Origin of the sequence: Aliibacillus thermotolerans (assembly GCF_027853235.1) — a bacterium.
Lineage (GTDB): Bacteria > Bacillota > Bacilli > Bacillales > Marinococcaceae > Aliibacillus > Aliibacillus thermotolerans.
This window is the reverse complement of record NZ_WKJG01000050.1, coordinates 115,343-166,706: the sequence shown is the minus strand read 5'-3', so window position 1 is coordinate 166,706 and position 51,364 is coordinate 115,343. Positions and strand designations below refer to the sequence as shown.

Sequence of the window (51,364 nt, the reverse complement as noted above, 5' to 3'; positions counted from 1 at the left end):
CCTGTTAGAAAGCATATCTGACCTCCACCTCATGGATACGCAGGACGAAGGAATGTATGGAATTTGATCCGGAGAGAAATGGGAGGGTGAGCGACCATGAATGATGTGGAGACGTTATGCACGGTCATATCAATTTCCAAACTTATCCAGTCGTTTGGACGTTAGGATGGGCTTCACCCTGTTAGAATATTCTGTGATTATCCTTTTATAAGGTGGAAGTGCTGTTAGGTGTAAAACAGTGTCTATGAAATTTTGAGAATAAGCGAGCATTTGGAAGATATTCTTACTTTATTGAGGGAGGAACGTTTACGTATGACAAAATCAGTCGTTGCAATCGTTGGACGACCAAATGTTGGGAAGTCAACGATTTTTAACCGGATGGTTGGAGAAAGGGTTGCCATTGTCGAAGATATACCAGGTGTGACTCGAGATCGTTTATATCGCTTAACGGAATGGTTACATCGAGAGTTTTATCTTATTGATACCGGTGGGATTGATTTAGGAGAAGAACCGCTTCGAGTTCAAATGCGTGAACAAGCGGAAATAGCAATTGATGAAGCAGACGTCATTATTTTTTTAGTCAATGGAAGAGACGGAGTGACCGGAGCAGATCGCGAAATAGCGGATATGCTTAGACGTTCCAATAAACCAGTCGTCGTTGGCGTAAATAAAATTGATCATCCAAACATGGAAGAAAATGTGTATGATTTTTATTCTTTAGGATTCGGAGAAGTATTTGGAATCTCCGGAGCACATGGGCGCGGTCTGGGTGACATGTTAGATGCGGTCATTCATCACTTTCCCGATGAAGAATCAGAAGAATACGACGAAGATACGATTCGGATCGCCGTTATCGGCCGCCCAAATGTTGGAAAATCATCTTTAGTGAACGCGGTTTTAGGGGAAGAACGGGTCATTGTTAGTGATATTCCAGGAACAACGCGAGATGCCGTGGATACGATGTTTGAATTTGAAGACCAAGAATATGTCATTATTGATACAGCCGGGATGAGAAAAAAGGGAAAGGTATATGAATCTACGGAAAAATATAGTGTTCTGCGAGCGTTAAAAGCGATGGAAAGTGCTGACGTTGTACTTGTCGTATTAAATGGGGAAGAAGGAATTCGCGAACAAGATAAACGAATTGCTGGATATGCCCATGAGGCAGGACGAGCCGTTATTATCGTAGTAAACAAATGGGATGCCGTTGAAAAAGATCATCAAACGATGGCGAAGTTTACTGAAAAAGTACGGCAAGAATTTCAATTTTTAACATATGCCCCGGTTTTATTTTTATCAGCAAAAACAAAATCTCGTCTCCAGCACTTGTTGCCAACAGTGAAGCAAGTTGCAGATAATCATCATTTACGTGTACCAACCAACGTGTTGAACGATGTAATTTTGGACGCAGTGGTGATGAATCCGGCGCCAACGGAAAATAATAAACGTCTCCGCATCAATTATGCAACGCAAGTGGCTGTTGCACCACCTACAATCGTTTTATTTGTCAATGATCCAGAACTGTTACATTTTTCATATCGTCGTTATTTGGAAAACAAACTAAGGGAAGCTTTTCATTTTGAAGGAACACCAATACGATTGATTGCTAGAAAGAAAAACGACTAGCTTTGGGGAGAGGAAAAGATGGAGCTGATTGTTTCAATCATCATCGCATACTTGTTAGGTTCTATTAGCTTTAGTTATGTGGTCGCTTGGCAAATAAAAAAAATTGACATTAGAGAACATGGGAGTGGCAATGCTGGTGCTACCAACATTTTAAGGGTTCTAGGGAAAGGACCTGCCATTCTCGTATTATCACTGGATATTTTAAAAGGAGTTGTTTCGGTTTGGATTGCACGCGGAATAGAATATTGGGATGTTTTGCCGACTTGGACCACTGTTGGTGAAATAGAAGGGATAGCACCTGCACTTGCCGGGCTTGCGGCCATTCTTGGTCATAATTGGCCTATTTATTTTCGTTTTAAAGGTGGAAAAGGAGTGGCGACGGCAATCGGTGTTGTAGGAAGCCTTGTCTTTTTCCCGGCTGTATATATTGGCATCATCGCTATTTTATCCATTTTTATTACTCGCTATGTTTCTCTCGGGTCGTTAATTTTCGCAGCCGGCACACCAATTATATTAATGGTGACAAATCAACATTATGATCATCCTTCGCCTTATATATATTTAACGACATTATTAGGAGTTATTTCTGTCTGGAAACATCGAGAAAATATTAAACGACTTTTAAATGGAACGGAAAATAAAATTGGAGAAAAAAAAGCTTGACGAAAGGAGAAAAAAGAATGAATGTAGCAGTGATCGGCGCAGGTAGTTGGGGAACTGCTCTGGCACTTGTTCTCGCAGATAACGGTCATCAAGTAAAGTTATGGACGAGACGACGAGAACAAGCGGAAGAACTGAATAAATATCATACAAATGAAATGTACTTGCCGAAACGCACCATTCCAGCTTCGATTGTTGCCACAACGGATATCGAAAATTGTGTTCGTGCAGCAGATTACATATTACTGGTTGTCCCGACGCAAGCGATGCGGGAAACAGTCAAAAAAGTTTCACCATTCATTCCTCAGGAAGCCGTTCTGATTCATGCTTCCAAAGGAATTGAACCTGACACTCATTTACGTGTCTCTGAAATGATAGCGGAAGAATTACCGGATGAATCAAAAAGACCAATTGTCGTATTGTCTGGTCCTAGTCATGCAGAAGAAGTAAGCGACCGGAAACCGACTACCGTAACGGTGTCATCAACGTCCATCCAATTAGCAGAAAAAGTGCAGGATCTTTTTATGAATCATTATTTTCGTGTCTATACGAATAAAGATATCATCGGAGTGGAAATTGGAGGGGCATTAAAAAATATTATTGCATTAGGAATTGGATTAAATGATGGGCTTGGTTACGGAGATAATGCGAAAGCAGCTCTCATGACGAGGGGACTTGCTGAAATTGTTCGTCTCGGTGTCAACCTAGGAGCAAATCCGTTAACATTTACAGGGCTAACGGGATTAGGGGATTTAATTGTTACTTGCACGAGTCAGCATAGTAGAAATTGGCGTGCAGGTTACAAAATAGGAAGTGGAAAAAGCGTCACGGAAGTATTGGAAGAAATGGATATGGTGGTGGAAGGGATTCGAACGACGAAAGCGGTACATGAGCTTTCCAAGCGATTACAAGTCGACATGCCGATTACAAACGCTCTCTATACCGTACTATTTGAAGACGCATCTCCCGTGGAAGCCGCTCAACAGTTAATGAAACGAGGTCGAAAACAGGAAGAAGAACATTTGTCTTTACTTTTTGATAAAAATAATTAGTTGTATTGTCTATTGTCGCTCAAAGATAGCACGCCTCTTTTTCCTATGCATAAAATACGTTGACAGGATGAAAGGAGGCTGTTTATGCGATACGACAACGACAATATATTTGATCAGATTGAAAAAGAGACGAATGTAAAACAAGAAGATTTGCTGAGATTAGCTCAATCGTTAAGTAACGCAGATTTTCAAGATGAGAAAACAGTAAGAAAAGTCATCTCAGATGTCGCTCGATTGGCAGGAAGAAAAGTGTCTAAACAACAAGAAGATGAGTTAGTAAATGCGATTGTCAACAACAATATACCAATGGACCTCTCTTCTATAAGTAAGTGGTTTCAATCGAAATAACGCTTGTCTCTCCCGCATGAACGTCCGTCTCTAATGTTGGCGAATGAAGAAAGGCTGTTTGAGAAGGAAGAATAAGTCATCAACTAGTCGGAATTCACCCCGATTCCGACTAGTTTTCATGTTTAAAATAAAAATGATGTTATAATAGGGGCTGAAATGAAGGAGGATTTGTATTATGACTGCGCTAGAAAGTATGTGGGTCTCATTTTTTGGCATCTTTTTAATGTTTGTTTCCGCAGGAGCAACGATATTTGCACAAAAATTGCCTTCCATTTTACGTTTCATTGTCTTAGTGATTGCTTTTATATGTCTCGTCATTGGAGGTATCATTATGATTGTGATTGTTTTTGGAGGACCATTGGCAGAATAGATGGACTGCTATGGAAGTGGAGGTGGTAAAGTGACACGGTTTCTTCGCCTGTGCATGATCGGATTTAGTGTGCTCTTTCTTTTCTCAGGGTGCATGTATCCACAAGAGAAAAGAGTGGAAAACCAAATTCCTTATGAAGATCAAATAGAATCTGTCCAGAGAGCAGTGGACCAGTTTAGAGAAGATACAGGAGTACTTCCCATTCAAACAAAAGACGAAGATACACCCATATATCAAAAATATGTCATTGATTTTCGCAAGTTGTTGCCACGGTATTTATCCGAACCACCGGGCAATTCTTTTGAAAGCGGCGGACCTTATCAATACGTATTAATTGATCCCGAAGAGCGTGCCGAAGTGAAACTCATTGATTTGCGCGTGTTAAGAGAAATTCAAGAGCTAGAGCGAGCAGTCCGTCAATATATTTCCAAGCATGAATATTTACCCATTGGGGAAGCAATCGGAATTGGAATCTATCGTTTAGATGAAGAAAGGTTAGACTATCATCGGGACTTAAGCGTTGAAAGTCCTTATCATGAGTCGAATTATTTGCCGTTGATGATTGACCAATACGGAAATGTGTTGATTGATTATGCCATAGACATTCATATGATGTTAGAAAGATATGATCATTCTTTTCAACCCGGGGATGATGTCAGACAAATTTTAACCGATCATTCTCCTATCGTTCCGGCATTTTCTGTTCCGTATACGATCGATGAAAATGAAGATCCCATTTTTATGGTGGAATAAAGGGATGCGTAACCCTCTCTATTCAAAATCGGTCATATCTGTAGGACACAGTCATACATATATAGTGTCATACATGTAAGACCGGTATCGGAGGATATGAATAGGAGGGGATCTAGTGGAAAAAATAGATATCTTTAAAGATATCGCTGAACGGACTGGAGGAGACATTTATCTTGGCGTCGTCGGGGCAGTCCGAACCGGTAAATCGACGTTTATTAAAAAGTTTATGGAACTTGTCGTCCTTCCGAATATGGAAAGCGAAACGGAACGAGCCAGGGCACAAGATGAACTACCGCAAAGCGCGGCAGGAAGAACGATCATGACAACAGAACCGAAATTTGTTCCGAATAATGCTGTTTCTCTACATGTCGACGAAGGACTCGATGTCAATGTAAGACTGGTGGATTGTGTTGGTTATGCCGTTGAAGGAGCAAAGGGATACGAAGATGAAAACGGTCCGCGGATGATTAACACCCCGTGGTATGAAGATCCAATTCCATTCCAAGAAGCAGCGGAAATTGGAACGAGAAAAGTGATTCAAGAACACTCCACCTTAGGCGTAGTCATCACGACGGACGGTTCAGTGGGAGAAATTCCTCGGGAAGATTATGTGGAAGCGGAAGAACGGGTCATTGAAGAGCTAAAAGAAGTCGGAAAACCGTTTATTATGATTATAAATAGCGTACGTCCGCATGATCCGGAAACCGAAGCATTGCAAAGGGAGTTGTCGGAAACCCATGACATCCCCGTGCTTGCTTTAAGTGTAGAGAGTATGACAGAACATGACATCAATCACGTATTAAGAGAAGTGTTGTTTGAATTTCCGGTTCATGAAGTAAACGTTAATTTGCCAAGCTGGGTCATGGTATTAAGACAAGATCATTGGCTGAGGGAAGAATATGAAGAATCAGTGAGAAATACGGTCAAAGACATTCGGCGACTTCGTGATGTTGATCGTGTTGTTTACCAATTTGCTCATGATTTTGAATTTATTGAAGAGGCAAGTCTTGCAGGGATTGAAATGGGGCAGGGAATCGCAGAAATTGACTTATATGCACCCGACCACTTATATGATCAAGTGTTAAAAGAAGTGGTTGGGACGGAAATTAGGGGGAAAGACCATTTACTTCAGCTGATGCAAGATTTTGCTTATGCAAAAAAGGAATACGATCAAGTGAGTGACGCGCTGAAAATGGTAAAACAAACAGGTTATGGAATAGCTGCCCCCGCGCTTACTGATATGAGTCTTGACGAGCCGGAAATTATCCGACAAGGCTCGCGCTTTGGCGTTCGTTTAAAAGCAGTGGCACCATCCATTCACATGATAAAAGTAGATGTTGAATCAGAATTTGCCCCAATTATTGGAACGGAAAAACAAAGTGAAGAACTCGTTCGTTACTTGATGCAAGACTTTGAAGAAAACCCTCTTTCCATATGGGATTCGGACATATTTGGCCGATCGTTAAATTCGATTGTGAGAGAAGGAATCCAAGCAAAATTATCACTGATGCCTGAGAACGCTCGATACAAGTTAAAAGAGACGTTAGAAAGAATTATTAATGAAGGTTCCGGTGGTTTAATTGCAATCATATTATAATATTTCACGGAAGCGGCATAAGCAGCTGCTTCTTTTTGTTTCGTTACATAAGTTTACATAATAATATTATTGTAAAGATATGCAGTATATTTTGATTTATCAATACCCATATGCTAAAATTTTTCAAAGGTTACACAAACAGTTGATTGGAGGAAAAATGAGTGGGAAGTGTGGACCATGAAAAAATAGAAGAAGCAGTAAAAATGATATTAGAAGCAGTAGGAGAAGATCCAACGAGAGAAGGACTTCTTGACACACCAAAACGGGTCGCAAGAATGTATGAAGAAGTATTCCAAGGTATGAATGAAGACCCGAAAAAACATTTGCAAACGGTGTTTGGAGAAGATCATGAAGAATTGGTGCTCGTTCGTGACATTCCTTTTTATTCGTTATGCGAACATCACTTAGTTCCCTTTTATGGCAAGGCCCATGTCGGTTATATTCCGAAAGGCGGGAAAGTAACCGGACTTAGTAAATTGGCCCGAACAGTTGAAGTTGTTGCGCGAAGACCACAGCTGCAAGAAAGAATTACTTCTACGATTGCAAACTCCATCGTCGAAACCTTAGAACCTCATGGAGTCATTGTAGTTTTGGAGGCGGAGCATATGTGCATGACGATGAGAGGTATTAAGAAACCGGGGGCTCAAACGGTGACGTCTGCCGTGAGAGGAACATTTGAAAAAGATGCGGCGGCACGAGCGGAAGTATTATCTTTAATTCGTCATTCATAAGAACAAGAGGAGGGAAGTAAGATGAGGGAAAATAATGATTTTATTGTGATTAAAGCAGAAGAAGACGGTGTCAATGTCATCGGTTTAACGCGAGGTTCCGATACGAGATTTCATCATTCTGAAAAGCTGGATCGTGGAGAAGTGATGATCGCGCAGTTCACTGAACATACGTCAGCGGTCAAAGTAAGAGGAAAAGCGACAATTCAAACGAGTCATGGGGAAATAAAGGCGGGCACGTAAACGGAAGTTACATATTTCGTCATGTCTTTCACAGTAAGTTCCATTCTATGCTATAATAGGGTCATTATGATTTTCATAAGATCAGTACTGATAATTGGTAAGAAGACCCATATTTGTGCGATGGGAGACATCTAACATGTTACACCCGGATTATGATATGAAGGAAGTTGCAACAATTGAACAACAGTTTAAAGAGTTAAGCGCTCATTCTTATTTACAACAATACGCCGGTTACGTCGAAGCAGATCGTGATTTGGTGTATTTTTTGCTCGAATGTTTGCGGGACGCCCCTTTTAACAAAGAGGAAAAGCGTGAACAAATTTTATCTGCACTTTTTGCGCAAGCAGCCTTTGACACGCATGAGCAAGTGTTTCAAGGTGACATCGTGAACCAAAAGGAAAAAAAAACACGACAATTAACCGTGCTGGCAGGAGATTATTTCAGTAGTATTTATTACCGATTATTAGCAAAAAGTGTGCATCAACCGATTCTTCATTTGTTTAGTAAAACAATTCAATCGATCAATGAAACGAAGATGGAATTGCATTGTTATGAAGGAGAATCCTTCAGGAAATTACTCGATCACATCCGTGACATTGAAGCTGGATTTATCTTTGCTTTAACCACATATTATGAGAAAAAAGAACTGGAGCAGGTAGCAGAAATATTTTTCACTTTGAGAAGATTGTTGAAAGAGAGAAAACAAGTGGCGCACAAAAAGCTGACTTCGATTGCTTATGCTCTCCATTGGTATGCAGAAGGAGAAAAGACTTTCACTGCTTTCCATTGGCCACCAGCAAATACGAAAAGACTATTAGATCAAGCGATTCAAACGTATGAAGAATTACTGCAAAAACAATTGCAAACTGTCAGTCCAACGCTAAAAAATACTTCCTTATATGAACGTTTACACGCGTGGGTCGGTTTGCGGAAGTCGGAGAAGATATAAATGAAGAAAGAAATTGTGCAACAGCCAAAGGAAGAAAAGGTACATGCTGTTTTTGAATCTATTTATGATAAATATGATTATATGAATTCTGTGATTAGTTTTTCTTTACATAAACGGTGGCGAAAAGATGTCATGAAACAAATGCAAGTGCGCCCGGGAAGCATCGCTCTGGATATTTGTTGCGGCACAGGAGATTGGACCCTTCAGTTAGCTGAAGCAGTTGGGAAAGAAGGGAAAGTAATCGGTCTTGATTTTAGCAGAAACATGTTGTCCATTGGAGAAGGGAAATTAAAAAAGACGGCTTCTACCAATGTGACATTTGTGGAAGGCAATGCGTTAGCACTGCCGTTTCCCGACGAATCTTTTGATTACGTAACGATTGGATTCGGATTAAGAAATGTCGCCAGTTATGAAACCGCCTTACGTGAGATGCATCGTGTGCTAAAGAAAGACGGGCTTGCGGTTTGTTTAGAAACGTCACAACCGGAAAATAAAAACATTCGCTCTTTATATTCGCTTTATTTTACCAAAATGATGCCGGCACTTGGAAAATACGTCGCAAATAGCTACAACGAATATTCATGGTTACAAGAGTCGACCATGGCCTTTCCGAACAAAAATACCCTTACTTCTTTATTTATTAAATCGGGTTTCCAGCGAGTGCAAGTAACTCCTTACTCGATGGGAACAGTAGCTGCACATTTTGCTCAGAAAGCAAGTAGAATGAGTGAGGGAGTACAATGAAAAAGCTGAAAATCATTTTGGAAATGATTAAATTTGAACATACAATTTTTGCCTTACCTTTTGCATTTTTAGGTGCAATTCTAGGAAGTTTGATGGTCGAAGGAACGTGGCCGACGTTATGGGAGTGGATATGGATTACGTTGGCGATGGTCGGTGCAAGAAGTGCTGCCATGACGTTAAACCGAGTGATTGATGCGAAAATAGATAAAGCAAATCCTCGCACAGCAGAACGAGCGATTCCCGCTGGAAAGATTTCCATGAAAGAAAGCATTTGGTTTATCGTACTGTCTTTCGTTCTACTCTTCTTTTCAGCCTATCAATTAAACATGCTCGCAGTATATTTGTTACCAATCGCTGTCTTTTTTTTGACGGCCTATTCCTATACAAAACGTTTTACTTGGCTCTGTCATGTCTTTTTAGGCTGTACGATAGCCATTGCGCCTTTAGGTGGCTGGGTTGGAACGACAGGAACTTTGAATCCGGAAGCATTTCTCTTGTATATCGCCGTTGCTTTTTGGATTGCTGGATTTGACATTATTTATGCAACGCAAGACGCTGATTATGACCGAGAAGTAGGGTTATATTCCATTCCGGCACGATTTGGTATTAAGCATTCATTATTGATTGCGCGGTCATTTCATCTTATTAGTTTTGCGGCACTTTTCATTCTTTACTTTGTCTCGCCTTTGTCTTACCTTTATTTGGCCGGAGTCTTTATCGTTGGAATAGTGATGGTTTATGAGCATTCCCTTGTCAAACCAGACGATTTGTCGAAAGTCCAAGTAGCATTCTTTCCAATGAATGGAATTATTAGTGTCGTCATTTTTCTTTTTACGATTGGAGATATGGTGTTATGACGAAGCGTAAGATTTTTACAGTGGCAATTACGGGAGCAAGCGGAGCAGTGTATGCGGTCCGTTTAGTTCAAGAACTAACCCAGGGGGGGCATCATATCCATTTATTAATGAGTGAAGCGTCTTGGCAAGTATTTCGAGATGAATTGTTACTTGATATAAAGGATCGCAACCAATGTTTGGAAGACTTATTTTCTCTCTCTTCTCCTGACGTTTCCATTGACGTCCATGATTTACAGGACTTTCAAGCCCCTGTCGCCAGCGGCTCTTACCAAATGGATGCCATGGTTGTCATTCCGTGTTCGATGGGAACATTGTCTAAAATTGCCAATGGCAACTCTGGCAATTTATTAGAGCGGGCTGCAGATGTACAACTGAAAGAAAAAAGAGACTTAATTCTCGTGCCAAGAGAGACACCTCTTCACGGGGGACATTTAGAAAATATGTTAAAAGCAGAGCGAAATGGCGCTCAAATTGTACCAGCGATGCCTGGTTTTTATCATTTACCGGAAACGAAGGAAGATTTAATTGATTTTGTTGTTGGAAAAGTACTTGATGCATTAGGGATAGAACATTCGCTTTTTCGAAGATGGGGGGAAGAAGCATGAGTTTAGTCATTGGAGAAATTGCATATACGAACATCGTTCCTCCTTTTTATTGCTTAAATCGAGAAGAATTAGAAAAGAACGGATGTCGTTTCGTTCCGAAAGTACCAGCTGGATTAAATGCAGCGATGAAACAAGGGGAAGTAGACGTTGGTGGCATTTCTTCTTTCGCATACGGAAAAGAAAAAGGAAAGTATGTTTTGATGCCTCATCTTTCCGTCACTGCATACGGTCCTGTTGGTTCTATTTTTCTATTTTCAAAGTATCCATTAGAATCGCTGGAAGGAAAAAATATTGCATTAACGTCAGCCAGTGCCACTTCGGTACATTTGCTAAAGGTGATTTTAAAAGAATTTCTACATTTCACGAATATCACTTTCACGACCGTCACTCCAGATGCGGAAAAAATGAATGCGTCTTTTGATGCGTTCTTATTGATCGGAGATGATGCCATCAGAACATTCTGGAAGCGGGAAAAGCTCGGTGTATATTACTATGATTTAGGACAGCTTTGGTATGAATATACCGGTTTCCCGATGACATATGCTGTGTTTGCGGTAAGAAAAGAAGCAGCAGAAGAAAAAAAAGATATGGTACACATGTTGTATAAACAATTTATCGAAAGTAAAAAAAAGGCATTAGGTCCTCGTTTCAATGATATGATCACGTATATCCAACAACGGCACGGCGGTACGGAAGCTTTTTGGCGCGCCTATTTTCGAAACTTACATTATCAATTTGATGAAAAAGAAAAAGAAGGACTGCTTTATTATTACAAACTCGCCTATGAACATGGCTACTTTGAACGTCCCGTCACTGACATTGAAATGTGGATGACTGGAAATGAGGTGCGGGATTTACTTTGAAGGTGAAAATGATGAGATTACCGGACTTCTATCTGGTGTTAAAATCAGATATAGAAAAAATAGAACATGAATTAGAAAAATCGGTAGCAACAGAACAGCCGGTGTTAAATAAGGCAGCCTTACATTTGTTACAAGCAGGCGGAAAACGAATTCGTCCCATTTTTGTCCTTCTTTGCGCAAAATTTGGTGCCTATGATATTGAAAAAGTCAAACATATTGCAAGCGCCTTAGAGATGATACATATGGGTTCTCTCGTACACGATGATGTAATTGATGATGCGGAATTACGACGGGGGAGACAGACGATTAAAGCAAAATGGGATAATCGTGTCGCAATGTATACAGGAGATTTTTTATTTGCTCGAGCAGTGGAGAAAGCGTCCTTTTTACAAAATGGAGAAGTTCATCAGATTTTGTCGAAAGCAATGATTGATATGTGTGTTGGAGAAATTGAACAAATCCGTGATCAATTTAATTGGCAACAACATTTAAAAACTTATTTAAGGCGAATTAAAAGAAAAACTGCTCTTTTAATCGCAGTAAGTTGCCAGTTAGGAGCCCTTAGTGCTGATGTACCTCCCTCGATTCAACGACAGCTCTACTATTATGGTTACAATGTCGGTATGTCTTTTCAAATCATGGACGATGTGTTGGATTTTATCGGCACCGAAGAAGAGCTTGGAAAACCTGCCGGAAGTGATTTGCTACAAGGCAATATTACTTTGCCCGCATTATATGCGATGCAAAAAGACGACGAATTAAAAAAAGAAGTCATTCGTTTAGCAAATGGGGATGAAGTTGTCTCTGTCCGTGCGATTATTGAAAAAGTGAAAACATCAGGCGGCATTGAATATGCTAAGAAATTAAGCAAAAAATATTTGGATAAAGCATATGACTCTTTGGATGGTCTACCAAATCGCAGCGCAAAAAAATCCCTTGTGACGATTGCTTCTTACATTGGGAAACGCACGTATTAATGACTGGATATTGCGAAGGGAAATGCAGTTTGTTATAATGTGAGCGGTTTTACATGAGAAAAAGTTACATAGGAAGAAGGGATAGCAATGGAAAGAACTTTTATTATGGTGAAGCCTGACGGTGTACAACGAAATTTAATTGGTGAAATCGTGCAACGGTTTGAACAAAAAGGGTATAAGCTTGTCGGTGGAAAATTAATGTCCATCTCAAAAGAATTGGCTGAAGAACATTATGGAGAACATAAAGACAAGCCGTTTTTTGGTGAACTTGTTTCATTCATTACATCCGGTCCGGTATTTGCGATGGTGTGGGAAGGAGAAGGAGTCATTCTCACTGCTCGTCAAATGATGGGAGCGACCAACCCGCAAGAAGCTGCACCAGGAACGATTCGCGGGGATTATGGTGTTCAAGTTGGAATGAATGTCATTCACGGGTCCGATTCCGAGGAAAGCGCAAAACGAGAAATCGGATTGTTTTTTAAAGAAGACGAGCTCATTGATTACAACAAAACAATCTCTGAATGGATATAATAAGTGAAGCGCCTTTTGCCTTCGTGCGGAAGGCGTTTTTCATATCGTATACGATCTGTTTTTAAAAAAGGGCGGGGAGGGGAGTGAATGGGAATGAAAGTGATGGATGATTATCAATGGTTTATTGAACGCGTCAAGAAAAAAACAGGCATTGACTTATCTTTATATAAAGAAGCCCAAATGAAACGACGTTTACGTTCTTTCTATGAAAAAAAAGCATATACCAGTTTTCAAGATTTTTTTGAACGAGGCATTAATAAAGATGAAAAAGTATTAAGCGAGTTTCTGGAACGAATGACGATTAATGTATCAGAATTTTACCGCAACCCAAAAAGATGGCAAGTGTTAGAACAAAACATCTTACCACGATTGGACGAAGCGAATCGATCCACCTTTAAAGCGTGGTCTGCCGCTTGTTCTTCCGGTGAGGAACCGTATACGATTGCAATGATTTTAGAAGAGCATTTAAAAAAGACGCGGCGATATTCCATTTTGGCTACAGACATTGATGAAGCGATCCTTGCGCGAGCAAAAGCAGGGATATACACTGACCGTTCATTAAAAGAGTTATCAAAAGAACAGATCAATCTGTTTTTTAATGAAGATCGTCCTGGCTATCGTATCAAAGATAAGTTAAAAAAACATATCACATTTCGAAAACATGATTTATTGACAGATACATATGATACGGATTTCGATCTTATTGTTTGTCGAAATGTGCTCATTTATTTTACGGAAGAAGCGAAACATGATATTTACTTTAAGTTTAACCAATCATTAAAAATGGGTGGAGTATTGTTTGTTGGTAGTACAGAACAAATTTTTTATCCGAAGAAATACGGTTTTGAACCGGAGGAGACGTTTTTTTATCGTAAAGTAAAGGAAGTATCCCATAGATAAAAATCAACCGGAACGTCCCACAACATCGGAAAATATGTTATCATTTAATGCATAAAAGCACTAAAGAGAAACGGATGGAAAGAGGAGTGGAACAAATGAGATATTTAACAGCGGGCGAATCTCACGGCCCTCAACAAACAACAATTATTGAAGGGGTTCCCGCTCATATGGAACTGTTGAAAGAAGATATTAACCGTGAATTAAAGCGAAGACAAGGCGGTTATGGACGGGGACGCCGCATGCAAATAGAAAAGGATCTTGTAGAAATCGTAAGTGGTGTTCGACATGGGAAAACGACAGGTGCCCCAATTGCGCTTGTCGTCAAAAACGATGATTTCAAAAGTTGGACCGATGTGATGGGAGTGGAACCGTTAAGTGAAGAAGAAGAGCAACAAGTACGAAGAAAAGTAACCCACCCTCGCCCTGGACATGCAGATTTAAATGGTGGTATTAAATATGGTCATAGAGATATGCGAAACGTTTTAGAACGTTCCTCCGCCCGTGAGACGACAGCACGGGTATGCGCAGGAGCAGTTGCCAAAAAATTATTAAAGACACTTGGGATAGAAGTGGCAGGACACGTACTGGAAATTGGCGGAGTAAAAGCGAAAGACATTTCATATAAAGATATTTATGAATTACAAGAAAAATCGGAAGCTTCACCTGTACGTTGTTTAGATAAAGAGGCAGAACGGAAGATGATGGAAGCGATTGATCAGGCCAAAAAAGAAGGGGACTCTATCGGTGGGGTCGTGCAAACGGTGGTGACTGGGATGCCAGTCGGTGTCGGTAGCCACGTTCATTACGATCGCAAGTTAGATAGTAAAATTGCCGGTGCGGTTGTGAGTATTAACGCTTTTAAAGGAGTGGAAATTGGCATCGGCTTTGAAGCTGCCCGTCGTCCTGGTAGTGAAGTACATGATGAAATTTTATGGGACGAGGAAAAAGGGTATTATCGTCGCACCAATAATCTTGGAGGATTTGAAGGCGGGATGACAAACGGAATGCCTTTAGTGATTCAAGGTGTGATGAAGCCTATTCCGACTTTATATAAACCGCTGCAAAGTGTAGATATTGATACAAAAGAACCGTTTCAAGCAAGCATTGAACGGTCAGACAGTTGTGCCGTGCCTGCCGCATCCGTCGTCATGGAAAACGTCATTGCTTTTGAAGTAGCAAAAGCGCTTGTGGAAATGTTTCATGCAGACCGAATCGACGCTTTAAAAGAAAGCATCGAAAACCATCGTACATGGGCGCGGGAATTTTAATGGAAAAATTTACGATCACGACGACAAACGATCAATACGACGTACTGATTGACTACGGATTGCGCCATCAGCTAGATACACTTTGCCGATCCATATTGGAAGGAAGAAAAAAAGCACTCATTATTTCAGACACAAAAGTGTACCCGTTGTACGGGGAAGAAGTGAAAAAATCGTTAGCACGACTGTTACCGGTAGCGCACGTAACGGTTCCAAACGGGGAAAGAGCAAAATCTTTAGAAGTATATCGGGATTTATTAACGACTTGCATTGAAGAAGAATTAGATCGCAATTCCATCATTATTGCCCTCGGTGGTGGGGTCATCGGAGATATTGCCGGGTTTACTGCTGCTACTTATATGCGTGGAATTCCCTTTATTCAAGTACCTACGACATTGCTTGCTCAAGACAGTAGCGTCGGTGGAAAGACAGGCATTAATCATCCATTAGGAAAAAATTTAATTGGAGCTTTTCATCAGCCAAGTGCGGTCGTTTACGATATTGACATGCTTCAGACGCTTTCCGACAAAGAATGGTTATCTGGTTTTGCTGAAATGATGAAACATGCCTACATTCAAGATCCAAATTATTTAGCGTGGTTAAAAGAACATGTAAATACTTTGGATGACATCAAAAAACCTTCCATTCGCTCATCGATTCGACGTTCGATGAAAATAAAAGCGACAATCGTTGAAAAAGATGAAAAAGAAGCCGGCATTCGCGCCTTTTTGAACTTTGGTCACACTCTTGGCCATGCCCTTGAAAAAGTATCCGGCTACGGCGAGCTTACCCACGGGGAAGCGGTGGCTTGTGGCATGTTATTTGCGATGCGTCTTAGTAACACGTTACAACTGTCTACATGGGATATAGAAGAAGAAAAAGCATGGTTTCAAGCGATTGGATATCCTGTTGACATCGTTTTTCAATACGAACCGGAAGCACTTATAGAAGCGATGCGTCTTGATAAAAAAAGAACATCGAAAGGCCTTACTTTTGTCTTGTTAAAAAAGGCGGGGGAACCAATGATACAAACAGTAAAAGAAACGATCGTTCGTCAGCTTTTACAAAGAAAGGAGGCATCATCGTGATACGAGGAGTACGGGGAGCTATTACGATCGATGAGAATAAGGAAGAAGACATTATCTCCCATACAAAATGGCTATTAGAAGAAATGATTGCAAAAAATAATTTACAACCGGAACAAGTTGCGCACATTTGGTTTACGACGACACCCGATATTAATGCAGCGTTCCCCGCTAAAGCAACTCGTTTCATCGAAGGATGGCAATACGTACCTGTCATGTGCGCGCAAGAAATCCCGGTACCCAATGCCCTTCCAAAATGTATCCGTATTATGTTGTCAGCGGAATTAAATGTGAGGCAAGAAGAAGTAAAACATGTTTACTTACGTGATGCAACGAAACTCCGTCCAGATTTAGTCAAAGATGAAAGTTGACAAAAAGAACAATCATAGATTAAGATAAAAGTAATGAGAGTAGTGAATAGTTTCAAAATAAATGAATTTTTGAGTAGAGAGAGTTTAGTAGAGAGTAGAGTTGAGTGGAGAACAGTAGAGCGGAGTGAACGAGTGTATCCAACGCCTAAAACTGTTCGTTTTAGGCGTTTTTCATTTCCTTTCGTAAATTTTAATGATATCTCCTCTATCCCTCCCTCTCTGCCTCTCTTTGCGAAAAAAGAGGTGAGTATATGTCAGAAACAACCTTCCCTATCTTTGACGATCAAACAAAGACATTTCGAATGATTCCTTATGTGAAACAGTTTTTTATAGACACGATCACCCCTATCGAAGTGTTTCGAAAGCTCGAACGAGAAGCAGTGTTTTTATTAGAAAGTAAAGACGAAGCGTCCCCTTGGTCAAGATATTCTTTTATCGGTTTATCGCCACGTTATCGGATAATCGAAACAAGAAAGACGTACCGGTTTTTAGATGCAGCACAAAACGTGTTGCTTGAAGACCGACATCTCCCCGGTATCTTCCAAAAGGTCATGGATTGGTTACGACCAGGAGATCCGCATGTCGACTTACCTTTCAAAGGGGGAGCAGTGGGAGTCGTTCCTTACGATACAGTAGAGAAGTTTCGATCACAACTTTCCTCTCCCTACCATGAAAATGAAAAAGAGCGAGTGACGCTCTTATTTTGCGAAACGTTAATTGCTTTTGATCATGTGACGAAAGAGCTCACATTTATTCATTACAATTCCAATGAAATGGCGGCAAGCAATGTTCGTTATAAAGAGTCGCAAGCGAAAGTAAATCAATATATGCATAAGATTATTGAATCCAAACAAGATTATTCTTACTCACGACCGATGATGCTACAAAAAGAAGTGGATTTTAAGAAGGTCTGTTCGAATTACTCAAAGGAAAAGTTTGAGCAAGATGTCAGGACGATTCAATCTTATATTGAAACAGGAGAGATTGATCAAGCTGTTCTCTCCCAACGTTTTGAACGAGAGATAACCGTGAGTGGCTTTGATATTTACCGTGCACTACGCATGATTAATCCATCACCTTATTTATTTTATTTAAAATTAGAGAAAACGGAAGTGGTGGGAAGCTCCCCGGAACGACTCATTCAAGTAAAGAATCGACAAATGGAAATCCACCCAATTGCCGGAACGAGAAAACGAGGAAAAAGCGATCGAGAAGATCAGCAATTGGCACAAGATTTGCTACAAGATAAAAAGGAAATCGCTGAACACCAAATGTTGGTTGATTTGGCGAAAGAGGATATTGCGAAGGTAGCGGAAAAAGGGACGATTGAAACACCGACGTTATTTGAAATAGGTAAATTTTCCCATGTCATGCATATTATCTCCAAGGTCACCGGTAAACTAGCCGCGACTGTCCAACCGATTGAAGCGCTTGCTTCGGCATTTCCGGCCGGGACTGTCTCCGGTGCTCCAAAAGAGCGCGCACTTGAGATTTTAAATCAATTGGAAAAAGAACCACGGGGCATTTATGCAGGAGCGGTGTGCTACATTGATTTTGCCGGCAATATCGACTCCTGTATTGCGATTCGAACAGTCGTTATTGAAAACGACCGAGCGAAAGTGCAAGCAGGTGCAGGGATTGTAAAAGACTCTATTCCGGAAAAGGAATATGAAGAAACGAAAAATAAAGCAATGGCGTTACTCACTGCAATTGAAGCGGCAGAAGTACTGTTTGGAAATAAAGAGGAGGAGAGAGAACATGTTTAAAACGTTATTAAATGAATGCATGGACGGAAAAGTATTATCAGAAACAGAAGCAGAACAAGCAATGGATGAAATTATGAAAGGAAATGCAACAGAAAGTCAAATTGCGAGTTTTTTAACGATTATGCGTTTTCGCGGGGAAACGGTGGACGAAATGACAGGGTTTACGCGTTCGATGCGGGAACATGCCATTCAGTTGCCTCATGAAGAATCTTTTGTAATTGATACTTGTGGGACAGGAGGAGATAATCGATCTACGTACAATATTTCTACGGCAAGTGCGATTGCTCTTTCCTCTTTTGGAGTCAAAGTAGCAAAACATGGGAATCGCTCGGTGTCCTCTCGCAGTGGAAGTGCGGACGCATTAGATGCGTTAGGGGTTGCTATTCAAACGTCTCCGGAAGAAGCAATTCAATCATTACGACAACAAAATATGACCTTTTTGTTTGCACCGATGTATCACGTAGCGATGAAACACGCAGTGACTCCTCGAAAGGAAATCGGTTTTCGGACGATTTTTAATTTATTAGGTCCATTAACAAATCCGGCAAATGCAAGTGCACAAGTCATTGGTGTATTTGATAAAGGGTATGCGAAGAAGATGGCAGAAACGTTAAAACGTCTTGGTAGTAAGCGGGTTTTACTCGTAACCGGAGAAGACGGAATGGACGAAGTGACAATTACCGGTAAAACTTTTATCACTGAATTAAACGGTGGAGTCATCCGTGAATATACCATTACCCCAGAGGATGTGGGCCTTGAAAGAGCAAACTTAAGCGATGTGCAAGTGAAAACGCCAGAAGAAAGCGCCGCCTTAATTCGTGCGATTTTTACTGGAGAAGTAAATGGGGCTGCGAAAGATATTTTACTTTTAAATGTAGCTGCGGGTTTGTATGTGTCTGATGAAGTAACGACATTTGCCGAAGGAGTCAGAACAGCAGAAAAAGCACTCCAATCAGGACAGTTTTTACAACAGTTACAACGACTTCAAAAGGAAAAGGTGGAAAAACAACATGCTTGAAAAAATTTTAGAGACGAAACGAGAGGAAATAAAACGTATCACCCTTCCCGAACCGGTGGAGGTGCAAAAATATTCTCTAAAAGAGGCGCTTACGGCAAATGAAAATGAAGTTCAAGTGATAGCAGAAGTAAAAAAAGCCTCCCCTTCAAAAGGGGTCATTCGAAAAACATTCGACCCAGAGGAAATTGCTCTTCAATATGAAAAAGGAGGAGCGGCTGCTTTATCCGTATTAACCGATGAAGAATATTTTCAAGGAAATCGGACGTATATTCCGATCATTAAACAAAAAGTTGCCTTGCCCGTTTTGCGTAAAGAATTTATTATTGATTCGATTCAGCTCTATGAAAGTGTTAGGATTGGTGCAGATGCCGTGTTATTGATCGCCGCTGCTCTAGAAACATCCAAGTTACATGAATTATATGAAGAAGCCTATGAATTAGGGTTGGAAGCAATCGTTGAGTTTCATTCCGAAGAAGAGTTAGAGGAAGTGTTAGCGCAATTTAAACCGCTTATTTTAGGCATTAACAATCGAAACTTACACACCTTTGAAACAACATTGGCAACTACTAAAAAACTAAGTTCTTACGTTCCAAAAGAAAGTGTTTTTGTTAGCGAAAGTGGAATTTACACATATGAAGATATTCAATACGTAAAAGAATGGAAGGCAAACGCCGTTCTCGTCGGTGAATCATTGATGCGTCAAGACAACGTAGAAAAAGCATTACGCACATTACGGGGAGAGAATGTGAATGAAACGACCGTACGTTAAGCTTTGTGGTCTTCATTCAGAAGCGGATGTACAATTAGTGCAATCTTCCCAGGCAGAGTATGTCGGTTTTGTCATGGCAGAAAGTAAAAGAAAAGTGTCTCCTTTTGAAGCTGCTTCCTGGCTTGACAGGCATCCATTGCCTGGGAAGAAGGTGGCAGCTCTCTTTGTGAATGCATCCCTTTCTGACATATTAGAAGCAGTGAAACAATGTCCTATCGATATCATTCAGCTTCATGGCACGGAATCTGTGGAAATGGTGCAACTTGTGAAAGAAAAGACAAAAAAAGAAGTATGGAAAGCAATCCGACATGACGATGATGCTTTCAGCGCATTAAAGTCGTATCTTCCTTATGTCGATGGATTTGTTGTTGATGCGAAAGTGAAAGGCGAATGGGGTGGAACTGGACAGCGTTTTGATTGGAAACACGTTCCCCGCTATGTTCAATTTGGGAAAAAGCATCAAGTACCGTTATTTATTGCTGGGGGGATTACCCCGGAAAATGTAGCATCCTTGCTTCGGTATGATCCTTGGGGGATCGATCTTTCCAGTGGAATCGAACGAAATGGAAAAAAGAACAAAAAAAAATTAACCGCATTAGAAAAGAGGTTGATGTATCATGAGTAAAGCATATCCTGATGCCCGCGGTCGTTTCGGTGAATTCGGGGGGAAATTTGTCCCTGAGACGTTAATGGTTGCGCTAGAAGAGTTGGAAGAGGCTTTTCACGAGGCAATGCAAGATGAAAATTTTTTAAACACATATCATCATATGTTAAGAGAATATGCCGGTCGTCCGACACCGTTCACTTATGCAAAACAGATAACAGAAGAACTCGGTGGGGCACACATTTATTTAAAAAGAGAAGATTTGGTGCATACTGGCGCGCATAAATTAAACAATGCGATCGGTCAAGCGTTACTTGCGAAACGGATGGGAAAAACGAAGATTGTCGCAGAAACAGGCGCGGGACAACATGGCGTTGCGACGGCAACAATTTGTGCGAAATTAGGACTGGAATGTCTCGTGTTTATGGGAGAAGAAGATATGAGGCGACAACGACTCAATGTTTTTCGAATGGAATTGCTAGGAGCTCAAGTCGTTCCGGCTACGACCGGAAGTAAAACATTAAAAGACGCAACGAACGAAGCCATTCGTTATTGGGTAGCAAATGTGGAAGACACTTTTTATTTAATTGGTTCTGTTGTTGGTCCACATCCGTATCCCCGTATCGTACGCGACTTTCAATGTGTCATTGGAGAAGAAACGAAAACGCAAGCAAAAGAAACATTTGGTCGTTTGCCGGACGTCGCTGTTGCCTGTGTTGGAGGCGGAAGCAATGCGATTGGCATGTTTTATCCTATGCTTGAGGACGATGTGAAAATGTATGGGGCAGAAGCTGCCGGGAAAGGGATTTCGACTTCAAAACACGCTGCCACCATCACAAAAGGGACAAAAGGAGTCATTCACGGATCATTAACATACTTGATTCAAGATGAAAATGGACAAATCATCGAGCCTTATTCTATTTCAGCAGGACTGGATTATCCGGGAATTGGCCCTGAACATGCCCATTTGGCAAATACTGGTCGAGTCACTTATCTTCCTATTAGTGATGAAGAAGCAATCGAAGCACTCACCCTTTTGACGAAAAGAGAGGGGATTTTACCTGCCTTAGAATCTGCTCATGCACTGGCTCTCGCCTTTCAACAAGCAAAGTCGCTAGAAAAAGATAATGTGATTGTCGTTTCTTTATCTGGACGAGGAGATAAAGATGTCCACTCCATTAAAGATTATTTGGAAAAGAGGTTGTAAACATGAGTGAAAACAATCGTGTATTGGAAGCTGCCCAAAACGCTCCATATCCCCTTTTTATTCCATTTATTACAGCTGGAGACCCGAATCCGGAAGTAACGGTTGATCTTGCTCTGATGTTACAAGAGGCAGGGGCTCACATCATTGAATTAGGTGTTCCTTATTCCGATCCTCTTGCGGACGGACCGATTATTCAACGTTCCGCACAAAGAGCCCTCGCGCAAGGAATGAGTTTATCAAAAGCAATAGATTTAGTACCGAAAATGAGAGAAAAAGGATTAACCATACCAGTTATTATATTTACGTATTACAACCCTGTGTTACAATTAGGTGAAGAGACTTTTTTACAACGAGTAAGAGAAAGCAAAGCAGATGGCGTGTTGATTCCGGACCTCCCTTTTGAAGAAAGTGAATCCCTTGCTAGTCAAGCCAAATCTCTCGGCTTAGCAAACATTTCTCTCGTTGCTCCTACCTCTGACAAAAGAATTGACGAGATTGCAAGTCGGGCAGAAGGTTTTCTATATTGTGTTTCTAGTACAGGGGTCACGGGTGTAAGAGATCATTTTCCACCGGAAGCATACACTTTTATAAAACGTGTGAAAGAAAGTACTGCCATTCCGGTGGCAGTGGGATTTGGCATTTCGAAACGAGCGCATGTGGAAAGTTTAAAAGGGGTAGCGGATGGTGTCATTGTTGGGAGTGCGATTATGAAAAAAGTGGAAGAAGTTTACGGAAAAAACGCGGGAGAAAGTGAACTGGACCAAATAAAAGCATTTGTTTCTTCTCTTATTTCGTCGTAATATATATGATAAAATATGAAAGAAATATGAGGTGGTCGCCTTGGAAATTAAACCACAATTGTTAGGAATGGAACCATACCAACCGGGCAAACCGATCGAAGAAGTAAAAGAAGAGCTCGGTTTAACTGTCGTGCATAAATTAGCCTCCAACGAGAATCCATACGGCGCCTCTCCTAAGGTGAAAGAAAAAGTACAAGAAGTACTTCTTCACCCGGAGATTTATCCAGATGGATATGCTGCTGCGATCCGGAATAAAGTAGCCGAGCATGTTGGAGTAAGAGAAGAACAATTGATATTTGGTGCGGGGTCTGATGAAGTAATATTGATGCTATGTCGTGCCTTGTTGAGTAATGAAACAAACACGGTGATGGCAACACCGACATTTTCTCAATATAAGCATAATGCTCTCATTGAAGGAGCCGAGATTCGCGAAGTTCCTTTAAAAGAAGGAAAGCATGATTTAGAAGCTATGTTAGAAAAAATTGATGAAAAGACGAAAATTGTCTGGGTATGTAATCCGAATAACCCAACCGGAACATATACGACAACGAAAGAATTCGAGTCATTTTTAGAGAGGGTACCGAAAGACGTTCTCGTCGTTTCCGATGAAGCGTACCTTGAATATGTCACTGCAACGGATTATCCGAATACAATACCATACTTAGATGAATACCCAAATTTAATGATTCTTCGTACTTTTTCCAAAGCATACGGATTGGCAGCGTTAAGAATTGGCTATGGCATTGGGAATGCTTCCTTCATTCGTTCGTTAGATCCTGTCAGACCTCCGTTTAATACAACTTCTATTGCCCATCAAGCTGCTATTGCAGCATTAGAAGATCAAGCATTTATTCAAGCATGTAAAGAAAAAAATAGACAGGTTCTCGATGATATCATGGCGTTTTGTGAACAGTTGGGCTTGTCTTATTTACCGACCGAGACGAATTTTATTTTAATAGAAACAGGTATTGACGGAGACGTATTGTTTGATGATTTATTGAAAAAAGGGTTTATCGTCCGGTCCGGGAAAGCGCTCGGTTTCCCGCACGCAATTCGTGTAACGGCAGGAACAAAAGAACAAAATGATGCGTTTTTACAAGCATTCCATGATTGTCTCGAAAAAAGAAAAACACTCAGTCAAGGATAGCCGGGAAAGAAAGTGGGGAGAAATTGTTGAATCGAAAAATATGTGTCGTCGGGCTAGGGCTGATTGGAGGTTCCATCGCCCTTGCGATAAAAAAAGAACATGACGCCACGGTCGTTGGGGTGGATGTGAATTCGAATCAATTAAAACTAGCCCAGTCTTTACAAGTGATTGATGAAATAGCCGATAATCTTGAAGAAGGAATTCGCGAAGCAGATTTAATTGTGCTCGCAGCTCCAGTGAAAAAAACCGAGCAGTTATTGGAAGAACTGCAAGATTTACCACTTAAAGAAGGAGCGATTGTGACGGATGTAGGGAGTACGAAATCGAAAATTTTTCAAAAGGCAGCCCCTCTCCATCGTAAAAACGTTACTTTTATTGGAGGACATCCGATGGCAGGCTCCCATAAAAGCGGTGTTCAAGCTGCAAGAGCACACTTGTTTGAAAATGCCTTCTATGTTCTCACCCCATCAGAAGAAGCAACGGCTTCAAAAGTCATTCAGTTACAAAATTGGTTAAAAGGAACGAATGCCCGTTTTATTGAAATGACCCCAAAGCAACATGATAAGCTTGCGGGATTAATTAGTCATTTTCCGCATATTGTCGCAGCGAGTCTCGTCCATCAAGTCAAAAATATCGGAAATGAAGATGATTTAGTTTCCCAGTTAGCCGCTGGTGGCTTTAAAGATATTACGAGAATTGCTTCTTCAAACCCTGAAATGTGGCGGGATATTTTATTACATAATAAAGATACGATGCTTCATTTACTACGGGATTGGCAAAAAGAAATGAAAAAAGTGGAAACGATGTTGTTAGAAGAAGAATCCAACGATATTTATAATTACTTTCAAACAGCCAAAAAGTTTCGGGATTGTTTGCCGTCGAACAAAAAAGGTGCGTTGCCTTCCTTTTATGATTTATACGTCGATATTCCAGACCATCCAGGGGTGATCTCTGACGTAACTGGTATTTTAGGGAAAGAAAATATAAGTATTACTAACATTCGCATCATCGAGACGAGGGAAGATATCATGGGGGCACTTCGGCTCTCTTTTCGTACGGATGAAGACCGAAAACAAGCAAAGCAGTTGTTAGAAAATGCGCTGTATGAAACACATCTATTAGAAGAATAAAAAGATGATCCCGCTTTTCATTGGGATCATCTCACAAAAATCTTTCAATAACGTGAAAATTGAAAAAAGTTATTGACTTATACTTTGGTTTCGATATAATAAAAGTAGCGTATGGTTTCTCTCCACTCCTATCCATACTCATTCATTGAAATAGCAATCTTGGCTAGCCCGATATGTAAGCGTTTACTTATCGGGTCTTTTTTTGTTTGTTATGAATCGATTTTTCACTCCTTTGCCCTCGAGGGGGGAGTGAACATTTGTTATACTATACTTTTTAGAGGATCAATTGTGAAAGATGATAAAAAGTGGTTAGGCGCAAGCTGGGGGGAGACGATGAATAAAAAACAAGAAGCAATTCAGTTGATTCAAGCAGGTCAAATAAAAGAAGGTTTAGAAAAATTAACTCAGTGGGAAAAGATAGCAACAGACGAAGAACAATATGAAATTTTAGAGATTTATATGGAACTCGGTTTAACCGACCGAGCGGAAAGATTGATTCAGAAATGGAAGAAGAGCGGAAAGCCATTTGATGGAGAACTAATCACGATGGAAGCGGAAATTAAAATGGAGCATGAAGAAGAGGAAGAAGCCATTTCGTTACTTTCCCAAATTCGTAAAGAAGATCCGGCTTTTTTAAAAGCACAACTGCTCCTTGCTGACATATATCAACTTCAAGGTTTAGACGAAGTAGCGGAACAGAAATTGCAATACGCCTTATCATTAGCTCCGGAAGAACCGGTCATTGTAGCAGCAATGGGTTATTATTATATGGAACGTGGAGATTACAAAAAATGTATTCCTTATTTTAAAAAAGCAGAACAGCTCGGATTTGTAGGTCAACATGATAATATCAAGCTTCATCTAGCCCAAGCTTACAGTGCAACCGGAGAATTTGAAACGGCTTTGGATTATTATGAAAAAGGGCTAAAAGAAAGAGAAGATCTCGACGCTTTATTTGGTTACGGTTATACGGCGTTACAATTACATGATTATGAACGGGCAATTGAACCTTTCACGAGATTAAAAGAATTGGATCCAGAATACGTCACTCTTTATCCTTACTTAGTGAGAGCGCATAAACAATTACACAATTATGAACAAGCTTTAAACATTGCAAAAGAAGGTCTCTCTTATGACGAATTTAATGATACACTTTTTATGGAGGCAGCTATGTTGTACGATCTTCTTGGGGAGAAAGATAAAGTGAGCGAAACGATGTGGGAAGCGATATCTTTAAACCCGACAAATAGTGAAGCGATTCTTTATTTACTTCGTTTTTTTAGAGAAGAAGAAGACGAAGAGGCAATCATTGAGCTTATGTCACATCTCAAAGAATTGGGAGAATCAGATCCATTATACGCATGGTTTGAGGCCTATGCTTGGAGAGAACAAGAAGAGGATGAGAAAGCGCGACAAGCATATGAGCAAGCAAACATCGTTTATGGACAAGACCCGGAATTTCTTGAAGATTATGGTCGATTTTTACTTGAAATTGGAAATCGAAAACAAGCCCTCCAACTGTTTGAACAATCTCTTCAGTTGCAGCCAGAAAATGAACCTTTACGAAACCTCATGGAAGAGTTAACATTTTGGTAAATGATTGTGTGGAAAAAAGTTATAAAAATGTTGAAAAGCGGTGAGGATATGAAATGGACGACAGAAGACATACTATCTTTCGTAAACGAAAGAAAATACGTTGATACAGCGATACTTCCACTTATACCGGTCAACTTTCATGATGGCATCAAAGAAAGCGCAGCAATGAATGAATTTATGACTATCATTACTGCAGAATTAGAACGACAATTCAAAGGAAGAGTGTTGTTACTTCCTTCCTTTACTTATTTAAATGAAGAAGAGATCGCTTCCCACACGAAACCATTAATTCGTTGGCTTGCTTCATTGAAAGAAAGTGGAATGAAGTATATCTTTTTGATGACATCCGACTCTAAATGGAAGCAAATGGAAGAGGAATTAAATGAAGAGATTGTTTGGCTGCCACTCATTCCACTAGAGAATTTAGATGTCACGTATAAAAAAGAAGTTATCACGGAACAAATCAAACATTTGATCCCACTCTTTATGAACAAATGGCAACAGGAAGTGTGACAAATGTCGACGCAAAAGTATATACAAAAGATTGACAGTATGCTATCTACTGGGCTATCATGAGTATGTCCTAGTGTTGTCAGTGTGTGTAAAATGTCCGGCAGGACCGAATGGATAGAGTAAGGAGGGATATGTGGTGAGTGAAAAAGATCATAACGTGTCGAGACGTCAATTTTTAACGTATACGCTAACCGGAGTTGGCGGATTCATGGCTGCTGGGGTCGTTTTGCCAATGGCGCGTTTCGCAATTGATCCAGTTCTTCAAACAACTGGAGAAGGCGACATGCATGCTGTGACAGAAGTGAGTGAGTTGACAGATGAACCACAGCGTTTTGATTTTTCCTATGAACAAGAAGATGCTTGGTACACTTCTGAAACGACGAACTCTGCATGGATTTATCTCGATGGGGATGACATCGTCGCTCTATCACCAGTTTGTACGCACTTAGGTTGCACAGTAAACTGGAATTCAAATGAAAATCACCCGAATGAGTTTTTCTGTCCTTGTCACGGTGGTCGTTTTGAAAAAGACGGGACGAACGTAGCAGGTACACCGCCAACAGAACCACTCCATCGTTACAAGGTGGAAGTGCGGGACGGAACGGTTTACCTAGGAAAAGCAGAACCACAAATTTAGGAGGGGCGTCATTTATGTTACAACGATTGTATGATTGGGTGGATGAACGCCTAGACATAACTCCGATTTGGCGAGACGTCGCTGATCATGAAGTGCCTGAGCATGTCAACCCGGCTCATCACTTTTCAGCGTTTGTTTACTGTTTTGGAGGGCTGACATTCTTCATCATCGTCATCCAATTTTTGTCAGGCATGTTTTTAACGATGTATTATGTACCTGATATTGTGAACGCGTATGAATCGGTGAAATATTTACAAGGTGAAGTGGCGTTCGGTATGATTGTTCGAGGAATGCACCATTGGGGAGCAAGTCTCGTGATAGTGATGGTCTTTTTACATACGTTACGTGTGTTCTTCACAGGTGCATACAAAAAGCCAAGAGAGTTAAACTGGGTTGTAGGTGTTCTCATGTTTTTCATCTTAATGGGTCTAGGCTTTACCGGTTATTTGTTACCTTGGGATATGAAAGCATACTTCGCGACAGTTGTCGGACTACAGATGGCTGAAAGTGTTCCAATTATAGGTACTCTCATAAAAACCTTGCTATCAGGAGATCCGGAAATTGTCGGAGCTCAAACGTTAACACGATTCTTCGCCATCCATGTGTTCTTCTTACCAGCGGCTTTACTTGGACTCATGGCTGTTCACTTTATTATGATCCGTCGTCAAGGAATCGCTGGGCCGCTATAAGATTTGGCGCGTATTGTGGATAAGTATTGAAGGAGGGAAACCAATGCAACGTGGAAAAGGAATGAAGTTCGTTGGGGATTCCCGTGTGCCTGCATCAGGTAGAAAACCAAATATACCTAAGGATTATTCAGAATATCCCGGTAAAACAGAAGCTTTCTTTCCTAACTTCCTGTTAAAAGAATGGTTAGTAGGGGCTGTTTTTCTCGTTGGTTACCTATGCTTGACAGCTGCACACCCGTCTCCATTGGAAAGATTGGCAGACCCAACGGATTCCGGTTACATTCCATTACCGGACTGGTATTTTCTATTTTTGTACCAACTGTTAAAATACGAATTTGTTTCTGGTGATTATGTCGTGATTGGTATCGTCATCATTCCAGCTCTTTCATTTGGAGCACTTTTACTTGCACCGTGGCTCGATCGTGGTCCGGAAAGACGTGCTTCAAGACGTCCGATCGCTTCCGGTATGATGTTACTCGCAGTTCTTGCAGTTGTCTATTTAACATGGGAAGCTGTTGAAAATCATGACTGGGAAGCTGCTGCGGAACAAGGAGAGATGCTCGATGACGAAGCTGCAGAACTAGCTGAACAAGTTGACACGGAACATGAAGGATATCAGATTTATTCTGACCAAGGCTGTATCGCTTGTCACGGAGATCAACTCCAAGGTTCCGGTGCAGCAGGACCATCACTCTTTGATACCCAGTATGATGTCGATACGATTAAAAACATCGCGGTGGAAGGTATTGGCGAAATGCCACCAGGTCTTTTTGAAGGTACGGATGAAGAATTGCAAATTTTAGCGGAATACATTGCAAGCGGCGGTGGTGCACAAGAAGGTGAAAGTGGAGAAGATGGCGCATCTGCAGAAGATGCTGCCGGTGAAGAAACAACAGAAGAAAGTGACGAAGAGTAATCACCGCTTGTCACATCGTCATAAAAGCTGCTCTTTCTTTTTAGAAAAGAGCAGCTTTTCTTTACTATCGCAAAGAAACGGGAGAAATGGATGGGATTGATGATGAATGTAATTATTCGTTTTCTAGGAATGCCGACGATGATACTGTTACTTCTCATAATCAATGGACTAGGTACGGTGTATGGGTATTGGTGGTACAATGGTCAATTGGAGGCGACACCGCCAATTTTTCTCCCATTCGTTCCAGATAGTCCGACGGCGAGCTTGTTTTTTACTTTTGTACTTTTACTTTATTTAATGAAAAAAAGAAGTGGGTTATTAGAAGCTTTTGCTTCCGTAACGCTCATTAAATACGGGATATGGGCCGTGGTGATGAATGGTTTGCAAGGGGTATTTGGTGATCCCTTGTCGTGGCAAAACTATATGTTAATTGCTTCCCATCTAGGCATGGCAGTACAAGCGCTTTTATTTTCGCCATATTACCGTATCAAACGATGGCATCTTTTCATCGTAGCGGTCTGGACGTTACATAACGATGTCATTGATTATGTTTATGGAATGCATCCTTGGGTTTCTTCTGTATTAACGGATTATATTGCCCACATTGGTTATTTTACTTTTTGGTTATCTATTGTTTCAATCATGTTAACATATCTCTTTGGAGTGAGAGAAAAACGATTGCAAATCAATCTTCCATCTTAGGGTCTACTCCTCTTTTCTTGTTCATAAGAATAGGACAAGGATAGAGAGGAGGATGTGTATGCCGGTCATTCAGCAACCATTCCGGCAAGCAATCACCTACCTTTTTCGCTGGATAAGCATCATGTTACTCATTGTTTTATTTGTAGTGATTGCTCCCAAAAGTATGGATAGTGAAACGAAAGAAGATGTGTCCTTTGAAACATGGTATGAAAAAGTAAAAACGATGTATACGTTGGTTGAACAAGGGAAGTATGAAGAAGGGAAAAAAATATATCATTGGCTCGATCTACATTTACCAGCGCTTTCTTTTTCTACTTATGAAATGAATACTAATCAGATGAAACATTTTTTGTATTCCTTTGAACGAGCCGGTGAAGCACTGACATCGGTCACACTGAGTGACGAAAAACGACAGTCCTATACGTACTCATTTTATTTATCTACAGATGCCATTCTCAGCAAAAATAATCCATTATGGAAAAATGTAGCAAAGCAATCGTTACCGTTGTTAGAAGAAGCAAAAAGCCTTATCGAAAGAGGAGAAAAAGAAAAAGCGCGAGTGTCTTACCAAGAATGGCAGCATACCTTTGAACAAATTCGTCCGGCTATGATGACCGGTGAACCGGAAAGCCGTTATATGCCGCTCATTTCTTACTTAGAGTATATGGAGCGGGAATCTTCTTGGCTTGAAAGGGAAGAATCTGAAGATGTTGTCAAGCTGCTTTCTCACGTACAACATCTTATCGAACCAGCACGTGCGACGGTGGATCCTTCGTTCTGGATCGTCTTGTTTTCCATTGGGACAACAATTATGATTGCATTAACATATACAGGTTGGAGAAAATATAGAGGAGACAAGACAAAAGAGAGGTTAAGGGAATAAATGTTCACACTTTTATCTCCCTTTGAAAAGTAAAAGAATTGACTTTATTTGACGTTTTAAATTAAAATAAAGATAAAGCATCGTGGAGGAGGTCTGGTATGGGTATTTTTCTTTTGTACTTTTTAGCGCTTTTAATCATTCCGATTTGGGCGCAAATGAAAGTAAAAAAAGCATATAGTAAGTATTCACAAGTCCCTAACTCATCAGGAATGACTGGTAAAGAAGTGGCTGAAAAGATACTTCAAGATAACGGTATTTATGATGTCAATGTGGAACCAATTCGTGGACAACTAACGGATCATTACGATCCTCGTTCCAAAACGGTTCGTTTGTCTGAAGAAATTTATTATGGCCGCAGTGTTGCCGGTCAAGCGGTAGCAGCACACGAGGTAGGACATGCGATTCAAGATGCGGAAGATTATGCATTTTTACGCTTTCGCCATAGCCTCGTACCGGTAGCAAATCTTGGTTCTAACTTGTCTTTCTTTTTCATTCTTGCCGGGATCTTTTTCCAAGCAACGAACATGTTATTGTTAGGAATTATTTTCATGTCCGCTGCGGTGTTATTCCAATTGGTGACGTTACCGGTGGAATTTAACGCAAGTAATCGTGCGATGCACCAAATTGTCGCAAGCGGAATTATTAATAACCACGAGGAGAGAGAAACGCGAAAAGTATTAGATGCCGCAGCATTGACGTATGTGGCAGCAGCGCTTGTTGCTGTATTAGAACTCGTCCGTTTTATCTCCATGTACTTTTTAATGACGGAAGAATAAAAAGTTGCCTCTTAATTAGAGAGAGGCAACTTTTCTTATCCATGATATCGTACGTCATTCAAAGATGGTAATCCATTTGCGTTCTTCGCACAGAAAAAACGATGTCCTAGTCTGTACTCTCCATTCGCATGTCTAATCTCTAGTAAAACCTTCACCAATCACTTCATTCACATCGCTTACCGTCACAAAGGCATAAGGATCAATTTGTTGTACGATGTTTTTTAAGCGCACAATTTCATTGCGACCGACAACACAGTATAGAATTTCTTTTTCTGAACCGGTAAACGATCCTTTCCCTTTCATCATCGTTGCCCCACGATCCATTTCTTTTATAATTGTTTCAGCAATTTCTTCATGGTATTCAGAAATAATAAAGGCTGCTTTTGCCGAGTAGGCACCTTGTTGAATTAAGTCGATCACTTTCGCTGACACGAAAACGAGCATGAGAGTATACATCGCTTCTCGGTAATTTAAATAAATAAGAGATAAGGTAATGACACACGTATCAAAAACGAACAACGTCCGTCCCATGCTCCAACCAAAATATTTAAAACCGAGTTTTGCGATAATATCAACGCCCCCGGTTGTTCCACCAAACCGAAATACAATTCCTAACCCTGCTCCAATAAATACTCCAGCAAACAATGCCACAATTGTCATATCTTCTTCTAACGATAAAGAGATCAGTGGAAAAACTTGAAAAAACCACAAAAAGAACGACAAGCTAAACGTTCCAATTAGCGTATAAAAAAAGACATCACGACCAAGTAATTTCCAACTTAAATAAAAAAGAGGCACATTTAATACTAAATTAGAGAAAGCAGGATCGATGCCAAAGAGAAAATACAATAACAATGTAATTCCTGTGAATCCTCCGTCGGCAAGTTGATGCTCCATGTTAAAATAGACGATCCCAAAGGACATAATCGCCGTTCCAAGAATCATAAAGAAAACATTTTTTCCATGTTTAAAATAATTCACAGAAGCTTCCCTCCTTGCCTCCATTCACAATCCTCTATATTATAGTGAAAACACCCCAATGAAAGCAACAAACCTTCTCGTTTGTCAAAGAAAAAGAAATTCGTTACGATAATGAGGATGAGAGGAGGCTATACATGTCTGATAAGACGATGCGCATGATGCAACAAGAAGTGGATGATTATATTCAACAATTTAAAGAAGGTTATTTCGAGCCGTTAACGATGCTCGCCCGACTCAGTGAAGAAACGGGTGAATTAGCACGTGAAGTGAACCATCGTTACGGGGAAAAACCTAAAAAAAATACAGAAGAAGACAGTTCCATGGAAGAGGAACTTGGGGATGTTTTATTTGTTCTCATCTCATTTGCAAATTCTTTACATATTGATTTGGAAGAAGCTTTTGATCTTGTGATGAAGAAATTTAAAACGAGAGATAAAAATCGTTGGACAAAGAAAAAGGAAGGATGAGAGGTAAATGAAGGAAGAAGTACGATTGATCATTGCTGGTCCTCGTGGAAATATGGGAAAAGAAGCGGTCAAATTGGTAGATGAGACCGAACATTTCGTTCTTGTGGCAGCAGTAGATTCAAAAAATAATGGTAAACAACTTCGTGAATTGCCGGGGATGCCAAATATAGATGCTCCTGTGTATGACGATATGAAGACGTGTTTAGAAGAAGTGGAAGCGGATGTGTTAATTGATTTAACGACTCCTGAAGCAGGGAAGCGTCATTTAGAATTAGCCCTTGACCATCACGTTCGCCCGGTTGTAGGGACAACTGGTTTTACTGATTCAGATGTTAAGCGGTTGCGCGAAAAAGCAGAAGAGAAAGAAATTGGTGCAATTGTCGCGCCAAACTTTGCCGTTGGGGCAATTTTAATGATGAAATTTTCTCAAATGGCGGCTAAATACTTTCAAGATGTTGAAATATTAGAAATGCATCATGACCGAAAGTTAGATGCCCCATCTGGAACGGCGCAAAAAACGGCTTCTTTAATCAATGAAGTAAGACCGTTTAAAAAACAAGGGCATCCGGAGGAAAAAGAAGAGTTGATTGGAGCGCGCGGAGGAGAAGTAGAAGGGATACACATCCATAGCGTTCGTCTTCCTGGACTGGTTGCCCATCAAGAAGTTATATTTGGAGGAACGGGACAAACGTTGACGATTCGCCATGATTCCATGAACCGACAATCTTTTATGCCCGGTGTGAAGCTGGCGGTAGAAAGTGTGTTACAATTAAAAACCCTTGTCTACGGGTTAGAAAATATTATGGAATAGAGTGAAGGAGAGTTATGGATGAAGCCGTTCGTCATTTTAGCAATCGGTGCGCATCCCGATGATGTCGAAATCGGGATGGGAGGCACTATTCGTACCCATGTGGAAAATGGAGATGTCGTCTATATTTGCAATTTAACAAAAGCTGAATTATCGTCGAACGGAAACCCATCGTTACGGCAAAAAGAAGCAACCAAATCAGCCAATGTATTAGGGGTAAGAGAACGAATTCAATTGGAATTTCCGGATCGTCATATCGATCGGTCTCACCCGTCCTATCGTGAGTTAGTCACCGTGATTCGGAAAGTGAAGCCGGATGTTGTTTTCGCACCGTATCATGAAGATCGCCACCCGGATCATGGCGCTAGTTGTCACATCGTAAAAGAAGCGGTGTTTGACGCAAAAATTAGAAAATACCTACCAGAAGTTCCGTCTCATCAAGTGAAGCAATTATTTTATTATTTTATTAACGGAATTGTTTCTGCAGATTTTTATATCGACATCACCCCGGCCCAAGAGATAAAAATGGAGGCTTTATCTTGTTACCAAAGCCAATTTGAAAAGCAAGTGGGAAGTGTGACGACACCGCTTACCGATCGTTATCTGGAAAACGTCCGCTATCGAGACAGTCTATTTGGAAAAGAAGCCGGTGTACAATTTGCGGAAGGATTCAAATGTGAACAGCCACTGTTATTTTCTTCTATTCCAAAAAGGAGTTTGCCATGACATTGAAAATAGGTATCACATGTTATCCAACAGTTGGAGGGTCAGGTGTTGTTGCAACAGAGCTTGGGAAATTGCTCGCTGAAAAAGGTCATGAGATACACTTTATTACTACGAGTTTGCCGTTTCGCTTAAATAAAACGTATGAGAATGTTTATTTTCATGAAGTAGAAGTGAATCAATATGACGTTTTTCAATATCCACCTTACTCTTTAACTTTAGCAAGCAAAATGACGGAAGTTGTCAAAAAAGAAGATTTAGATATTTTGCACGTGCATTACGCCGTTCCTCATGCGGCTTGTGCCGTGCTTGCGAAAGATATGGCGAAAGACCGAAACGTAAAAGTAGTGACGACGTTACATGGGACCGATATTACCGTGTTAGGTCATGACCCGTCGTTACGAGAAATCATTCGTTATGCAATTCATCGTTCCGATAAAGTCACCGCTGTTTCTTATGCGTTAGCGCAAGAAACGAAACAAATGCTTCATACAGAAAATCGTATCGAGACGATTTATAATTTTATTGATGAACGTATTTATCACCCGCATGGTGAGAAAGACGCATTAAAAGAAGAATATGGCATTCGTAGGGAAGATAAATTAGCCATCCATATTTCTAATTTCCGTCCTGTAAAACGAGTGACAGATGTGATTTATGCATTTGCTACTTTGTTAGAGCACGTACCGAATACGCATTTAATAATGGTTGGCGATGGGCCAGACAGGGAAAAAGCAAAAAGTGAAGTGAAACATTTAGGAATCGAAGAGCGCGTTTTATTTGTAGGAAATCAAAAAGATATTGCTTCTCTCATCCGCATGTCAGATGTGATGTTTCTCCTGTCGGAAAAAGAGAGCTTCGGGCTTGTTGCTTTGGAAGCAATGGCTTGCGGAGTGCCGGTCATTGGAACAAACGCTGGTGGAATACCAGAAGTGGTTGTGGATGGCAAAACAGGTTTTATTTGTCCCATTGGTCAACCGGAAGTAGCAGGGAAAAAAGCGAGTGAATTACTTCTCAATCAAAAAACTTATGAACTATTTTCGGAGCAAGCGATGTTACGGGTAGAAGATAAGTTTGCCTCCTCAACTATTGTTGAACAATATGAAAAAGTGTATGAGGAGGTTTTAGCAGAAAGGTCTGTTCGGGATGTCACGTAAATGGGAAGAGGCTTTTTCCTTATTACGTTATATTGAATTACTTGGTTATGAAGCATATATTGTCGGAGGAGCAGTGCGAGATTATTTATTGAATAAAGAGGAAAAAGATATCGATGTTGTGATGAATGCAACGGTAAAAGAAATCATGCGCCTCTTCCCAAAGGCAAAACAACCAAGTGCTGCTTTTCCAATGGTTCTTGTACCGTGGAAGTCTCTCTTCGTTGAGGTTTCTCCTTATCGGGAGGGAACGAAGACGTTGGAAGAAGACTTGGCGTGTCGTGATTTTACGATCAATGCCCTTGCATTAAAGGAAAACGGAACAATCATTGACCCTTATGGAGGAAAAAATGACCTCCAACATCGCATCCTTCGTTCGATTGATCCTTCCAAACGTTTTCAGGAAGATCCCCTTCGGATTTTGCGATTATTCCGTTTTGCTGGGGAATTATCCTTTCATATCGAAAAAAAAACAATGACAACTGCTTGTCAACTGCAACATTTGCTCTCTTCTGTTGCAGTGGAACGAATACAACAAGAATTAGATAGATTGTTACAAGCAAAGGATCATGAGCGAGTGTTCCATCTGATGACCAAACATCACCTGTTTATGGCTTTTCCCGTAGAACTACAACCAGAACGACCGTTACCACCTACACTTTGTTGGAATTTTCATATGCTTGTTACTCCCGCCGAAAGATGGGCTGCGTTTTTATGGAATTTGTATGGAAGAAATGCAAACAAGAAATGGCCTCATTGGCGTTTTTCTAAAAAAATGACGCGATCATTATCTTATTTTTTTCAAGCCATCCAACAACAAGAATCCCTTTCTTGGGATGATGTAGAGTTATATGACATCGGAATAGAACGAGTGCTGCAAATAGAGCGATTCCATCAATGGGTGTATGATAACAAGGATGATGAAAAGCTGAGAAAGGTAGCAAAAGTGTATCGACAATTACCTATTCAGTCACGCCAAGATCTTCGGGTGAACGGAAAAGATGTATTGACATTGTTTCCGAAGATCGAAAAGAAAAAAGTTGGATGGATATTGCGAGAAGTGGAAAAAGCCGTATTGCGTAAGGAAGTGAAAAATAAGGAAGAAGAACTTGTTTCTTATGTAAAGGGGAAGCTACGGTATGAGGGGTAAATTATTACAATTATTATCACAATCTAAAGATCGTTTTTTATCTGGACAACAAATTAGTGACATGCTTCACATTTCTAGAACAGCTGTTTGGAAACATATTGAAGAATTACGAAAAAACGGATATGAAATTGAAGCAGTTCCGAGAAAAGGGTATCGTCTTCGGTATATGCCGAATTTAGCTAGTACCGACGAAATTAAATCAAAACTACAAACAAAAGCAATTGGCCGGCACATCGTGTATAAAAAAGAAGTTACTTCCACTCAGGACATTGCACACCAACTTGTACAAGAAGGAGCGGAAGAAGGAACAATTGTCATTGCGGATAAACAAACGAAAGGAAAAGGGAGACTAGGAAGACCGTGGCATTCAATGGAGGAAAAAGGACTCTGGTTTAGCATCATTTTACGGCCCGATATCCCTCCTCAAGTTGCTCCTCAACTGACCCTTCTTACAGCAGTGGCGGTGCAAGAAGGGTTAGAACGAGCAACAGACCTTCCTGTAGAAATTAAATGGCCAAATGACATATTATTACGCGGGAAAAAAATAGCGGGTATTTTAACTGAAATGCATTCGGAGTTAGACCGTATACAAGCAATTGTCGTTGGAATCGGATTAAATGTGAATCAACAAAAGACTGATTTTCCCGAGGAATTATCGGCTGTTGCTACTTCTTTATCAATGGAAGCAAATGGAAAGGTGTTTCAACGAAGCGATGTCATCGTTTCGGTATTAGAGAAATATGAACATTGGTACTATAAATATTTAGATCAAGGCTTTTTCCCGATTAAAAAACGGTGGGAACAGCTTGCAACGACCATTGGGAAAGAAATTACCGCCAAAACGATGCGAAAAGAGGTTCAAGGAATTGCTGAAGGAATCACTGATGAAGGGGTATTACTAATTAGAAAAAAAGATGGCACATTAGAATCGGTGTATAGTGCAGATATTGACTAAAGAAATTTCATTTATTTTTGTTATAATAGAGAAAGGCAATATCTACAAAAGTAGAATTGCACTTTTTATTAAGAAAATAAAAAAGGATACTGCCTTGATCCAGTTAGCTGGACAAGGACGGGGAGGAGTTATGATGAAAAACACAGCAACATTTTTAAAAATGAAAGCGGAACGAGAACCAATCGCGATGATGACAGCGTATGATGCCCCATCCGCTCATTTCGCTCAAAAAGCAGGAATGGACATCATTTTGGTCGGCGATTCCGCTGGGATGGTCGTTCACGGCTACGATTCAACCATTCCGGTGACGTTGGAGGATATGCTTTTGCATACGAAAGCAGTACGAAGAGGAGCACCGGATGTATTTGTCGTGACAGACTTGCCTTTTCTTACATTTCATGGAGATATTTCTAAAACAATGGATAGGGTTGCGACATTAATGCAAGAAGGTGGCGCACAAGCAGTAAAGATTGAAGGTGGAGGTAGAGTACTCCCTTTCATTGATCAACTTACGGAAGCAGGGGTTCCGGTCATGGCACATTTAGGATTGACCCCGCAATCCGTTGGTGTTCTTGGTGGTTATAAAGTGCAAGGGAAAACAGAAGAAAGCGCTTCTTTACTCATCAAAGAAGCAAAACAAGTCGAAGAAAACGGGGCTTTTGCCCTTGTGTTAGAATGTGTGCCAAAACAATTAGCAGAGCATATTGCTTCTCTGTTAACGATTCCAGTGATAGGCATTGGTGCGGGGAAACAGGTAGATGGTCAAGTACTCGTTTTTCATGATGCCGTCGGTTATACGACCGGATTTGTTCCAAAATTTGCAAAACAATATGCCCAAGTAGGAGAAACAATTACACAAGCATTGGAAGCATATGTGGAAGAAGTGAAAAGCGGCGCGTTTCCATCTGAGGAGCATACGTTCTCCATGGAAACAGAAACCCTTCAAAAAGTATATGGAGGGGTTGAATCTTGATCACTGTTCATACCGTTCTCGACTTACAAGCACAAATCACCAGATTGAAAGCAGAAAATCAATCCATTGGATTCGTTCCAACGATGGGAGCGTTACATGAAGGACATTTATCTTTAATGAGAAAGGCAAAAGAGGAACAAGATGTTCTTGTTGTTAGTATTTTTGTAAATCCTCTCCAATTTGGACCAGGAGAAGATTACGATACGTATCCAAGAACGATTGATAAAGATAAAGAATTGTTATCACAAATAGGAGCTGACGTGCTTTTTATGCCGTCAGTCAAAGAAATGTATCCACGCCCCCTTCATACTTCTGTTTCGGTGCAAAAAGGAGCTGACGTGCTTTGCGGAAAAAGTCGCCCGGGTCATTTTGATGGGGTGCTTACCGTCGTGTTGAAATTGTTTCAACTCGTACAACCTCATGCGGCTTATTTCGGTAAAAAAGATGCGCAACAAGTAGCTGTCATTCAAAATATGGTAGAAGATTTTCATATACCGGTAAAAATTGTTCCTGTAGACACAGTAAGAGAACGGGACGGCTTGGCGGTAAGCTCCCGAAACGTTCGTTTAACGCCGGAAGAAAGAAAAGAAGCACCTCACTTATATCAAAGTTTACAACTAGCCCTTACCTTGATCCAACATGGAACAACCAATTGCGATGTAATTAAAGAAAAGATGAGGGAATATCTCAAACAACATACAAGTGGGGAGATTGATTACATTGATATTCTCACTTTTCCGACGTTAACTGCATTGTCCGAGGTGAGAGGGACAATCATTATTGCTATTGCGGTGCAATTTAGCGAAGCGCGTCTTATCGATAATGTGATTGTAGATATCGCGTATGAGAAGGGGGAAGTATCATGTATCGCACGTTCATGAAATCGAAACTACATCGCGCGACGGTCACCGAAGCGAATTTAAATTATGTTGGAAGCATTACGATTGATCAAGATTTAATGGATGCGGTGGATATTTTAGAAAATGAACAAGTGCAAGTAGTAAATAACAACAACGGAGCACGACTTACAACTTACGTCATTCCCGGTGAAAGAGGTTCTGGTGTCATTTGTTTAAACGGAGCTGCTGCTCGTTTGGTTCAACCAGGAGATTGTGTTATCATTATGGCATATGGAATGGTGGAAGAAGAAAAATGTGCTAATTTTTCACCAAAAGTAGCCATTTTAAATGAAAACAACGAAATTGAAGAAATGTTATCGACAGAACCTGCAAATACGGTAAAATAAGTGACAGCCCCCGATAGAGGCGGTTCTATCCGGGGGCTTTTCCATGCATAGAAGAAGCAAGGCGGAGTGAGAATAATGCATGAAAAATATGTTGTGATAGATACCGAAACGACTGGTAATTCTCCTGAGAGAGGAGATAGAATCATTCAAATCGGATTGGCCGTGGTGGAAAATAATAACATTGTTGATACATACGCGACGTATCTTCACCCAAAAAGAGAAATTCCTTTATTTATTCAAGAGTTGACCGGAATTACTCCAACAGATGTGAATGATGCGCCCTATTTTGAAGAGATTGCGCCAATTCTCATTGATTATTTACAAGATGGCTATTTTGTCGCTCACCATGTCGATTTTGATCTTTCTTTTATTAATTGGGAATTACAACAAGCCGGGTATCCGTCTTTTCATGGTCCCAAAATAGACACAGTGGAGTGCGCTCGTATGTTATATCCGACCTTTGATAGTTATCAATTAAATCGCCTTGCTACTGCTTTACATATAAAACATGACCATCCTCATCAAGCAGATAGTGATGCAGAGACAACGGCACTCCTTTGGCTCAAATTAATGAAAAAAATAGCTCAATTACCGAAGCCAACGGTTCAAATGATGTTGAAAATTTTAAAATACGTCCAGAGTGATATTGACCATTTATTTAAACGAAGTTTGCGTATAGATGAAGAAAAAATACCTGCCGTTTCCTTTCAAGGTTTGGCAATAAAACCTTATTTACTACAAGGGAAGAAACGTATTTCAAAAGAAAAACAAATGGTGGAAAAAGAACCATTCCCATCTTCCGTCGAGCACGTATTACGTACTCATTGGGAAAAGTTTGAAATGAGAGATGGGCAAGAAAAGATCGCACAATCGGTAAGAGACGCCTTTGAAAATAATGACCATCTTTGTCTTGAAGCACCACCGGGAATCGGAAAAACATTTGCTTATTTAATTCCTGCCATCGCTTTTGCTCTACGTACCAATAAACAAGTGCTCATTTCTACGCAAACAGTCGCTCTGCAGGAACAACTGATTGAAAAAGATATTCCTATTTTGAAAAATGCTTATCCAAAGTCTTTTGAAGCAGTGGTCCTTAAGGGAAAAAGTCATTATGCTTGTTTGCGAAAAATAAAACAGCTCACTTCTGGTACCCTCGATACGTATGAAGAAGCATTGGGACTTTTGCAAGTGCTCGTGTGGATCCTTGAGACAGATACGGGAGATATAGAAGAATTAAACATTGCCGGCGGGAAACAAAATACGTTAATAGAAAAATTGGTTTGTGATGAAACGATTTTTTCTCGTGCAGCTAATCCGTGGAGAGAAGGAGAGTATTATTTTCGGATGAGACAACAGGCAAATGACGCTCACCTTCTCATCGTGAATCACGCACTTCTTTTTCATGAATTAGCAAAAGGGCAATCTTTCTTACTGTCTGTATCCCATATCGTCGTAGATGAAGCACATCATTTAGAACAAGTAGCTTCCCAATCTTTTGGCGATGATGTCGACTATTTTCAAATAAAGCGACTTTTAAATCGTTTTGATATATTCAAATCCAAAGGATATTTTAGCCCATTATTTTTCTATGAACAGGAAATGGTGCGACATTTTTCTCCCGGATGGTATGAAAAACGAAAAGATCATTTCATGTTGTTAACGTATGAATTAGACGAATTATTTCGCACGCTTCATCATTTCACTCTCACAGAGCAAATGGTAGAACGACGCCAAAGAAAGAAAACCGTTACGTATCGTCCGACGAAAGAATTTACAGAGAGATGGAGAAATGTCATCATTTCTTTGCAACGTTTTCTCTCTTTGATGGAAACGGAACTTGATTTTTGGTATAGCTATGTCCATGTCTTAGAAAAAGCAATGAATGAAGACAAAAAGATGACATTACTAGAAGACTTCTTTTCTTTTTTACAACAAATCGAACGAACAATAGATACACTTTACTCCCTTCTGACGCAAGAAGAAGCGAACTATTTGTATTGGTTAGAAGTGGATGTGGAAGCAGCGGAGAATAATTGTGCCATTTCGAAGCGTCCGATTCATGTTGGAGACATCCTTGCAAATACATTCTTTCAACTAACGGATAGCGTCGTCTTAATGTCTTCTTCTTTTACTATCGATCGCACCTTTACGTACGTGAAACAACTGTTAGGTTTAGAAGATTTTTCGCCGAAAACTTTGTCCCTTCCTTCTCCGTTTTCGTATGACGAGCAAGTGAGGCTTTATGCACCAACGGATATTGGCCAAATACAAGGGCAGGAAGAGATCTTTATAGAAGATGTTTCCGAATTTCTTTTCCATTTGACTTCGGTAGTACATGGACGAATTCTTGTACTGTTTACGTCTTTCGATATGCTACAAAAAACATATGGAAAAATGAAAATGTGGGAAGAAGAAAGCCCTTGCTCTTTTCTTGTTCAAGGAGAGAGAAAACGAGGAAAAGAAAAATTGTTAAAGTTGTTTCGCCAAGAAGCGGAAACGATGTTGTTAGGAACGAATACTTTTATGGAAGGAGTAGACATCCCTTCTGTTAAAGCCGTTGTCCTCGTGCGACTTCCTTTTTCTTCTCCAAATGAGCCAATCATGAAAGCGAAATTACAAGAAATGAAAAGGAAAGGTCAAGATCCGTTTCAAGAACGGTCGATTCCGGAAGCGGTTTTGCGCTTTAAGCAAGCATTTGGTCGGTTAATCCGCACAACATCGGATAAAGGTGTTTTTATTGTGTTAGATCGAAGAATGATGGAAAAATCTTATGGAAAATATTTTATTCAGTCGTTACCAAATGTACCAATCGAGCGACAATCGCTCAAAGAAACGCTGCAATCGATCGTTGACTTTTTTGATCAAAACAATGATTAAGATGGAAAGGAGGAGTTGACATGCAAGATCGCCATTATATCCTTCGGGATGTTCATATCATCCATATAAACGGCGCCATTAAGCGTGATCATTATGTCGAAGTAAAAGAAGGGAAAATTAAAACGATCGGAAAAATGCCTGTTCCAAAAGAGAAGTGTCATCTACCTGTCATATCCGGAGACAACAACTGGTTAACCGCCGGAATGTATAATACCCACGCCCATACGCCGATGACATTGCTAAGAGGAGTAGCCGATGATGTACCTTTGCAAGTGTGGCTAGAAAAGGAAATTTGGCCCCGGGAAGCGTTATTGGATAAAGAGGCTGTGATGACCGGGACATCCTTAGCGCTTGCTGAAATGATTCGTTCCGGAACGGTGGCGTTTTTAGATATGTATCATTTGCATATGGATAAAGTGTTTGAAACAACACTTGAATCAGGAATAAAAGCGGTGCTTAGTCGGGGAATGATCGCTTTTGGTACGGAGGAAGAACAAGAAGCAAAAAGAAAAGAAGCGGTTCGCTTCGCAAATGAGTGGAATGAGTATGGGGCGGGCAGAATGAAAGGAATGTTATTTCCGCATGCCCCGTATACGTGTCCTCCTTCTTTTTTAGAAAAAGTGGTGGAAGAAGCAGCAATACACGAGTTAAAAGTAGGCATTCATGTTGCAGAAACCGAAAAAGAATGTCAAGATCACCTGAAAAAATATCATAAACGCCCAATTACCCACTTAGCGGAGTTAGGGTTTTTAGAGCGGGACGCCATCCTTACGCATGTTGTCCATGTTGGAGAGGAAGAATGGCCACTACTGGCTTCCTCTTCGGTCACAGTATCCCATAACCCGATGAGCAATTTAAAACTTGGTTCCGGGATCGCTCCGGTTACGAAAATGAAGCGAGAAGGAATTGATGTCACCTTTGGAACCGATAGCACCGCTTCTAATAATAATTTAGATATGTTTGAAGAAATGCGTATTGCCTGTCTTTTACAAAAAGGAGTGTTCCAGCAGCCGGAAGCAATCGAGGCGAAGGAAGTGTTTCAGATGGCAACCATAAACGGCGCAAAAGCACTCGGTTTTGGTGATGACGGATTAATTCAGGAAGGCGCACCGGCTGATTTTATTCTTATTGATAAAAAAGCTTTCCATCTTCAACCGGAACAAAATATTTTTTCTCATCTCGTTTATTCCGCCTCTGGTCACGACGTAACGGATGTGTTTGTCGATGGCGTTTGTCTCATGCGTAAGAGAGAATTACAAACGTTAGATGAAGAAAAAATTTACTATGAAGCGAACCGTTCTTTTAAACAGCTTGAAGAGAAAAAGCAAAGAGGGGTTCAGCGATGAAACGATTCATATGGTTTGGGTTAGGAATCATCTTTTTGCTTCTCATTGCGGGAAGCACGCTCTATGTCTTTGCGCGTGCATCTCTTGCTGAAGATGTAAAGCGGGTTGAAACGATTGTGCTTCAAGAAGAAGACGTTCAATCAGTGATGGATGTTGATTATTATCACGGGAAAGAGGTTGTCTACAGCGCGATCGTTCAAACTGATCAAAACGAATTGGAACGACTGTTTGTGAGAGACGAACAAGTGGTAACAAGAATAAGTTTGGAGGAAACGTTAACGGAAGAAGAAGCAATGTCTCTTGTAAGAGGCCGGTTTCAAATAGATGATATAAAAAGTATTCATGCGGGAATAGAAAATGGTACACCACTTTATCAATTAACGTTTGAAAAAGATAACCGGCTTCACTTTTATTATCTCGATATGCGCGACGGTACTTTTATAAAACGCTATAGTATGATGATGGATTAATATCATCGCTACTTGTGAATGGCAGAAAGATATACGCACGTTGAAGAAAAGTAATCCGAAAAAACTGGTTCATTCAAAAGAAGGATTGGCTATAACTCAGGCACGAAGTATGATATACTTTGCCTGTGAACAAGTCATCTTATTTGTTGACATATGACAAGAAGTTATAAATAGAAAGAAAATATGCAAGGAGGAAACACCATGCAACTATCCAAAAGAGCATCGACCATTACCCCATCCTCAACGCTTGCAATCACTGCAAAAGCGAAAGCATTAAAAGCAGAAGGGCACGATGTCATCGGTTTAGGAGCAGGGGAACCGGATTTTAATACGCCCCAATACATTATTGAAGCGGCGTATCAGTCCATGCAAGACGGTTTGACGAAATATACACCATCTGGCGGTCTTCCGGAACTAAAAGAAGCGATTCGAAACAAATTTGAAACGGACCAATCCCTTTCTTATACAAACGAAGAAATCATGGTTGGTACGGGAGCCAAACATGTATTATATACATTATTTCAAGCGTTGCTCGATGAAGGAGATGAAGTCATTATTCCAACCCCTTATTGGGTAAGTTATCCAGAACAAGTGAAGCTTGCTGGTGGCGTGCCTGTTTATCTGAAAGGCGAGGAAGAAAATGATTTTAAAATAACGCCGGACGCGCTCGCAGAAAAAATAACCGCCCGCACAAAAGCAGTGATTATTAACTCACCAAGCAATCCAACCGGAAGCATGTATGAAAGAGATGAATTACAAGCGATTGGAGAAGTAGCTTTAAAAAATGATGTTGTAATTGTTTCGGATGAAATTTATGAAAAACTCATTTATGATGGAAATACGCATGTATCCATTGCGACGTTATCAGCTGCATTAAAAGAACAAACCGTTGTGATTAACGGTGTATCCAAATCTCATTCCATGACGGGCTGGAGAATTGGTTATGCGGCTGGAAGTAAAACATTGATTCAAGCGATGACGAGCATTGCAAGCCATTCCACCTCGAACCCTATGACGAGCGCGCAATATGGAGCAATTGCAGCGTATACGAAAGAAGACGGTTCGGTTGAAAAGATGCGACAAGCCTTTGAAGAACGATTAAATGTGGCGTATGAAAAACTTGTAGCTATATCAGGAATTTCATGTGTCAAGCCGAAGGGAGCGTTTTATTTATTCCCGAACGTGCAAGAGGCGGTAAAACAAACTGGATTTGCTACGACGGATGATTGGGTCGCTGCTCTCTTGGAGGAAGAAAAAGTAGCAGTTGTTCCAGGTAGCGGTTTTGGTGCTCCGAATAACATTCGTTTATCCTATGCGACTTCTTTAGAACTGATGACAGAAGCATTGGAGAGAATAGAACGATTTATCCTTCGTCATTCCTCCAAATAACGCCGTACACGCTCCCACTTTTTGGGGGCTTTTCTTTTGATTTTCTCGATAGAAAGGAAAGTATACAAATGAAACGCTCGGAAGTCGTGTCGCTCATTCAATACGGACATACCTCTATTTCGAATCTATTATTTGATTATTATGCGAAACTAGGTTTAAATGAAATCGAGATGGTGATTTTGCTTCATATTCATCGCTTTATCGAGGATAACGATCCGTTTCCGACCCCTGAGGAAATCGCATCTCGCATGTCTATTTCGACGGAAGAATGCACGAGTCGTTTACGGTCGCTGATCCAAAAAGGGTACTTATCGATGGAACAAAATAAAAAAGATGATATTGTGTTCGAATCCTATCAATTGGATCCTTTGTACGAGCGAATTGTTCAAGAAGTTATGGCACCTCCGGAAACAACGCAAAAAGAAGCAGAAGGACATTTGTATGAGCTGTTTGAAAAAGAGTTTTCCAGACCTCTGTCTCCCATGGAGTGTGAAACAATCAACGTATGGTTAGACCAAGATAAATACTCACCTGAATTAATTAAAGAAGCTTTATATGAAACGGTTTTATCTGGTAAATTAAATTTACGTTATATGGATCGCATTTTATTTGAGTGGCATCGCAACGGTATTACAACAGCTAAACAAGCAAAAACCCATCGCGAACGGTTCCGCAAGAAACAGGAGGTAGAACGTCAAGAAAAACCGAAAGATGCCATTCCGAAGTATCCGAATATTAATTGGTTAGATGAATCGTAATAGCAAAGGAGAACAAAACGATGTTGTCGAAAAAACAAGTGAAAACGGTGTTAACAACCATTGGGGAAATGTTTCCTGATGCAAAATGTGAACTTCATCATTCCAACCCCTTTGAACTATTAATTGCGGTTGTCTTATCGGCCCAATGCACCGACGCGCTTGTAAACCGGGTCACACCAAACTTGTTTAAAAAGTATCAAACACCGGAAGATTATGTCCGTGTTAGTCAAGAAGAGTTAGAAGAAGACATTCGTTCGATTGGATTGTATCGCAATAAAGCCAAAAACATCAAAAAGTTATCTCAATCTTTAATAGATCATTTTAACGGGGAAGTTCCGCGAACGAGAGAAGAGTTAATGACTCTTGCAGGCGTAGGGAGAAAAACTGCCAACGTTGTCGCATCGGTTGCTTTCGGTGTTCCTGCTATTGCAGTGGACACGCATGTGGAGCGTGTTTCTAAACGTCTTGGAATTTGTCGTTGGAAAGATAACGTGCGACAAGTAGAAGAGACATTAATGAAAAAAATTCCAAAAGAAGAATGGTCCATTTCTCATCATCGACTCATTTTCTTCGGTCGCTATCATTGTAAAGCACAGTCTCCAAAATGTGAAACTTGCCCGTTGTTAACTATGTGTCGAGAAGGGAAAAAAAGAATGAAAAAACATGAAAAAATGAGTAGGCTGGAAACAAGAAGTGAGGGAGTATAATGAATGATGTTCAAGTAATAGATCATGACTTAGCTACACTTCCTTTTCAACGAGAAGATGAAGAACGGTTACAAAAATTAGCGCGTAAAAAGGAAGACCCTTTTTTTGAAATAGCATTTTGCGGGCATTTTTCCGCGGGGAAATCCACGTTGTTAAATCGTTTATTAGGAAATGAATTATTGCCAACCAGTCCAATTCCAACGAGCGCGAATGTTATTTCTATTCAAAACGGTGATGTGAAATTAGAAGTAGAACGACACGATGGAGAAGTAGAAGTTTGGCATGAAGAAATCCCATGGGCAGAAGCGAAAAGATGGGGAATGGATGGAGAGAGCATCTCCTCCATTCGCATTTATGCGCCGCTTCCTTTTTTGTCAAAGCGAGCCAAAATTTTAGATACACCGGGAGTAGATTCTACAGATGTTCGTCATCAACAAGTGACAGCACAACAGTTAATGACAACTGACTTTATTGTATATGTGACCGACTATAACCATGTTCAGTCGGAGACAAATATCCATTTCTTAAAGCAATTGTCCAATGAAAATAAACCAATCCTTCTTGTCATTAATCAAATCGATAAACATGATGAGAACGAATTATCTTTACAAGTCTTTGAGAACAATGTGAGAAATATGTTAGTGCAATTTGGCATCCAACCGATTCACGTCTTTTTTACTTCTATGAAAGTAGAGGACCATCCGTTTAACCAATATGAACAACTGGAAAAATTTATAAAAGGAATGACATATAGTAGTAGTTCCCTGATTGAAGACAGTTTAAAACAATTGGAACGGGGAACGGTGTTACATTTACTGGAGCGCTTGAAAGAAGAAAAAGAAGAAGCCTTTGATGACTGGAAACAATCGGTAACGGAAAAAGGACTTGATCCACATTTGTTTATGGAAAGACAAAAGCGGCAAGAACGGCTTGCTGATATGAACGATGAAAAAAGAAAAGCGATCCAATCCCTTTATCAAGAAAGAGACCATTTGTTTCAAAATGCACAACTATTTCCTTATACGACGACTGAAAAGGCGCGACAATGGCTGGAAAGTCAACAACCTTCATTTAAAGTAGGATTTTTATTTTCCGGAAAGAAAACGAAAGAAGAACGACAACGACGAGAGCGAGCACTGTTAGAAGAGTTAAACGAAAAAATCAAAACACAACTTCTTTTCCACGTAAGAAACATGTTGTTAAAAGTTGATGAAGTATTATTGGAAGAGAAAGAGACGTATCAAAAAGAAGTACAAACGATTGAATTTACTGCCGACGCCTCCTTACTTACTCGCTTTGTGACTTCGGCTACCGAAATGGACCGTAAGTTCGTTTATACTTTTACGAAAAACGTGACGAATGAAATTGTGAAAGAAGTGAAACACAAGACGGATCACCTATTTCACGAGTATGAACGCGCCATTGAAAAACGTTTTCATCTATTGAAAGAAGAGTTGGAAGAAAAAGAAAGAGCAGTGTCCCATGTACAGGAAGAGTGGGAACGGTGGGAAGAGACGGAAGCGTCGTATGACCGCTCCATCGAAAAATGTAAAATATGGTTGGAGCAACATGAAAAGGATCAACATTTTTTCGACACATTGAAACGAGCAGCTGAAAAACCTTATCCAGAAGATGCGATTCATCCAATTGCAGTCATTCAAGAAGAAGAAAGCGTCATTAGTGAAAAAGAAGACATTGTCTTGAATGAAAGAGATGCCGTAAACGTGGATGATTCTTTTCTTCAACCACTCTACGAATATTTGAAAACATTCGCTGCACGAGATATTTTTCAAGAAGAAAAAAAGAGGTTATTGCAGCTTCTTACCCAATATGAAAACAATACAGCCGTTATTTCTTTGTTTGGAGCATTTAGCGCAGGGAAGTCCAGTTTTATTAATGCGATGCTTGGAGATACCGTTTTACCGGTCTCCCCTCATCCAACCACAGCCGCAGTCAATCGGATACGTAAAAGTACAGAAGATTATCCGCACGGTACGGTTGTGATTCAAATGAAAGATGAAAATTTTTTACAAGACGAAATTCAAGCAGCTTCGAGAGAGCTAGGACTTTCATTAGATTTTGACTCCATCTCTCAATGGAAAAAACCAGCTACGCAAGGATTGAATGGGTATCAAAGAATGTATGCGGATTATTTACACACGTTAAAGGAAGGAATGAAGCGAGAACAGCGCCGATTAGGGGAACAAGTGCAAATTGATTTAAAAGAGCTTGATGAATGGGTTGCGAAAGAAGAACGTGCTTGTATGATTCAAGAAGTGATTGTTTATTACGATTCTGAATGGACGGAAAAAGGATTAGAATTAGTGGACACCCCGGGAGTTAACTCCATTCATGGTCGTCATACCAATGTCGCTTTTGAACAGTTGCGTCAATCCGATGCGATATTTTATTTAACGTATTACAATCATGCTTTTTCGAAAGCAGACGAAATGTTTCTTCAACAACTAGGTAGAGCAAATGAACACTTTGAAACAAACAAGCTCTATTTTATCATTAATGCGGCGGACTTAGCGTCCAATCGCTATGAACTTCATGGGGTAAAAGCGCACGTAAAAGAACAATTGGAGAAAAATGGCATACAAACGCCACGTTTATTTGCCCTTTCCAGTAAAGAAGGACTGAAAAGAAAACGATCTCTTTCTCATCATGAAGAAACAGGAAAAGCATTTGAGCAGTTTGAACAATTTTTTACAGAAACAACATGGAAGGAATTGCAACATCTTCATCTACAAAAAATGAAGCGAGAATGGACAACCATTTTCGAGCAATTAAGTATGGTTTTACGATCCATGTCGAAAGATCAAAAAGCGTTAGAAAAACATCTTCAGGAGAAAAATGACGCAGCGGAACGACTGAAAAAGAAAGTATCTCAATTTCATGTACAATTTCTTTTCTCCTTATTGATGGAAGAAATCGAACAGCAAAGTTCTTATTTAAAAGAGCGAACAAGTTTTCATGTTCAAGATTATTTCCATCATGTCATCAATCCAACAATCTTTACAGCAACGTCGAAAAAGCAACAAAAAAATCAACTACAAGGGGCGTTGCAAGAATTGGAAGGATTTTTAAGACAATACGTCTCTCAAGAAATAGAAACGATGTTCATTCGTCTTGAAACAAAAGCTCAAAAAGCAGTAAGCCAATATGTGGAGGAATTTTTTGAACAACAAAAGCCACCTCAGCTATATCTTATTCCACCAACGTTGGACATTGCCATTCAGCATCCGCTGAAAAAGGATAATCGTTTATCTTTGCATCAAGAACATTTGTTGTCATATTTCAAATCAACGAAAGACTTTTTTGAAAATCAACAAGTAAACGAAATGAAAGAAGCGTTACGAGAAAACATCCATTCCGTCATGCATCCGTTTATGCAAGAATTTGAAAAGGAAATGGAAGAAGAGCTGAAGGAGATCGTGCAAACATTGACTGTGAAAGGTCGTGAAGAAATCATTGCAGAAATAGAGAAAGAAATGGAGCGTTCTACTTGGTTGTATGATTTAGATAGAAAACCAGAAATAGAAGAAGAAGTTCGCTTTATCGAAGCGAGTCTTCAAGCTTAATAACAAAAACCTCTGCTTATCGTTTTTGGAAAAGACGATAGCTGAGGTTTTTTAAAATAAAGGAGACAGGGACATAACTAGCCAAAAAAGAATGGTTCC

Annotated in this window: 53 protein-coding genes; 52 read left to right on the top strand and 1 reads right to left on the bottom strand. The window is 40.3% G+C overall.

The window, feature by feature from the left end; all coding sequences use genetic code 11:
• Positions 1-312: 312 nt before the first annotated feature.
• From der to GJS40_RS09110, 36 genes are all read left to right on the top strand, one after another.
• On the top strand, positions 313-1,626 hold the full coding sequence (gene der / locus GJS40_RS09285) for a ribosome biogenesis GTPase Der (protein ID WP_270897594.1): 1,314 nt from the start codon (positions 313-315) through the stop codon (positions 1,624-1,626).
• A gap of 18 nt (positions 1,627-1,644) precedes the next feature.
• Entirely contained in the window at positions 1,645-2,289 is a 645-nt protein-coding gene (gene plsY, locus GJS40_RS09280) for a glycerol-3-phosphate 1-O-acyltransferase PlsY (protein ID WP_270897593.1), read from the top strand.
• Positions 2,290-2,306: 17 nt separating this feature from the next.
• On the top strand, positions 2,307-3,338 hold the full coding sequence (locus GJS40_RS09275) for an NAD(P)H-dependent glycerol-3-phosphate dehydrogenase (protein WP_270897592.1): 1,032 nt from the start codon (positions 2,307-2,309) through the stop codon (positions 3,336-3,338).
• Positions 3,339-3,422: 84 nt separating this feature from the next.
• Complete coding sequence (locus GJS40_RS09270; RefSeq protein WP_270897591.1) at positions 3,423-3,686, top strand: stage VI sporulation protein F; 264 nt, start codon at positions 3,423-3,425, stop codon at positions 3,684-3,686.
• 175 nt (positions 3,687-3,861) lie between these two features.
• Positions 3,862-4,056, top strand: a complete 195-nt coding sequence (locus GJS40_RS09265) for a DUF2768 family protein (protein WP_270897590.1) — start codon at positions 3,862-3,864, stop codon at positions 4,054-4,056.
• Positions 4,057-4,086: 30 nt separating this feature from the next.
• Positions 4,087-4,809 carry a DUF3939 domain-containing protein gene (locus tag GJS40_RS09260; RefSeq protein ID WP_270897589.1) on the top strand — a complete coding sequence of 241 codons (723 nt, stop codon included), beginning with the start codon at positions 4,087-4,089 and terminating at the stop codon, positions 4,807-4,809.
• A 115-nt stretch (positions 4,810-4,924) separates the two neighbouring features.
• Positions 4,925-6,406 carry a stage IV sporulation protein A gene (gene spoIVA / locus GJS40_RS09255; RefSeq protein ID WP_270897588.1) on the top strand — a complete coding sequence of 494 codons (1,482 nt, stop codon included), beginning with the start codon at positions 4,925-4,927 and terminating at the stop codon, positions 6,404-6,406.
• A gap of 161 nt (positions 6,407-6,567) precedes the next feature.
• Positions 6,568-7,137, top strand: a complete 570-nt coding sequence (gene folE / locus GJS40_RS09250; protein WP_270897587.1) for a GTP cyclohydrolase I FolE — start codon at positions 6,568-6,570, stop codon at positions 7,135-7,137.
• Positions 7,138-7,158: 21 nt separating this feature from the next.
• Positions 7,159-7,377, top strand: coding sequence for a trp RNA-binding attenuation protein MtrB (gene mtrB, locus GJS40_RS09245; RefSeq protein WP_270897586.1), 219 nt, complete (start codon positions 7,159-7,161; stop codon positions 7,375-7,377).
• 136 nt (positions 7,378-7,513) lie between these two features.
• Entirely contained in the window at positions 7,514-8,326 is an 813-nt protein-coding gene (locus GJS40_RS09240; protein WP_270897585.1) for a heptaprenyl diphosphate synthase component 1, read from the top strand.
• A gap of 15 nt (positions 8,327-8,341) precedes the next feature.
• Positions 8,342-9,070: a demethylmenaquinone methyltransferase gene (locus tag GJS40_RS09235; RefSeq protein WP_270897603.1), complete on the top strand. Its 729-nt coding sequence runs from the start codon at positions 8,342-8,344 to the stop codon at positions 9,068-9,070.
• Positions 9,067-9,927 (top strand): UbiA-like polyprenyltransferase, encoded by an 861-nt coding sequence (locus GJS40_RS09230; protein WP_270897584.1) that lies wholly within the window; start codon positions 9,067-9,069, stop codon positions 9,925-9,927. Before GJS40_RS09235 ends, GJS40_RS09230 begins: the two co-directional genes overlap by 4 nt.
• Entirely contained in the window at positions 9,924-10,532 is a 609-nt protein-coding gene (locus GJS40_RS09225) for a UbiX family flavin prenyltransferase (RefSeq protein ID WP_270897583.1), read from the top strand. Before GJS40_RS09230 ends, GJS40_RS09225 begins: the two co-directional genes overlap by 4 nt.
• Positions 10,529-11,395, top strand: a complete 867-nt coding sequence (locus tag GJS40_RS09220; RefSeq protein WP_270897582.1) for a menaquinone biosynthesis protein — start codon at positions 10,529-10,531, stop codon at positions 11,393-11,395. The genes GJS40_RS09225 and GJS40_RS09220 overlap by 4 nt, the downstream gene beginning before the upstream one ends.
• 11 nt (positions 11,396-11,406) lie before the next feature.
• Entirely contained in the window at positions 11,407-12,372 is a 966-nt protein-coding gene (gene hepT, locus GJS40_RS09215; protein ID WP_270897581.1) for a heptaprenyl diphosphate synthase component II, read from the top strand.
• An 87-nt stretch (positions 12,373-12,459) separates the two neighbouring features.
• A complete protein-coding gene (gene ndk / locus GJS40_RS09210; protein ID WP_270897580.1) occupies positions 12,460-12,903 on the top strand; it encodes a nucleoside-diphosphate kinase in 444 nt (147 codons plus the stop codon).
• Positions 12,904-13,005: 102 nt separating this feature from the next.
• Entirely contained in the window at positions 13,006-13,803 is a 798-nt protein-coding gene (locus GJS40_RS09205) for a CheR family methyltransferase (protein ID WP_270897602.1), read from the top strand.
• A 95-nt stretch (positions 13,804-13,898) separates the two neighbouring features.
• A complete protein-coding gene (gene aroC, locus GJS40_RS09200) occupies positions 13,899-15,071 on the top strand; it encodes a chorismate synthase (RefSeq protein WP_270897579.1) in 1,173 nt (390 codons plus the stop codon).
• The gene (gene aroB / locus GJS40_RS09195; protein ID WP_270897578.1) at positions 15,071-16,156 is read left to right on the top strand and encodes a 3-dehydroquinate synthase; all 1,086 of its coding nucleotides are present in this window, start codon (positions 15,071-15,073) and stop codon (positions 16,154-16,156) included. The genes aroC and aroB overlap by 1 nt, the downstream gene beginning before the upstream one ends.
• On the top strand, positions 16,153-16,524 hold the full coding sequence (aroH, locus tag GJS40_RS09190; protein ID WP_270897577.1) for a chorismate mutase: 372 nt from the start codon (positions 16,153-16,155) through the stop codon (positions 16,522-16,524). Before aroB ends, aroH begins: the two co-directional genes overlap by 4 nt.
• 251 nt (positions 16,525-16,775) lie before the next feature.
• Positions 16,776-18,290, top strand: a complete 1,515-nt coding sequence (trpE, locus tag GJS40_RS09185; protein WP_270897576.1) for an anthranilate synthase component I — start codon at positions 16,776-16,778, stop codon at positions 18,288-18,290.
• Positions 18,283-19,308 carry an anthranilate phosphoribosyltransferase gene (gene trpD / locus GJS40_RS09180; RefSeq protein WP_270897575.1) on the top strand — a complete coding sequence of 342 codons (1,026 nt, stop codon included), beginning with the start codon at positions 18,283-18,285 and terminating at the stop codon, positions 19,306-19,308. The genes trpE and trpD overlap by 8 nt, the downstream gene beginning before the upstream one ends.
• Positions 19,301-20,077, top strand: a complete 777-nt coding sequence (gene trpC, locus GJS40_RS09175; protein ID WP_270897574.1) for an indole-3-glycerol phosphate synthase TrpC — start codon at positions 19,301-19,303, stop codon at positions 20,075-20,077. The genes trpD and trpC overlap by 8 nt, the downstream gene beginning before the upstream one ends.
• Complete coding sequence (locus tag GJS40_RS09170) at positions 20,058-20,702, top strand: phosphoribosylanthranilate isomerase (RefSeq protein WP_270897573.1); 645 nt, start codon at positions 20,058-20,060, stop codon at positions 20,700-20,702. The genes trpC and GJS40_RS09170 overlap by 20 nt, the downstream gene beginning before the upstream one ends.
• The gene (trpB, locus tag GJS40_RS09165) at positions 20,695-21,888 is read left to right on the top strand and encodes a tryptophan synthase subunit beta (protein WP_270897572.1); all 1,194 of its coding nucleotides are present in this window, start codon (positions 20,695-20,697) and stop codon (positions 21,886-21,888) included. Before GJS40_RS09170 ends, trpB begins: the two co-directional genes overlap by 8 nt.
• Before the next feature lie 2 nt (positions 21,889-21,890).
• Positions 21,891-22,688, top strand: coding sequence for a tryptophan synthase subunit alpha (trpA, locus tag GJS40_RS09160; RefSeq protein WP_270897571.1), 798 nt, complete (start codon positions 21,891-21,893; stop codon positions 22,686-22,688).
• A 40-nt stretch (positions 22,689-22,728) separates the two neighbouring features.
• Positions 22,729-23,835, top strand: coding sequence for a histidinol-phosphate transaminase (gene hisC / locus GJS40_RS09155; RefSeq protein WP_270897570.1), 1,107 nt, complete (start codon positions 22,729-22,731; stop codon positions 23,833-23,835).
• A complete protein-coding gene (locus tag GJS40_RS09150) occupies positions 23,832-24,965 on the top strand; it encodes a prephenate dehydrogenase (protein WP_270897601.1) in 1,134 nt (377 codons plus the stop codon). Before hisC ends, GJS40_RS09150 begins: the two co-directional genes overlap by 4 nt.
• Before the next feature lie 288 nt (positions 24,966-25,253).
• Positions 25,254-26,561, top strand: a complete 1,308-nt coding sequence (locus GJS40_RS09145; RefSeq protein WP_270897569.1) for a tetratricopeptide repeat protein — start codon at positions 25,254-25,256, stop codon at positions 26,559-26,561.
• A 48-nt stretch (positions 26,562-26,609) separates the two neighbouring features.
• Positions 26,610-27,074, top strand: coding sequence for a YpiF family protein (locus GJS40_RS09140; RefSeq protein WP_270897568.1), 465 nt, complete (start codon positions 26,610-26,612; stop codon positions 27,072-27,074).
• A gap of 136 nt (positions 27,075-27,210) precedes the next feature.
• Positions 27,211-27,711, top strand: a complete 501-nt coding sequence (locus tag GJS40_RS09135; protein ID WP_270897567.1) for a ubiquinol-cytochrome c reductase iron-sulfur subunit — start codon at positions 27,211-27,213, stop codon at positions 27,709-27,711.
• A gap of 14 nt (positions 27,712-27,725) precedes the next feature.
• Complete coding sequence (qcrB, locus tag GJS40_RS09130) at positions 27,726-28,400, top strand: menaquinol-cytochrome c reductase cytochrome b subunit (protein WP_270897566.1); 675 nt, start codon at positions 27,726-27,728, stop codon at positions 28,398-28,400.
• Between the two features lie 43 nt (positions 28,401-28,443).
• Positions 28,444-29,316: a menaquinol-cytochrome c reductase cytochrome b/c subunit gene (locus GJS40_RS09125; protein ID WP_270897565.1), complete on the top strand. Its 873-nt coding sequence runs from the start codon at positions 28,444-28,446 to the stop codon at positions 29,314-29,316.
• A 102-nt stretch (positions 29,317-29,418) separates the two neighbouring features.
• Positions 29,419-30,018: a lipoprotein heptaprenylglyceryl N-acetyltransferase LhaT gene (gene lhaT, locus GJS40_RS09120; protein WP_270897564.1), complete on the top strand. Its 600-nt coding sequence runs from the start codon at positions 29,419-29,421 to the stop codon at positions 30,016-30,018.
• A 58-nt stretch (positions 30,019-30,076) separates the two neighbouring features.
• Positions 30,077-30,901 carry a sporulation protein YpjB gene (locus tag GJS40_RS09115; RefSeq protein WP_270897563.1) on the top strand — a complete coding sequence of 275 codons (825 nt, stop codon included), beginning with the start codon at positions 30,077-30,079 and terminating at the stop codon, positions 30,899-30,901.
• A 98-nt stretch (positions 30,902-30,999) separates the two neighbouring features.
• Positions 31,000-31,677: a zinc metallopeptidase gene (locus GJS40_RS09110; RefSeq protein WP_270897562.1), complete on the top strand. Its 678-nt coding sequence runs from the start codon at positions 31,000-31,002 to the stop codon at positions 31,675-31,677.
• Positions 31,678-31,809: 132 nt separating this feature from the next.
• Here the strand turns inward: GJS40_RS09110 and GJS40_RS09105 are convergent, their stop codons facing one another.
• Positions 31,810-32,622 (bottom strand): YitT family protein, encoded by an 813-nt coding sequence (locus GJS40_RS09105; RefSeq protein WP_377901950.1) that lies wholly within the window; start codon positions 32,620-32,622, stop codon positions 31,810-31,812.
• Between the two features lie 170 nt (positions 32,623-32,792).
• Here GJS40_RS09105 and GJS40_RS09100 point away from each other — a divergent pair, with 170 nt between their 5' ends.
• The 16 genes from GJS40_RS09100 (at position 32,793) to GJS40_RS09025 (ending at position 51,265) form a co-directional block, all read left to right on the top strand.
• On the top strand, positions 32,793-33,125 hold the full coding sequence (locus GJS40_RS09100; protein WP_270897560.1) for a nucleotide pyrophosphohydrolase: 333 nt from the start codon (positions 32,793-32,795) through the stop codon (positions 33,123-33,125).
• 7 nt (positions 33,126-33,132) lie between these two features.
• Complete coding sequence (dapB, locus tag GJS40_RS09095; protein WP_270897559.1) at positions 33,133-33,936, top strand: 4-hydroxy-tetrahydrodipicolinate reductase; 804 nt, start codon at positions 33,133-33,135, stop codon at positions 33,934-33,936.
• 18 nt (positions 33,937-33,954) lie between these two features.
• Entirely contained in the window at positions 33,955-34,659 is a 705-nt protein-coding gene (gene bshB1, locus GJS40_RS09090; protein WP_270897558.1) for a bacillithiol biosynthesis deacetylase BshB1, read from the top strand.
• Positions 34,656-35,813, top strand: a complete 1,158-nt coding sequence (gene bshA, locus GJS40_RS09085; RefSeq protein ID WP_270897557.1) for an N-acetyl-alpha-D-glucosaminyl L-malate synthase BshA — start codon at positions 34,656-34,658, stop codon at positions 35,811-35,813. The genes bshB1 and bshA overlap by 4 nt, the downstream gene beginning before the upstream one ends.
• The gene (locus tag GJS40_RS09080) at positions 35,803-36,960 is read left to right on the top strand and encodes a CCA tRNA nucleotidyltransferase (RefSeq protein ID WP_270897556.1); all 1,158 of its coding nucleotides are present in this window, start codon (positions 35,803-35,805) and stop codon (positions 36,958-36,960) included. Before bshA ends, GJS40_RS09080 begins: the two co-directional genes overlap by 11 nt.
• Positions 36,950-37,915 (top strand): biotin--[acetyl-CoA-carboxylase] ligase, encoded by a 966-nt coding sequence (locus GJS40_RS09075; RefSeq protein WP_270897555.1) that lies wholly within the window; start codon positions 36,950-36,952, stop codon positions 37,913-37,915. Before GJS40_RS09080 ends, GJS40_RS09075 begins: the two co-directional genes overlap by 11 nt.
• A gap of 133 nt (positions 37,916-38,048) precedes the next feature.
• The gene (panB, locus tag GJS40_RS09070) at positions 38,049-38,888 is read left to right on the top strand and encodes a 3-methyl-2-oxobutanoate hydroxymethyltransferase (protein WP_270897554.1); all 840 of its coding nucleotides are present in this window, start codon (positions 38,049-38,051) and stop codon (positions 38,886-38,888) included.
• Complete coding sequence (gene panC / locus GJS40_RS09065) at positions 38,885-39,769, top strand: pantoate--beta-alanine ligase (protein ID WP_270897553.1); 885 nt, start codon at positions 38,885-38,887, stop codon at positions 39,767-39,769. The genes panB and panC overlap by 4 nt, the downstream gene beginning before the upstream one ends.
• Positions 39,751-40,134, top strand: a complete 384-nt coding sequence (gene panD / locus GJS40_RS09060; RefSeq protein WP_270897552.1) for an aspartate 1-decarboxylase — start codon at positions 39,751-39,753, stop codon at positions 40,132-40,134. Before panC ends, panD begins: the two co-directional genes overlap by 19 nt.
• 75 nt (positions 40,135-40,209) lie before the next feature.
• On the top strand, positions 40,210-43,011 hold the full coding sequence (dinG, locus tag GJS40_RS09055; protein WP_270897551.1) for an ATP-dependent DNA helicase DinG: 2,802 nt from the start codon (positions 40,210-40,212) through the stop codon (positions 43,009-43,011).
• A gap of 20 nt (positions 43,012-43,031) precedes the next feature.
• Positions 43,032-44,357 carry an amidohydrolase gene (locus GJS40_RS09050; RefSeq protein ID WP_270897550.1) on the top strand — a complete coding sequence of 442 codons (1,326 nt, stop codon included), beginning with the start codon at positions 43,032-43,034 and terminating at the stop codon, positions 44,355-44,357.
• The gene (locus tag GJS40_RS09045) at positions 44,354-44,827 is read left to right on the top strand and encodes a hypothetical protein (RefSeq protein WP_270897549.1); all 474 of its coding nucleotides are present in this window, start codon (positions 44,354-44,356) and stop codon (positions 44,825-44,827) included. The genes GJS40_RS09050 and GJS40_RS09045 overlap by 4 nt, the downstream gene beginning before the upstream one ends.
• 201 nt (positions 44,828-45,028) lie before the next feature.
• Positions 45,029-46,216: a pyridoxal phosphate-dependent aminotransferase gene (locus tag GJS40_RS09040; protein ID WP_270897548.1), complete on the top strand. Its 1,188-nt coding sequence runs from the start codon at positions 45,029-45,031 to the stop codon at positions 46,214-46,216.
• Positions 46,217-46,284: 68 nt separating this feature from the next.
• Complete coding sequence (locus GJS40_RS09035; protein ID WP_270897547.1) at positions 46,285-46,974, top strand: DnaD domain-containing protein; 690 nt, start codon at positions 46,285-46,287, stop codon at positions 46,972-46,974.
• 20 nt (positions 46,975-46,994) lie between these two features.
• Positions 46,995-47,681, top strand: a complete 687-nt coding sequence (gene nth / locus GJS40_RS09030; RefSeq protein WP_270897546.1) for an endonuclease III — start codon at positions 46,995-46,997, stop codon at positions 47,679-47,681.
• Positions 47,681-51,265 carry a dynamin family protein gene (locus tag GJS40_RS09025; protein WP_270897545.1) on the top strand — a complete coding sequence of 1,195 codons (3,585 nt, stop codon included), beginning with the start codon at positions 47,681-47,683 and terminating at the stop codon, positions 51,263-51,265. Before nth ends, GJS40_RS09025 begins: the two co-directional genes overlap by 1 nt.
• Positions 51,266-51,364 lie beyond the last annotated feature (99 nt).

Excerpts from the sequence above, each read along its gene's own strand:
- der (WP_270897594.1), top strand. The coding sequence starts at position 313 with ATGACAAAATCAGTCGTTGCAATCGTTGGACGACCAAATGTTGGGAAG.
- plsY (WP_270897593.1), top strand. The coding sequence starts at position 1,645 with ATGGAGCTGATTGTTTCAATCATCATCGCATACTTGTTAGGTTCTATT.
- GJS40_RS09275 (WP_270897592.1), top strand. The coding sequence starts at position 2,307 with ATGAATGTAGCAGTGATCGGCGCAGGTAGTTGGGGAACTGCTCTGGCA.
- GJS40_RS09270 (WP_270897591.1), top strand. The coding sequence starts at position 3,423 with ATGCGATACGACAACGACAATATATTTGATCAGATTGAAAAAGAGACG.
- GJS40_RS09265 (WP_270897590.1), top strand. The coding sequence starts at position 3,862 with ATGACTGCGCTAGAAAGTATGTGGGTCTCATTTTTTGGCATCTTTTTA.
- mtrB (WP_270897586.1), top strand. The coding sequence starts at position 7,159 with ATGAGGGAAAATAATGATTTTATTGTGATTAAAGCAGAAGAAGACGGT.
- GJS40_RS09240 (WP_270897585.1), top strand. The coding sequence starts at position 7,514 with ATGTTACACCCGGATTATGATATGAAGGAAGTTGCAACAATTGAACAA.
- GJS40_RS09230 (WP_270897584.1), top strand. The coding sequence starts at position 9,067 with ATGAAAAAGCTGAAAATCATTTTGGAAATGATTAAATTTGAACATACA.
- GJS40_RS09225 (WP_270897583.1), top strand. The coding sequence starts at position 9,924 with ATGACGAAGCGTAAGATTTTTACAGTGGCAATTACGGGAGCAAGCGGA.
- GJS40_RS09220 (WP_270897582.1), top strand. The coding sequence starts at position 10,529 with ATGAGTTTAGTCATTGGAGAAATTGCATATACGAACATCGTTCCTCCT.
- hepT (WP_270897581.1), top strand. The coding sequence starts at position 11,407 with ATGAGATTACCGGACTTCTATCTGGTGTTAAAATCAGATATAGAAAAA.
- ndk (WP_270897580.1), top strand. The coding sequence starts at position 12,460 with ATGGAAAGAACTTTTATTATGGTGAAGCCTGACGGTGTACAACGAAAT.
- GJS40_RS09205 (WP_270897602.1), top strand. The coding sequence starts at position 13,006 with ATGGATGATTATCAATGGTTTATTGAACGCGTCAAGAAAAAAACAGGC.
- aroC (WP_270897579.1), top strand. The coding sequence starts at position 13,899 with ATGAGATATTTAACAGCGGGCGAATCTCACGGCCCTCAACAAACAACA.
- aroB (WP_270897578.1), top strand. The coding sequence starts at position 15,071 with ATGGAAAAATTTACGATCACGACGACAAACGATCAATACGACGTACTG.
- trpE (WP_270897576.1), top strand. The coding sequence starts at position 16,776 with ATGTCAGAAACAACCTTCCCTATCTTTGACGATCAAACAAAGACATTT.
- trpD (WP_270897575.1), top strand. The coding sequence starts at position 18,283 with ATGTTTAAAACGTTATTAAATGAATGCATGGACGGAAAAGTATTATCA.
- trpC (WP_270897574.1), top strand. The coding sequence starts at position 19,301 with ATGCTTGAAAAAATTTTAGAGACGAAACGAGAGGAAATAAAACGTATC.
- GJS40_RS09170 (WP_270897573.1), top strand. The coding sequence starts at position 20,058 with ATGAAACGACCGTACGTTAAGCTTTGTGGTCTTCATTCAGAAGCGGAT.
- trpB (WP_270897572.1), top strand. The coding sequence starts at position 20,695 with ATGAGTAAAGCATATCCTGATGCCCGCGGTCGTTTCGGTGAATTCGGG.
- trpA (WP_270897571.1), top strand. The coding sequence starts at position 21,891 with ATGAGTGAAAACAATCGTGTATTGGAAGCTGCCCAAAACGCTCCATAT.
- GJS40_RS09140 (WP_270897568.1), top strand. The coding sequence starts at position 26,610 with ATGAAATGGACGACAGAAGACATACTATCTTTCGTAAACGAAAGAAAA.
- qcrB (WP_270897566.1), top strand. The coding sequence starts at position 27,726 with ATGTTACAACGATTGTATGATTGGGTGGATGAACGCCTAGACATAACT.
- GJS40_RS09125 (WP_270897565.1), top strand. The coding sequence starts at position 28,444 with ATGCAACGTGGAAAAGGAATGAAGTTCGTTGGGGATTCCCGTGTGCCT.
- lhaT (WP_270897564.1), top strand. The coding sequence starts at position 29,419 with ATGAATGTAATTATTCGTTTTCTAGGAATGCCGACGATGATACTGTTA.
- GJS40_RS09115 (WP_270897563.1), top strand. The coding sequence starts at position 30,077 with ATGCCGGTCATTCAGCAACCATTCCGGCAAGCAATCACCTACCTTTTT.
- GJS40_RS09110 (WP_270897562.1), top strand. The coding sequence starts at position 31,000 with ATGGGTATTTTTCTTTTGTACTTTTTAGCGCTTTTAATCATTCCGATT.
- GJS40_RS09105 (WP_377901950.1), bottom strand. The coding sequence starts at position 32,622 with ATGATTCTTGGAACGGCGATTATGTCCTTTGGGATCGTCTATTTTAAC.
- GJS40_RS09100 (WP_270897560.1), top strand. The coding sequence starts at position 32,793 with ATGTCTGATAAGACGATGCGCATGATGCAACAAGAAGTGGATGATTAT.
- dapB (WP_270897559.1), top strand. The coding sequence starts at position 33,133 with ATGAAGGAAGAAGTACGATTGATCATTGCTGGTCCTCGTGGAAATATG.
- bshB1 (WP_270897558.1), top strand. The coding sequence starts at position 33,955 with ATGAAGCCGTTCGTCATTTTAGCAATCGGTGCGCATCCCGATGATGTC.
- bshA (WP_270897557.1), top strand. The coding sequence starts at position 34,656 with ATGACATTGAAAATAGGTATCACATGTTATCCAACAGTTGGAGGGTCA.
- GJS40_RS09080 (WP_270897556.1), top strand. The coding sequence starts at position 35,803 with ATGTCACGTAAATGGGAAGAGGCTTTTTCCTTATTACGTTATATTGAA.
- GJS40_RS09075 (WP_270897555.1), top strand. The coding sequence starts at position 36,950 with ATGAGGGGTAAATTATTACAATTATTATCACAATCTAAAGATCGTTTT.
- panB (WP_270897554.1), top strand. The coding sequence starts at position 38,049 with ATGAAAAACACAGCAACATTTTTAAAAATGAAAGCGGAACGAGAACCA.
- panD (WP_270897552.1), top strand. The coding sequence starts at position 39,751 with ATGTATCGCACGTTCATGAAATCGAAACTACATCGCGCGACGGTCACC.
- dinG (WP_270897551.1), top strand. The coding sequence starts at position 40,210 with ATGCATGAAAAATATGTTGTGATAGATACCGAAACGACTGGTAATTCT.
- GJS40_RS09050 (WP_270897550.1), top strand. The coding sequence starts at position 43,032 with ATGCAAGATCGCCATTATATCCTTCGGGATGTTCATATCATCCATATA.
- GJS40_RS09045 (WP_270897549.1), top strand. The coding sequence starts at position 44,354 with ATGAAACGATTCATATGGTTTGGGTTAGGAATCATCTTTTTGCTTCTC.
- GJS40_RS09040 (WP_270897548.1), top strand. The coding sequence starts at position 45,029 with ATGCAACTATCCAAAAGAGCATCGACCATTACCCCATCCTCAACGCTT.
- GJS40_RS09035 (WP_270897547.1), top strand. The coding sequence starts at position 46,285 with ATGAAACGCTCGGAAGTCGTGTCGCTCATTCAATACGGACATACCTCT.
- nth (WP_270897546.1), top strand. The coding sequence starts at position 46,995 with ATGTTGTCGAAAAAACAAGTGAAAACGGTGTTAACAACCATTGGGGAA.
- GJS40_RS09025 (WP_270897545.1), top strand. The coding sequence starts at position 47,681 with ATGAATGATGTTCAAGTAATAGATCATGACTTAGCTACACTTCCTTTT.